Source organism: Acinetobacter sp. ANC_7588, assembly GCF_056783995.1.
Genome location: NZ_JBWYIU010000002.1, coordinates 1 through 57,671, shown reverse-complemented (window position 1 = coordinate 57,671; position 57,671 = coordinate 1). Strand labels below are relative to the sequence as shown.

Here is a 57,671-nt window from a genome sequence, read left to right as displayed (position 1 = left end):
TTCTCCTTATAAATAATCGGATTATGTGAGGATACGACTCGTGCATTACGCCAGAAACGATCTAACTGCTTCGATGAAGCGCTGGCTGAAGCACCCAAACTATTGAATAGTTTAGTTGTTAAATCAAGTACAAGATCTGAAATGACTACCTGCCCTTGAGCAGATTCTAGTTCCGCAATTTGATTAATCTCATGATCTTTTTCAGATGACGCATTAAAGTGACTTAAATATGCATCATCCAGTGCTGCAGCTGTTTTTAAAGTAATGGCTTGACTGGCAAATGCTTGGGAAGATGCCTTACCAATCACTTGTAGAATCTGAGCATCATCACGGACCAGATCAGCATTCCCGTGGCTAAAGATTCGAGTACGCTTACGCACTTCCTCACTAAAGGTTTCCACCGCAGAAAATGCAATGCCGGTCAGTGTTGCTAGATGTACAACTTGATAAAAAGCTGTTTGATATTTAAAACGCTGATCAAACGGGTAAATATGATCTCGTTCAATCGACACTTGGTTGATTTTTAGCGTCCCACTTCCCGTTGTTTTTTGACCAAATCCATCCCAATCATCATGTACTTTAATTCCATTAGCTTTAGTTGAGACCGCTGCAATCACATGCTGATCAGTGGTTTCATCATAGGCAAAAAGATCAATCCAATCGGCAAAAATAGTACCTGTAGAATAGAACTTTTCTCCTGAAACTTCATATTCGCCTTGTTGATTTTGTTTCACTCGGGTAATGACGTCGCCTATCTCAACATTACCGACCTCTGTCCAAGCGTTTCCTGCGATTTCACCATTTACAAATCGCTTAAACCAAAACGCTTGTGATTGATCTTTATGCGCCACTAAGCGGTCTTCGACAAATGCAAAATGTCCACGTAAAGCTTGCACAATATTTGAATCCGCTGTCGCCAACTCGATTAAGATTTGGAAAAGTTGCTGTTGGGTAAAACCTGCACCGCCATATTTTTTTGGCACACGTAATGCACCAAAACATGCATCGTTTAACCATTTAATTTGTTCATGAGGCAAATCACGATCGGTTTCTCGTTGAACGGCCCCTTCTGCAATCCGCTTAAAAATTGGTCGAAACTTTACTGCAACCTCTTCATAGTTGGCACCAAGTGAAAGTTCTTCATTCTGATTTAATATAGTCATAATAAATTTCTCCTTAGCTCCATGGATGACGTGGTGGTGGGACATCATTTAGAAAATAATTTCCTACAATGTTGTATTTCCAACGCACGGGATCATGCAAAGTGTGTGTTCTGGCATTGCGCCAATAACGATCTAAATTTAATTCTGATAAGGTCGAACGCGTGCCAGAAAGCTCAAATAATTTATTCGCTGCTAAAATCGCAATGTCAGTCGTTAAGACTTTTGCTTCAGCCACGAGCAATGTTGCTTCATTAATATGATCTTCGGTCGGTTCAGCAAGTGCTAAATCAATCGCTAATCCTGCCAAATCCAGAACGGCTTCAGCAGCACGCAGCTTAATTTTCAATTCACCAATATTGGCAATGGTATATGGATCTGAACTTGCTTTATCTAAACCTGAATCAATCCATGGACGTGCAAAGTTACGAACGTAATGAATCGTTTCTTGAATCGCACCACGTGCAATCCCAGCATCTACAGCAGCTTGAATAAATTGAGAAATTGCTCCAGCTGCTGTCGGTCTTGCAAAAGCTTGATAAATTGGAACGATATATTTTGCATCTACTTTAACGTTGTTTAATTCGACTGATCCACTGACCGTTGTACGCTGACCAAACCCACTCCAATCATTGGTAATTTTTACACCTTCTGTCCCTTGTGGCACGATTGCAGCAAATGGTTTTCCTTCAGCATCAATCGCAACAACTGGAATGCGGTGTGCCAGTAAAGCTCCAGTCGCAAAGAATTTTTGTCCATTCACAATCCCATTGCCAGAAGCATCAAATTCTATTTTTGTGGTGAGATCGGCAACCGTCTTAGACCCTTTTTCTGAGAAAGCATTCCCCAAACGCTCTCCACCCAGTACTGCTTTAAAAAAGAATTGTTTTTGTTCTTCGGTGGCATCTAAACGGATATGCTCTAGAAACACCCAATGATTTTGTGCGATTTGACCTAGTGATGGATCAGCGCTAGAAATGGTTTTAACAACTTCAGCGAGAGTCTTGTAGCTCGCTCCTGCACCGCCATATTGCTTTGGAATGTTAATTGCCCAAAGCCCTGATTGAGAGTACTTGTTAATTTCACTCAAAGGTAAACGGCGTTCATGATCACGAATGGAGGCTTCCTTTGCAAAATCTTCAGCGAGCTGTTGTGCGATTTGAATCGCTTCTTGATCTGTCTTAATCACATGCGCTGGCTGATGAATTTGGTAGAATTCTTTTGAAATTTCAGCTTCATGCAATTTTATATCTATTTGTGCGGTCATTTTATTCTCTTCAAAAAAATTGAATAAAATTAAATTAGCACTAATTATTTTAATTTTTTATACGATTATTTTATTTACTAATCTGATTTCAAACATAATCAAATCATTTATTTTTTTATTATGTATATTGCAGTTTTTCTCATTAAATAATAAGTATGATATTTCATATAATCAAAATATAAACATTTAATTATTTTATATTTTCATTATGACTAAACATATACGATTTAATGCTTTTGAAATGAATTGCATTGCACATCAGTCCCCAGGCTTATGGCGTCATCCGCTCGATCGCTCTACAGAATATAAAGATTTGGAATATTGGACTGATTTAGCAAAAATATTAGAAAAAGGTATTTTTGACGGTATTTTTCTTGCAGATGTTTTGGGTATTTATGATGTGTATCATCAATCGGCTCAACATGCTTTAAATGGTGCTGTTCAAGTTCCTGTGAATGATCCAATTCAGATTGTTCCAGCAATGGCAGCAGTCACCCAACATTTAGGCTTTGGTGTAACCACCTCTATTTCATTCGAACATCCTTATCCCTTCGCACGACGTATGAGCACATTGGATCATCTCACCAAAGGTCGCGCGAGTTGGAATATTGTGACTTCATATTTAGAAAGCGGATCTAAAAACTTAGGTTTAAAAACCCAAGTGAGTCACGACAATCGTTATGATATTGCAGACGAGTATCTGGAAGTTTTATATAAACTTTGGGAAGGTTCTTGGGAAAATGATGCGGTACGACGCGACAAAGCCGCTGGTATTTTTGCGGATCACACCAAAGTTCATCCAATCCAACATGAAGGTAAATATTTTAGCGTGCCAGGTATTCATATCTGTGAACCTTCTCCGCAACGCACACCTGTATTATACCAAGCTGGTGCATCAAAGCGTGGACAGAAATTTGCAAGTCAAAATGCAGAGTGCGTATTTATATCTGCACCAACGAAAGTTGCTGTAAAAAAGTTAGCACAAGGAATTCGTCAGAATCTTATTGAGGAAGGTAAAGATCCAAACGCAGTTTTAATTTATACAATGCTTGCGATTGTGGTCGATGAAACTGATGAAAAAGCACAGGCTAAATTTGCAGAGTATCAATCTTACGGAAGTTATGATGGTGGATTAACACTCGCTTCAGGGTGGTCTGGTGTAGATTTTTCACAATTCAAAGCTACAGACCAGGTTGAATATATTCATACCAATGCCATTCAGTCTATGTTGCAATCTTACGTAGAAGCAGATCCAGATAAAGTTTGGACCATTGAAGAAATTGCAAAATGGACCAGTGTAGGTGGAAACGGCCCCGTGATTGTCGGCTCACCAAGCACAGTAGCCGATCGTCTTCAAGAATGGGTGGATGAAACTGGCATTGATGGATTCAATTTGGCTTATATTTTGGCACATCAATCTTTTGAAGACGTGGTCGAATACGTCGTTCCTGAGTTACAACGTCGCGGTGTTTACCCTACAGAATATACCAAGGGGACACTGAGAGAAAAGTTGTTTGGTCATGGACCATTACTTCCAGATGATCATCGTGGTGCTCAATACCGTAAGTCATCAACGAATGGGCTGCACACTTCAACCCAAACCGCAACACTTGAATCTGTGTAGATCAATTTAAATTCTCTATATGTAAAAAAGCGCTTTTCGGGGCTTTTTTTAATGCTGATGTTCTAGTTCATGGTGATATGCATCATCTTCTATCTGCAAGGTCATTTCAGTAATATGGTGATCATGACTTAACATTTCAAAAGCTTGTTGATGTAAACGTTTAGGATCGACATTCGGTGCAACCAAATGAACTGTGAGCATGACTTTTTTGGATGTGATCGCCCAAACTTTGAGTTGGTGAATGTCCTTAACTCCTTCAAGCGATAATAAATCTGTACGGAGCTTTTCAATATCAATCTCATCAGGTACACCTTCAAGTAGGATATTTACACTTTGCTTGGCGAGAATCCAAGCACGTGGTAAGACCCAAAATCCGATCAGGACTGCGATAATCGTGTCAATAAGTACCCAGCCTGTAAAATAAATAATCACAGCACCGATGATCACACCTACAGAACCAAGTGCATCACTTAATACTTCTAGATATGCACCTTTGACATTGAGGCTATCTTTACTACTCGAAAAAAGAATCTTCATCGAAATTAAATTAATGATTAAGCCAATGACGGCGACTATCATCATTCCAACACTCTGAATTTCAGGAGGATTACTTAATCGATGAATCGCTTCTATCAAAATATAAATTGCAACGATAAATAACATCACCGCATTAAATAGAGCTGCCAAAATTTCAAATCGCTGGTAACCAAAAGTTCGCTTATTGTCTGCAGGCTTTTGACCAATCTTAATTGCAACCAACGCGATGGCTAGAGCAGCAGCATCAGTAAACATATGTGCAGCATCTGACAGCAAAGCTAAACTTTGAGTAATAAATGCAGCAACAACTTCAATAATTAAAAATGTCGTGGTTAAGGCTAAAGCAAAAGTTAGTTTCTTTGCGTTGTCTTTACTGACTTCCACATGACTGTGATCATGATTATGCGAACTACCCATTTTATACTCCCCATCAGAAGCCTCTCTTAAAATAAAGTGAGGCTTCTGATTCATATACATAATGTTATTGTTTAATTTATTGTTCTGCTTTTGCTTGATTCATCCACCTATACAATACAGGTAAAAGTAGTAGCGTCAGTATGGTGGATGAAATAATTCCACCGATAACCACTGTCGCAAGCGGTCGCTGTACTTCAGCACCCGTACCCGTAGCAAGCGCCATTGGAACAAATCCTAAAGACGCCACAAAAGCAGTCATCAGCACAGGACGTAATCGCAACATTGCACCTTGCCAAATGGCATCTTTTAAACTGTATTCACTTCTTAGCTCCTTAATAAAGGTCAACATAACCAGTCCATTCAGAACAGCGACACCTGATAAAGCGATAAAACCAATACCCGCAGACATTGAGATGGGAATATCACGTAACCATAAAAATAAGACTCCCCCCGTGAGAGCAAAGGGTACGCCCGTGAATACCAATAAACTTTCTCTTATATTTTTGAATACAGCCATCAGCAGGATAAAAATCGTAATCAAAGCCAATGGAATCACGATAGTCATTCTAGCTTTGGCAGATGCCAAATTCTCAAACTGTCCACCATACTCAATCCAATAGCCACTCGGTAATGCATATGTCGTGAGGCTAGATTGCAACTCTTGGACAAATGAACCCAGATCTCGCCCTTCAACATTTGCCGTCACAATAATCCTACGCTTGCCATTTTCACGACTCACCTGATTCATACCATCAATATTTGAAACTGTAGCCACATCTGCCAGTCTTACTGTCCCACCATTGGGGAGTTGTATGGGTAATTGTGCAATCCCCATGACTGTCCGATCTTGATCAGTAAGTCGAATAACAAAATCAAAACGGCGGTCGCCTTGTAGAATTTCACCGACTTGTTGACCACCGATACTTGAAGCGACTAAATTTTGTATCTCACGAACCGAAAGACCATATTGCGCTGCTAAAGAACGATTTACGTCTATATTTAATAAGGGTAAACCTGAAGTCTGTTCTACTTTGACTGCGGTACTGCCACTGATTTTTTGCACAATCTTGGCAATTTTGGCAGCTTCATCGTTTAACACCTGCATATCATCGCCAAAAATTTTTATACCTATGTCACTGCGGACTCCAGAAATGAGCTCATTAAAACGCAATTCAATGGGTTGAGAAAATTCACTATTGTTGCCAGGCAAAGTCTCCAAAAAAGTTTCAATACGTGACCTTAAATCATCTAAGCTTTCTTTGGGATTCGGCCACTCTTGACGATGTTTCAACATAATGAATCCATCTGAGATATTGGGTGGCATCACATCTGTCGCCACTTCAGCAGTACCCGTTCGTGCGAAAACATTTTTAATTTCTGGAAAATTTTGAAGCAAAAGTTTCTCAGTCATTTCCTGCATTCTTAATGATTCTTCTAAGCTGGTACTGGGTGAACGCATTTGTTGAATAGCAAAATCACCTTCGCTTAATTGCGGTGCGAATTCACTTCCTAGACGTGTCGCCAACAACCCTGTTAAAACCAAAATACTAACTGCGAGCGTTAACATGACCGTTCGATATAAATAAGTCATATCTAATACTTTTAGATATTTTTTCTTTAACCATAACATCCATCTACTTTCAGTTTCTTTGACTTCACCTGTTACAAATAAAGCCACTGCAGCAGGAACAAAAGTAATGGATAAAATGATCGCAGCAATAAGAGCTAATACTACGGTGAGTGCCATAGGGTGAAACATTTTTGCTTCAACACCACTTAAAGCAAATATGGGCAAGTACACCACTAAAATAATCGTTTGACCAAAAATTAAAGGACGGCGCGCTTGACGAGCGGCAAGGAATACTTCTTTAAATCTCTCTGAACGTGTTAAAGGTCGTCTTAACTGTTCTTGGGCATGAGCTAATCGGCGAATACAGTTTTCGACAATTACCACTGCCCCATCTACAATAATTCCGAAATCTACCGCACCTAAACTCATAAGGTTGGCACTAATCTTTTGCTGTGCCATACCTGATAATGTAAATAACATCGAAAGTGGAATCACGCATGCTGTAATTAAAGCTGCTCGAATATTTCCCAAGAAAATGAATAAAATCACAATCACCAAAATCGCCCCTTCGACTAAGTTCTTTTGAACTGTCTTAATGGCTTTCTCGACTAAGGTGGTACGATCGTAAACAGTTTCAATTTTTACGCCTTCGGGCAGTGTGGTTTGAATTTCTTGAATTTTTTGATCAACAGCTTGTGCAACACTACGGCTGTTTTCACCCATCATCATCATGGCGATGCCGAGTACGGTTTCTTCTCCGTTATAGGTCGCTCCGCCTGTTCTAAGATCATGTCCAATCGACACTGAAGCAATATCTGAAACACGGACAGGATTTCCATTTAAGGTAACCACCGTTGTATTTTCAATATCCTGTATCGTATTCAGTGTTCCAGGAACTCGTACTGTCAGTTGTTGACCTCCATCTTCAATAAATCCTGCTCCACGATTTTCATTGTTCTCAGTAAGAACTTGTTGAAGTTGCGTCAAACTGACTTGTAGTTGTTGCATACGATTCAAGTCTGGCGAAACAACATATGTTTTATTGAATCCTCCAATACTATTCACCTCAGCAACGCCTTTTACGCGTTGCAATTGTGGACGCACGATCCAATCTTGAATTTCGCGTAAATCCATTGCTGTGTATGAAGAACCATCAGGTTTTTTAGCCTTTGGCTCAGCTTTTAGTACCCATTGATAAATTTCACCCAGCCCCGTAGATACTGGAGACATGGTAGGTGCGATATCATCAGGTAATTCGGATTGAACCTCTTGCACACGCTGATTGATTTGTTGACGTGCCCAGTAAATATCTGTGCCATCTTTGAAGACAATAGTGACCTGAGATAAACCATACCTAGAGATCGAACGTGTTAATTCAAGATCTGGTATCCCCGCCATGGCATTTTCAATTGGATACGTAATGCGTTGCTCAACTTCGAGCGCAGTAAATCCATTAGCTTGGGTATTAATTTGAACCTGTGTATTGGTAATGTCTGGAACTGCATCAATTGGCAATTTTTGATAACTATAAACTCCAACAGCAATCCAAGCACAGGCAAACAGCATGATCCAAATCGCATGTTGAATTGAAAACTGAATAATTCGCTCAAATAGCCCTTCAGCCTCCGGCATGTCATGATTAGTGCCCATGGTCAGCTTCTCCTTTTTCTAACTCCGATTTCAGTAAGAAGCTGCCTTGATTGACATATTTTTGCCCCGCTTGAAGACCAGACTTAATTTCTGCCCATTGACCATCTGAAGACATTTGACCTACTTCAATGGGTTGTGCTTTAAAGTGGAGTTTTCCATTTTTTTGTTCTGTAACAATAAATATTGCTGATTTACCTTCGATTTGTTGCACTGCATTTTTTGCAACGCGTAATACATTGGATGCATCGGGACTTTGAAGTTCAACATTTACCATCAAATTTGGTCTTAACTCACTTGCCTTTCCTTGAACTTTAGCGCGAACAATCAAGCGACCAGTCTGCGCATCTGCTTGCGACGTTAACGATTGCACAACTGCTGTATACGTCTGACCTGATTGTAAAGATTTGAATTGAATATTTTGTTGTGCACGAATTTGATTACTCGCATCTGCAGGTAACACAAATTCCAGCCATAAATCTTTTAATTGTTCGATGATGAAAATCTGATCTGCAAGTTGCACATTTTCACCCACCACGATGTCTTTTTGGCTGATCACGCCCGAGATAGGCGAACGAATGGTAAAACGACCATTAGAACCTGCTGAAGCTCCCAAAGCTTGTAAACGTGCATTGGCACTTTGCACTGTGATTTGTGCTTGACGATATGCATTTTCAGCACGTTGCAAATCCTGTTTTGCAGAGATCCCCTGCGACCACATCCGTTGTTCACGTTGCAAATCTTGGCGTGCCAAATCTAAATTGGATTGTTCCATTCTTAAATTTGCTTGTTGGTCAATGAGCTCTGGGACACTTAATACTGCAAGTATTTGACCTTTACCTACTTCTTGTCCCAGTGCTACATTCACTTGTTCAACATGACCAGCAAAATTAGGGGAAATATGCGCTTGTTGATCTGTATTTACCATCAATTTTGCAGGCAAGTTTGTGTATCGCGGAATTGCACCTAATTGAGCTGATTCTATTTTTATACTATGTTCGACTAGCTGTTTAGATGTCAGTTCAATCTCACCTTCTTCTGCATGATCAGCTTCTGCGCCATTCGACGTTTCAGCTTGCTCTTCACTCTCAACAATTGCTGTTTTCTTATTATCTTTGAAAAAAATCCAAATCCCGATAACTACCGTCACCCCAATAATCAGGGCGATGAGGAATGCTTGGTTTATTTTTCCTTGTTGTATAGATCTCATTTTATTCTGCCCCTATATTGATGAAATTTTCTGACTGTGACACAGCCTCTTTGAGTAATTGGGTATAGGCATCCGAACGACTAATTTGTTCATAACTGGTACCAATACTTAATGCCTCAGCAGCAAGTGCGGTTTGCCATGCCTGTCTTAAGAGCTGAATTTGACTGAGCCGAATATTTTGTAATTGTGTCGTTGCTTGTTGCACCTCAGTGATTGAAAGTTTTCCATTTTTAAAACCGAGCAAAGAGCGCGTCTGTACTTTTTCAGACAAGCCTTTTTGTCTCAGTACAGCGTCATACTGTAGTTTTAAGCCACGCACCTGATGAAATGAGTTTGCAATCTCTAAAATTTGTTGTTTGAGTTCTCTTTGTTGTTGACGCTCAAGTAGAGATTGCTGACGTTGGGCAAGCGGAATTTGGTATTGCTGACGATTAAAAATATTGAACGGAATATCGACACCCACAGATAAACTAGTATCGTTTGTCTCATTGGGCGCTTTTGTTCGCGTCATCCCTACATTCAAATTTGGATTTGGTTTTGCTTTTACTTTAAGTTGCTCAATTCGTTGATTAGCCTGAACAACATTGAGTGCATAAAGCTTTTCTAAATAACCTGCAGAAATATAATTTTGAACATTCTGTTCAACTTGGTCAGGCCAATAAATCCGATTTGAATCAACCTTCACCTCTGCTTCAGTTTCTCCCCAGAGATTAGAAAGATTACGTTTTGCAATTTCCTTATTTAAAATGGCTTGCTGATAATTGCGTTCATTTTCTGCCGCTTCAATCTGCGCTCGTTCATACTCAACTAAGGCTATGCTTCCTGCCTGATATCGTTTTTTAGCGCTGTCTAAAGTTTCACGACTGACTTGCAGTTGAGACTTTTGAATTTGCGCTTCAGATTGCGAAATTAAAAACTGTGACCAAGCATACTTCACGATTAATTGGCTTTGTGCTTCCCACAACTTTTCTCGCAATTCATTTTGTTGCCCAACCAAACGCGCTATATTTTTTTGAATCCGTCTTTGACCAAAAATGTCGATCGGCTGACTAATACCTAGACTTAACTCTTGATCTTGATTCGAGCCAAAACCATCTCGAGAGAGATTGATGGACGGGTTTTGCCAAAGTCGACTTTGCTTAACAGCAAGTTCTGACATTTGTTGTCGTTGCTGCCAAATATGTTCTGATTGTTGATATTGAGACACTTGAACGAGTGCTTGTTCAAGCGAATTGACTGTCATTGCTTGAGCATTTGCACCCAAACTAAGCGAACCTAAAACCAGCCATAATCGAATGGAATGTTTTAATTTAAAAGACATGTGAATTTCCCACTATTTTAAAAATAAGTGGTGGGAAATTTTTAGGCTACCCCACCAATAGCGAGGCTAATTCAGGAGGTGGAGGGATTTTACCTAAATGAGGCGATTGATAGGCATTGGTCCAATGAAAGTGATTTTGGTAAATCTTTTCGATGTATTGTGATGAAGGCATATTCTCGTTTACAGCAAGAATAAACTGAGACATCGACGGTAGATGATCTTGATGATCCAAAACATCGATTTGCGCTTTTTCTTCAAGCGTTACCCTTTGATCATCGCCAAGCACGAAGCCTTTTTCAATTTGAGACTTCGGACTTTTATTTGAAAGATCGGCTTGGCAAAGTACAGGTTGATGATGACCAAAGTGAAAACTTTGTGTCGATGTTGAGTCGCTTTCATGAACACAAAAAGCCGCCGCCACATTCCAAAGGCTTTGGAACATGAACATACATGCTAAGAATGTCACAAATTTAGCCGATCTCATTTAAGCAGGCTCTCATCTTTTATATCTGCATTTAAAACGTGATAGTGATCACCATCAAGTGAAGAGTTGTAATTCTCCATCATATTTTGATGATCGAAACCTTGATATTGAAAGAATGTACATAAGAAAAATGAATGAAAACTTAAAAATTTAGCGCTTTTAAAGCACGCTTCGAAAATGGCATCGATTTTGCAATCTAATCATACGAATTTTATTTTTTGTATTACTGAGGTGGCAACAATGAGCTATGTTGCACGAGAATTGAGTCAAAAGCATAAATTTTTGCTTGGTTTTGGATCGTTTTTAATTCCAATTTTAATCTGGTGTGCAGTGAGTTATCTGCCTTTTATTTGGCATCCCCAAGTTCAAATCACAGATTCTGGTAGCACAACATTTTTACAAGTCGATAGCCGTGTCAGTAGAGAAGTTTATTATGCTGAAGCGCAATTGGCAGTCGATCAAGGACTCCCACCACCTCGGGGAATTTTGGTCAATCCCATTTATCTACCCGCACCAGATGAAGTCGCTACAGCCTTAGTGACCGCATTTACAACGCCACCCGCTCAAGCAAATGCACCATGGTTTCATGAAAGTTTATGGCACAGCATTAAACTGGTGTTTACCGCATTTTTTATTTCTTCTTTGATTGGTATTCCTTTGGGTATTCTTTGCGGTTTTTCTCATAAAATTTCTCAATTAACTGAACCTTTTGTAGAGTTCTTTCGCTATCTGCCTGCACCAGCCTTTGGCGCTCTTGCTGTTGCGATTTTGGGCATTAATGACGCACCTAAAATTGCCATTATTGTGATTGGTACCTTATTCCAACAAATTCTGATTATTGCCAATACCACCCGTTTGGTCGACCGCAGTCTTATTGAAGCTGGATTCACCTTAGGAACCAACAAAATCAAAAGTTTATTTTATGTAGTCATCCCTGCTGCACTCCCAGAAATTTATCGAAACCTTCGTGTACTTTTAGGTTGGGCTTGGACCTATTTAATCGTTGCAGAACTCATAGGAAGTACATCCGGTATCACGTGGTTCATCACTCAACAAGCTCGCTATCAAAACTTTGACAATGTTTTCGCCGCAATTTTGATTATCGGGATGATTGGTCTGATTTGCGACGTGATTTTAATGAAAGTAGGACAGCACTTATTTAAATGGAAAACGGGAGTTCGCTAATGTCTTCATCACTTCAACCCTCATATTTTGATGCCCGCGCTTACTTTGACAAAATTTACGCTCGTCCCGTCATTTTAGAAGCAAAAAATCTCACCCAAAAGTTTAGCCACGGAAAAACTGAGCGCACCATTTTAAATACTTTAGATTTAAAAATTCATAAACGTGAATTTATCTGTGTTATTGGTCCTTCAGGATGCGGTAAATCTACCTTTAGCCGTATTGTGGCAGGTCTTGATCCATATACCAGTGGTGAATTACTGGTAGACGGTGAAACCATCACAGGACCGAGTCCAGAGCGTGGCATGGTTTTCCAAGGCTACACACTGTTTCCATGGAAAACGGTAAAAGAAAATGTCATGTTTGGTCCACTCATGCGAGGTGCCAGCAATGCTACAGCTGAGGCGCAAGCCCGCGAATGGATCAACATTATCGGACTTGGAAAATTTGAGCAGCAATACCCTCATGAACTTTCAGGAGGGATGAAACAACGCGTTGCCATCGCTCGCGCGCTCGTGAATCAGCCAAAAATTCTCTTAATGGATGAACCCTTTGGGGCTTTAGATCCTCATACGCGTCAAAAAATGCAAAAGCATCTGATCGATCTTTGGGCCAATATCGATATCACGATTATTTTTGTGACACACGATATGGACGAGGCGATTTTACTGGCCGATCGGATTGTGGCATTGAAGGCCAATCCTGGCGAAATTAAGGAAATCATTGAGGTTGATCTACCAAGACCACGTCAGCATGAATTGATGCTCACTGAAAAATTTAAATATTTAAGACAACGTGTAGATGCTTTGGTACATGCTGAAGAAGATGAACTTGATCCAGCTCTCGCAGACTTACCTAAAATTCCAAGAATGACCAAGGTCAGTCATTCTAAATAAGGCGCTATATCCTGATCACACAAACGGTCAGGATAAAGCATGCAACATCAATCCTTTTGACCACACTATTTTAAATGCAGACTTGGATTAATCACGACTTCATTTCATCACGTTCAATTCGCCCATCTACCAGTTGAATGGTTCGATCACATGTAGCGGATAATCGTGGATCATGGGTCACTAACAATACCGCACAATTTTGTTGCTCATTTACTTCACGAAACAGCTCAAAGACTTCGCTCGCTGTTTGACTGTCCAAATTACCTGTAGGTTCATCAGCGAGGAGTAAAGCAGGCTGTGTGATTAAAGCTCTGGCGATTGCGACACGTTGTTGCTGCCCACCAGAAAGTTGACTGGCTTTTCTTTGTGCAAATTGACTCAATCCTACCGCTTTTAACAAATCATGTGCTCGATCCAAAGCTTGTTGATTGGGTTTGCCATGCGCCAACATTAGAGGCATCAAAACATTCTCAATAACGGTGAACGCTTGAATCAAATGATGAAACTGAAACACAAATCCAATGCTCTTCCCACGCAATTCCGTTCTTTGTTGATCTTCCATTTGACTGGTTGGTTGACCAAGTAAATAAATTTCACCACTGGTGGGTTGATCCAGCAAACCTAAAATATTTAATAACGTACTTTTACCTGAACCAGAAGGTCCAATTAACGCAGCAAAATCTTGACGATGTATGGCAAAATCAATCCCATGCAGCACTTCAATTTCATTGGGTTGTCCAATGTTATAAGACTTTTTCAAAGCCTCTAAACGCAGTACTTCATCATGATTAGACATGACGGATTGCCTCCACAGGATCTAAACGCGCTGCACGACGGGCAGGAATCGCCGCTGCAATTAAACCGCTCAATGTTGCAAGTAATAAAGCTGATCCAATCAAATAAGGTGAAATTGGAATGTAAAATAATCCTGGACCAAATTCATTAAATGACCAAACCAATGCATAACTGGTCAGGATTCCGACAATAGAACCAAGTAAGCCGAAAATCGCACCTTGAATGAGAAAGATTATCAAAATCTGTTCTCGGCTCGCACCTGTCGCACGCAAGATTCCGATCTCACGTGTACGCTGTACCACTGTAATGGAGAGTACGCTGGCGATCGCAAATGCAACAGATATTCCAACAAATATAATAATCATATTGGTTGAAAGACTTTGCGCTGAAATCGCATTCATCAATTGCGCATTACTTTCAATCCAACTTTCAGCTTTTAATCCAGTGAGACGATGAATTTGCGTTGCGACCTGATCTGCGGAGAAAATATCAGAAATACGAAGATCAATAATGGTAACCCCACCCGGCAAACCCAATAAAGACTGTGCCCGCTTTAGATCGATATACATATAGCGTGAGTCTAGTTCTTTGACCCCGAGTTCAAAAATACCCGTTACATTCATGACGGCGTTAATATCTTGACCGTTATCAACGCGAATTTTACTGCCTACGCGCACACCAAGGTCTTTGGCCAACTCACTTCCGATGAGTACATCATCTGCTTTTAAACGAAGCTGACCAGTTTTTAGATACTCTTGCAAAGGTACAATACGTTGATACCGTGGTAAATCAATCCCCATAATCGCAACTGACTGAATCGCTTCCCCCCGTTTTACCAGTGCAGGCCCTGAAACCATGGGAGAAACGGCATTGAGCGTCTTGATATTGTCTAGATTTTCAAGAACTTCTTGCCAGTTATTGATCGACTTGAGTCTTTGAGCCCTTTGATCTTCATGGATGATGTGTGCTACGCCCTCAGGCACTTTAACGACGCGATTGACCTCATCTGGTGCATGTAAACTAATATGTGCCTGAGTACCCAACGTACGCTCAATCAAATTGGACTGAAGCCCCTGAATTAATGCACTAATAAAGACAATAACGGCAACACCAATAGCAACACCACCAATAATCATCAGTGTTTGACTGCGACCCTCGCGTAAAAACCCAACAGCGATGAGCCAATTGGTCCATAAACGCTTCATCTTCAAAGTGCTTGTACCTGCTTAGTTCTGACACGCTGATCCGCTTTTACTTGATCAGGCTTTATAACGACCTGATCATTGTGATCCAACCCTGATAAGATTTCAGACATGGCAGTCCCACGCAACCCTAATTTTACAGATTGACGTTGGACCTTGCCCTCTCTTACCACCATAACTTCAGCTTGCGTGGTTGAAGGGTCAATAAGCGCGTCATTGGCTATTACTTTGGTTTTATTTCGACGTGCTGTTTCGACATTCACTGAGACTGTCATATCTTGCTTCAAAAAATTGGGTACAGAGTTCACCGCCAATTTGACTTCAACCGTACCACGTTGAGGATCAATATTAGGTGCAATAAAGTTAACTTCAGCTGGAAATGCTTGCTCTGGATAAGCATCTGCAATCACTTCCGCTTTTTGACCCAATTTCAGATAAGGTAAATTTTGCTCATCCACCGCCACTTTAATTTGCGTTGGACTATCAACTGCGACTGTAAAGAGCACCTTTCCAGGTTGAATCGCATCCCCTTTTTCGACTTCACGCGTCAAGATCGTACCCGATACTTGTGCCCGAATTTCACTTTTTGCCAATTGGGCACGTAGTGCATTTAATCTTTCACTTAAGGTTTTTTCTTCCACTTGACCTGGAGCAAGGCTTTGCGCCTTCAGTTTTGCCGCAGATAATTGATTTCTCGCTAAGCGTTCAGCTTCTAAGGCTTGTTCTTTTTCCTCTACAGAAAGCACTCCCGGTTCCGTTTGCTGACGACGTCTTGCTTCGCGACTGGCTTGTTGTAATTGGAATTCTGCCGTTTTCAATTCAACCTGCGCTTGTGGATAGCGAATTTTCCGCAATTCCTCTAGCGCAACTTCTGCTTCACGGACTTGTGCTTTTAAATCATCAGATTGAATAATTAACAGTACATCTCCTGCTGCTATTCGTTGACCTTCTTGCACGCGTCGCTCAATCACCACACCCGAAATTTCACTCCCAATTTCACTACGTGCTACATTTTCAGCACGACCTGAAGCGACCACTGTTTGAATCAGTGGTTTTTCTTCGATTAGGTAAGTTTCGACTACAGGACCTTGCCACCAACGGAAAATGAAATATATCCCACCGATCGAAATGAGCAGAATGAGAATCCACCATTTTCGTTGTTTTAAAATACGCAAAGCTTTATCTCCCAATAGGCCTACTTCGGTTTATATTGTCGAGTACAGTAAGCTCTTAAAATATCTGGTGAGCGCTTGTGAAGATGCTTGGTATTCCGCCCCGCAACACGTTTACGCCACATTTCAAAACTACTTTTTTTTAATTGTTGTCGCATCAATCGAATGACTGCACTTTCGTTTAATCCGTATTCCAGCAGAATGGCTTCGAAGGGTGTCCGATCTTCCCATGCCATTTCAATGATTCTAGAAATATCAGCTGTTGTATACAACGCACATGATCCTTTTTTATACGCATTAAACCTCGATGTTAATTGTTCATTCGTGAAAAATATGTGATTTTTTGTTGATTTATAGACACTTCATACACGCTAACGCATTCATTGTATAAAACGATTGATTTTATGATTTTAATCCGTTTCCTAGTTTTTCCATTTTTATCTATTCTTAATCCATACAAGGTAGGCAACTCTGTTGCTCTACCGACCAATCATTCAGTCCAACTTTGTGCCCAGTGCAAGCCCCTCTGCACTGGGCTTTTTTTTATTTAAATGATTCAACCAATTTTGGATAAATCAGCCCATCAATATCTAGTTTTACCGTATAAACTCCATTTTCAAGATTAAACTTATTGACATGATAAGTTGATCCATAAATAGAATCTAAAGTTGAAGAGCGTTTAAATACCTTTTGATTTGCCTCAAGATCCAACAAATGTGTGCCTTGAATAAATTGTTCATATTGCTCAGGTTCAACACCAACACGCTTAGACATAATCATCAAAGCATCGTTTCTCGTCTCAGGGTCTTGAATAAATTTGACGGTTCGATCCCATACTTGAAGCACTTTTTTCCACTCTGCTTGATGCCTAGATAAATGCGTCATATTTACCGTCAACGTATCATAGATCAATCCTGGTTTATCTTGAGAACTATAGATGATTTTGGACCCAGCTACGCTTTTTAAAGCTTGATTTGCTACAGGTTGCCATACAGCGATGGCATCCACATCTTGGCTGCTAAATACTTGGGGTAATTCGTTGGTTGCTGCATTAATCAGTTTGATTTCATTGGCTGATATATTTTGATCTGAAAGTGCGGTATTCAATAAATTATGATCGACCAGCCCTTTTTCGACTGCAATCGTTTTACCCTTAAGATCTGCCACACTATGAATGCCCTCTTTTGCAAGAATGACATCATTCCCTGATGAATAATCAGTTGCTAAAATCATAATGCCCCGCGTTCCACCTGAGGCAATGACCAAATTATCCCCATGAGAAACAGAAACCGCATCCAATTGGTTTGCTGCAAAAGCATTCATAGAGGCTGAATAATCAAACCATTTAAACTCTACGTTTAATCCAGCTTCTTTAAACCACCCTTTCTCAATAGCAACTTGCCATGCCACCCATCCTGGCCAATCACTGTAACCAATACGAATCGGTTGCATTGATTTTTCGGCTTGAGCATGTTGACTTGGTTCTGGAATTTTTGCGGTTTTATCACAACCCACGAATAACAGTGCAGTTCCAATGACTCCCCAGACCATCGTTTTCATTGCACCACCTCACCAATGCTCGTGCACTTAAATTTAGTATTGGTAAAATTTGAGGCTTGAATATAATCACGCCATCCACCAAAGTGACTGATATCAAGTGCATCTGCTAAAGCATGGTTTTCACATATAAAGCCTTTCACCCATGTTCCATCAATGAGTTGGACATTGCCAATACCAAGTGGTGCTGGGACTTCAGCAACAATGTCACCGAACAATGCTCTTGGTACATCCCACACTTCCACTTCAATAGAATGACCTGATGTATCTCGTTGTAGCCCCGGCTTAGGTGGCTGAGTATTTTTTAAAGCAAATAGTTTGTAATACGGCGCAGTACGCGTTTTTTTAACCAAGGTGGCTTGTCTGCTCGTTAACTGAAAATTCAGCGGCATGCCTGTAAGATGTGCTCCCACCACTGCTAATTTAACGGTGTGCTCAGATCCTATTGATTTATGAATTTGATAGCCTTGCTTTGACATTGCTAAATTTAATCCTGAAGTCGCTTGCCATTGCTGACCGAAGTGTGCCAAAGCTTGATCCATCCAAGCGCCAGCAACTAAAGTGATACCACTTGGCAAACCATCATCACGGATGACATTTGGGAGTGCCAATGCTGATAAATCAGCAAAATTAACAAAATTGGTATAAGCCCCCATATGCGAATTCTTTTGGATCGGATCTGCTTCAACATCTGCAATGAGATAAATCGTAGGAGCTGTTGGCACCATCAACGCATCATAATTTTTTAATTGAAGATTGATCTGCCTAGCCCATTCTGCACGCTGATACTCATCTTGCATCACATCTACAGCATTGAAGTGATCAGCTTGATCAATGATTTGCTTAATTACCGGATGACATTGCTCACGTCGAACTTTGTGTTCGACGGCATGCGTACGCTCAGCAACCCATGAGCGGTTATACAATGCAGCAGCCAATTGATTAAATACTGTGAAATCAATCTCTTCAACTTGAAATCCGAGCGATTTCATTCGAGCAATGGCTGTTTGAAATGCTTGCTCACTTTGAGTATCACCATAAAATTCTAAGTGATCTGGGATTGCAATCTTGCCCTTCGAAAATTGTGTCGGGACTGTTCTCGGATGCTGTCTTGAATAAGCATCGGTCGCATCATAACCTTGCATCAATTGCGCTACCGTCCAAGCATCATCCACTTGAGTTGCAAAGATTGAGATCACATCAATACTTCGACATGCAGGGATTAAACCCGTGGCTGAAAACCAGCCTTTGGTTGGTTTGAGTCCGACAATATTATTGAAACCCGCGGGAACTCTGCCAGAACCTGCTGTATCAGTACCGAGGGCGAATGGTACACACCCATTTGCTACTGCAACCGCTGAGCCAGAGCTTGATCCACCGCTAATATAATCCGGATTGAAACTGTTTTTTACAGCCCCAAAGGGTGAACGCACGCCAACCAATCCCGTGGCAAATTGATCTAGATTGGTCTTGCCCACCACGATTGCACCAGCAGATTTAAGCTTAGCCACTACGGTTGCATCTTGCATTGCTAAATAAGCAGCATCTGGACACGCCGCAGTGGTATAAAATCCAGCAACATCAATATTGTCTTTGACAGCAAATGGCACACCATATAACGGAAGATCAGCGATATCCTGATGGGCTAATGCATCAATCTGCGCCTGTATTTGCTCGGCACTGGCTATTGAAATCCAAGCGTGATCATCATTGGAGAATTCAGCAACATAACGCTTCAAATCATTCAGTTGAATAGTTTGATTTGCATAAGCCTGTTGCCAATCTTGTATAGTCCATAATGTCTGCACGACGGTGCTCCTTATACGTGTTCCGAATTTTGAGGAATAGGTGGCATGACTGCATCCATCAGCTCTAAATGCCCCTTAATTACCCCTTTTAATGCTTTAAATTGCTCACTTATGGCTTTTAGGTCACTGCTGACCCCTTGCATCAACATCACCTGCATGACTTTGTCATCATCTAATTGGATATGTAGTGAACTAATCACCTGAGTCAAAAACTGTTGCTGTAAATCAATAAGTTGTGTTCTTAATGGCTTTAAACTGACGTCATACAATAAGGTTAAAGTACCGACCATGACTTCATTTCGGCTAACAAGGTCATTGATCAAATGGTGGTTAATCATGTCAACAATGGCTTGAGATCGGCTTTCATAATGTTGATCTACAATTTTTTGATCCATAGCCTGCAATGTATTTTCAGGTAAAGTGATGCTGATCCGCGCCAGCTTCTGTTTAGGCACGTTTGAGCTCCTTAGGTTTTTGAGATTGTTGTAGGTGTAAACCCGCACGGACACTCATCAGTTCAATGAAGAATTGAAGGATGGGATGCTTCGATTGTTTGGATTGATTTGTCGTCATCTGCAGCACCTCTAGGTATTACAAAAAAAAGAATTGGTAATACTTGGTAAATGCAGAAAGCGTGCCAAAACTTTTCTTGAGATATATAAAAGAGAGCTAGAAAAAAAGTCGTCGGAAAGATTCAAAAATGTGCATGAATCAAAATTGTGCACTTGATTTGTTCAATGTTCAGAAATGCAAAAAGACCGCCTTTCTGGAGATAGACGGTCAACTCGAATGGTTATTATTTTGTCTTCTTGTTCTAATGAAATACTTTACTGGATATCAGTGACGAACTCCTCACGCGGAATACGGAATTTCTTCAATCCAATTAACCAATCTTTTTCTGGATTACGTCGACCTAGTGCCAATAGCACCACAGACTTTAAGCCTTTTTCTTTTAAACCTAATAATTCATCCAGACCATCTTTATCAAAACCTTCCATTGGTGTTGCATCTACACCTAACTCAGCTGCTGCCGCAATTGCCATACCAAAACCAATATGCGCTTGTTTTGCAGTATGGTGGTATTGCTGCTCTTCAGTAAACGTCGAGAACAGGTTCTTTAAGTTTTGCACCACATCCATGGTCGTATCTAAAGGTAAATGACGCTCACGATTCATTGCGTTATAGCGTTCATCGATACGCTCGTCTGGAATCGTATCCCAAGCCGTAAATACCAAAAGATGCGATGACTGGGTAATTTGTGGTTGATTCAATGCAACTGGTGAAATTTTCTCCTTAAGTTCTTGGTTGCTGATCGAGATAATATGGAACGGTTGTAAGCCCGCTGAGGTCGGTGCTAAACGCGCAGCTTCAAGAATTTGATCGACTAATTCTTGCGGTAGTTTTTCACCAGTCATTTGTTTGGTTGCATAACGCCACTGTAAAGCTTCTAATAATTTCATGTATTTACCTATAATGTTTAAATGTGAATATTTTTAATTCTTTAAGCGTATAAAATCGCCAATATTGATTTGAGTGATTGGCTTGGACGACCTAAAAGTTGTTCTAAATCTTGGCTTTGAACTTCATACTGTTGATGTTTAATATCTACAACTGTGCCATGTGTGAGATAGATCAGAAATTCGGGCAAACCGATTCTTTTTAAGAACTGCTGATAGGCTTCTTCAGTAAGATCGTGATATTCAACTGGTATTGTTTTGAGTTGACTCAGCTCATCAGCAATATTTTGATAGCTATAAGTTTGGCTGCCGACTAACTCATAGACCTTATTCTCATGATCATTTTGAATTAAGGCATTTGCTATTGCTTCTCCTAACTCTGCTCTTAACACATAAGGTACTTTCCCCGCACCTCCACAGAGCTGGATGCCTGTATCGATAACTCCTTCACCGATAATTTGTGGAATCGCTTCTGCATACATGGTGTTGCGTAGGAGTGTATATTTCAGTCCGCTTGCTTTGAGGTAATCTTCAGTTTGAAAATGACTGATCATCAAATCCTTCACTGCTGAATTTTCAATATTTTGAATGGATAAACCTGTGTAATACACATGTTGAACACCTGCTTCACGCGCAGTATCAATGACATTCTTATGTTGTTCAAAGCGATTCATTTCCATCGTTGAAATGAGAAGTAACTTGTCGATACCCTGAAAGGCTTTGATCAAACTTTCAGGTTGATTGAAATCTCCTTCACGCACTTCAATATGTTCGTTGACATAAGGTTTGGCTTTTTCTAAGTTTCTCGCCAATACAGCAAATTCATTGTTTTGTAGCTGTTGCTTTAATTGTTGCACTACACTTCGCCCTAAATGGCCAGTAGCACCAGTAACTAAAATCATTCAATAACCTTGGATTATTTTTGCGATGATGTAATTTATAGGCAAGTTAAAAAACGAGATCACTATACTGTTGTATAGTGAATTTAGGATTTCATTTGATTAAATTTTATGACGAGATGGGAGGATAGATGGCTGATTTTATGAAAGAGAATGCAGAAACATTAAGCGAGGATGACCAATGTAATTTGATGTTTATTGTGGCACTTAAAAATGCCATGAACGTCATTAATGGCAAATGGAAACTTGCGATTGTTGCAACCATGATTAAACAGCCACGCCGTTTTAATGAGATTGAACGTCTGCTGCAAGGCATTACACCAAGAATGATTTCTAAAGAGCTCAAAGAACTTGAATTGAACAATGTTGTTGAAAAAATTGAGTCTCTTGATGAAACCACGGGTAAAACGACCTCAATGTATGATCTGACGCCATCAGGTCGTGGCCTAGAAAAGTTGATGGTGCAAATGGCGGTTTGGGGACAAGAGCATAAAGAGAGTTTGAAATAATTATATTTTTTATAAATCGTATCACGGCTGTCTATATCTAAAACAAATACCACAATTTTTGCATCGATGACTAGATAGACCAAGCGATATAATGCCGATCTCAATTTCACTTTATAAAGATCAATTGGGCTAATGAGCTCATTTTTATAGAGTATTGGTAATTTTTATCAATTTGAAAAGAAATAAATTACTGCTAAATTAGTCACCAAATATAGGGACTTTTTATGACAGAAAAATTATATTACTGGGCTGAAAATCTTGAAAACTATATGTCAGATAATGATAGTGAAACAGGCTATGATCAAATTATAGAAATAAAGCGTCTTAATTTTTTTATTGGAAAAAATAATGCAGGTAAAAGTAGGTTTCTGAGAGAACTTTTTTTATCAAAATATAAGATAAATGAATATAATCTTCTAGGTGAAGAGGATACCTTCTATAATGAGATTTATCCTTTAATTAATGCTATCGAAGGCTCTCAAATAGGTGACATCTCTTATTTTGGAGGTAAGAACAAAAACGAATTATTAAATAAATTAAAACAGCTAGCTAACCTATCAAAACCACTTGATCCTAAGTCAATTTATAATTTAAAACAGGAAATTTCTAAATTTCGATTCGGAAAAAATGATATTGCTGTTAAAATCTCCGCTACTATAGAAAAATATTTGCATTCTTATTCAAAAGTATATGTCCCTATTCTTCGTGGCATGCGTCCTGTGACAGAGCAAGAAAACAAACAACCATACATCGAACGCGCCCAAAAAGATTATTTTCATAATAAAGATAAATTCGATTCTAAAAATATTATTACAGGCGAATGTTTGTATTTTGAACTGCAAACGCATTTGCTCGGAAGACCTAATCAACGAGAACTAATTAAAAAATATGAACAAAAATTAAGCCAGTATTTCTTTGATAACGAAACCGTCACTTTAATTCCATATATTGGTAAAGATGATAATGGGCATGACAATGATGTTGTACATATTAAAATTGGTGAGGATGAACAATTTCCAATTTATAAACTAGGTGATGGTCTGCAACAAGCCATCGTTTTGACTTATGAAGCCTATATTAAAAAAGATGAAACACATGCTTTTTTTATAGAAGAACCTGAACTCCATATGCATGCAGGTATGGTTCGTCAACTAATGAATTTTTACTTAAATGAAACGCCACATTATTACTTTTTTACCACACACTCGAATCATCTTTTAGATATGGCGGATGAATCAGATCAAGTCATAATTCAAAAGTTTGTCAAACAACCTAAAGAAGAAGATCCCACTAAATTTGATTTTAAAATTTACCGCTGTGACCGAGATCGTGATTTGCTTGCTTCATTAGGTGTACGTCCTTCTTCGGTTTATTTGGCAAACTGTACAATTTGGGTGGAAGGGATTACAGATCGGCTCTATATCACTAAATATATGCAGAAATATTTAGATGTATTAAAACAAGAAGAAGCTTTAAAGCTTGAAGAAAAACCTAATAATTTAGATTTATATAAATTTAGGACATCAGATATTCAAAGATTAATGCCGAATTATCATTACACATTTGTGGAATATGCTGGTAGTAACCTAACACATTGGGATTTTAGTGACGAATTTACTGATCATTTAGATGATTGCGGTATGAATGCTCTCTTAACTTCTAGTAGTGTGTTTCTTATAGCTGATGGTGATATTAAAACTAAAAATAAAGGCATGAGAGCTACAAGTTTAGAAGAAAAACTAGGAAAAAAGTTTTTTCTTTTAGAGTGTAAAGAAACTGAAAATACCCTGCCATCAAACATTATTTATCATGCTTGCCGTATTAAATTTTTAGGTTTAAATGATGCTTTTCAGGATGATGAAACAAAAAGAAATGCTCTTTCCAATCATCTATCCATAGATGGTATGCAAGCAGATACCAAAGAAGGTTTCGAGATTGCAAAGCTAGATTTTTCTAAAAATTATTTCCATGCTAAAAATGGAATTGGAAAAATTATCGATGATCAAATTAAAGATGGTGATCCTAAAACTGACGATGGCAAACCTAAAAAATGTTTTTCCGATCAATCAGGCACTATTAAAGAAAAACTTAAATTTTGTCGCTTAGTTCTAACAGTTATGGATCATGTTGAATGGGAATTAACTGATTCTGCTAAAGAATTATGTGAGAAAATATTCGAACACATTATTTCGGAAAATCCTTTACCAAATAAAAAGACCGCCTAAGCGGTCTTTTTTATTCCAATTTCATCAAGCCACTGGCGCTAACGTAAACAACACCTGCCCCGTTTTCACCGTTTGCCCTTTTTCAATGGTAATGGCTTCAACCTTCATACGTTCAGGGGCAATTATTGGAATCTCAATCTTCATTGCTTCAATCACCGCAAGCGTTGCACCTTCTTCCACGATATCACCTGATTGACATTCAATCTTCCAAATTGAACCCGGCATATGCGATTCCACCGCACAGCCCCCTTCAGGCACTTCTACGCCTTCACCATCATCCACAGCATCTAAACTTTCAGAGACATATTCGGCAAGTCCTGCTTCATGCCAGCGACGGCGTTCAGCATCAAAGTTCGCTTGTTGCACTGACTTAAATGCTGAAATGGATGCTTGGTTTTCAGTTAAGAAGTCGTTGTACTCTTTTAAGTTCAATACACCTTCTTCAATACGAAGTTTTAATCGACCGGCTTTAAAGTCCTCACGCATCTGCATGAGCTCGGACTCAGACACTTCATAAAACTTAATTTGGTCAAAGAAGCGCAGTAACCACGGTTTGCCTTGTTCAAAGTCGGCATTTTTACGGTAGCGTGACCACATTTGTGTAGTACGACCGACAAACTGATAGCCCCCCGGACCTTCCATACCATAGACACACATATAAGCACCGCCAATGCCCACGGCATTTTCAGGAGTCCATGTGCGTGCAGGGTTATATTTGGTCGTCACCAAACGCTGACGCGGATCAAGTGGTGTTGCGACAGGTGCACCCAAATACACATCGCCCAAGCCCATGACCAAATAATTTGCGTCATACACCACGTCTTTTACGGCTTGTTTGTCTTTTAAGCCATTAATCCGACGGATAAATTCAATGTTGTCCGGACACCAAGGTGCATCAGGTCGCACGGTTTGCATATAGCGTTCGGTCGCGAGTTGCGTTTGTGAATCTTCCCAAGCGAGTGGTAAATACACCGTACGTGATGGTACTTGCATCTCTGTGACATCTGGCAATTCAGCTTCTGCCACTTGCAACAATCGCAGTAAATCCAATTGATCGAGCTTGATCGAATCAAAGTGAATTTGTAACGAACGAATACCCGGTGTCAGGTCGATAATACCGGCAATGTTTTGCTTTTGTACCCATTGCATCAGCGCATGAATACGGAAACGTAAGTTCAGATCGAGCACCAACTCGCCATATTCCACTAACATGTAGTTGTTGCCGGCAGGACGATAGACCACATCCGGTGCACCATCTTTACCTTTTAAGGTATCCAGAACCGCATTTTTCAGTGTAGATAGCTCAGGATAGAACGATTCATTAAATGCGACGGCTTGTGTATTAGATGCTTCTAATTGTGCGTGATATTTTTCATTTAAAAGTTTAGCTTGGTGATAGCTGACAGGTACAAATTTCACTTTATCACCCGCTTTAAGCTGACCAAGTTTCCATAGCTCAGAGTTGATCACCACCGCAGGACATACAAAGCCGCCCAAACTTGGGCCATCTGGACCCAAAATAATCGGCATATCACCGGTGAAATCAATCGCACCAATCGCATAGGCATTGTCATGAATATTCGATGGATGCAGACCCGCTTCACCACCATCCTCACGTGCCCATTCAGGTTTTGAACCAATGAGACGAATACCGGTACGGCTTGAGTTAAAGTGAATCTCAAAGGTACTGGCAAAGAAAGTATCAATGTCATTTTTGGTAAAGAAATCAGGCGCACCATGCGGGCCATACATCACCGCAATTTCCCATTCATGGCTAAATGACGGCACTTGTTCAGGTGCAAGAGCTTTAATTTCATCGCTTGTGAATGCTGTAATTGGGAGCATATCGCCAATCAATAAGTTACGCCCTGCATGACCACCAAACTGCCCCAAAGTAAAGGTCGCTTGTGAACCTAAATATTCAGGCACATTCAGACCGCCTTTAATCCCGATATAGGTACGGCAACCTGTGGCGATTTTGCCACATTTGAGAATCTGACCTTTACGTACATTGACGGTTTGCCACATTGGCACAGACTGACCATCTAAAGTCGACGGCATATCACCGCCGGCAAGTACGATTTGGCTGTCACAATGGAATTTTAAGGTTGGCCCTTGTAGGGTACATTCAAGCCCTGCAGTGTTATAGGCATTACCAAGCAACTGGTTTGCAACATTCAGCGATAATGGATCTATCGCACCTGAGGGTGGCACACCGACATCCCAATAGCCCAAACGCCCTGTGACATCTTGCACGGCGGTTTGAATGCCGGCTTGTAGCACTTCAATCTTTTGAGTTTTCCACTCAAAGGTATTTAAGAAGCGTGTGGTTTGTGTGCCGGCTTTAAACACTTCACAGTCGATGATGTTTTGTAGATATTCAAGATTGGTTTCAATCCCCGCAACAGAGGTTTTCGCCAAAGTATCGGTCATGGCTTGAATCGCAGAAGCTCGATCATCTGCAGTGACAATGATTTTAGCAATCATCGGGTCATAGAATGACGATACATTCGAGCCTGTTTCGACCCATGTTTCATTTCGGGCATTAGCATCAAACTCAACATGTGTCAGTAAACCGGCACTTGGTTGGAAGTTTTTAATTGGGTCTTCAGCGTACAAACGCACTTGAATCGAATGACCTTTGGATTCGAGTTTTTCAGTTGGCGCAGTCCAATCACCGCTGGCCAATGTCACCATCCATTCCACCAAGTCCACACCAAAGACTTGCTCGGTCACGCCATGTTCCACTTGTAGACGAGTGTTTACCTCTAAGAAATAGAATGCTTGTGTGTCAGTATCCATCACAAATTCAACCGTACCGGCAGAACGGTAATTTACCGACTGCATGAGTTGAATGGCAACATTTTGGATGTAGGCACGTTGTTCATCATTGATATGCGGTGCCGGGGTTTCCTCAATCACTTTTTGGTTACGACGTTGTACCGAACAATCACGCTCACCGAGTGCAATCACTTGACCTTGACCATCACCAAAAATTTGCACTTCGATATGACGGGCATTTTGCACAAATTTCTCTAAGTACAAACCTGCATCTTTAAAGTTGGCTTGTGCTAAATAAGACACGGTTGCATAGGCATCTTTCAGCTCTGCTTCGTTCCAGACCAAGCGCATGCCGATCCCACCGCCACCTGCGGTACTTTTCAGCATCACAGGATAACCAATACGATCAGCCTCAAGCAGTGCTTCAGCTTCATCCGCCAATAACTGACTACCCGGAAGTAGCGGTACATTGGCTTGAATCGCAAGTTCACGTGCCGTGTGTTTAAGACCAAAGGCACGCATTTGCGCGGAGTTTGGACCAATAAAAGCAATGCCTTGTGACTCGCACAAATCGCAGAATTCAGCATTTTCAGACAAGAAGCCATAACCCGGATGGATCGCTTGTGCGCCGGTTTTCTTGGCCACTTCTAAAATTTTATCGACATTTAAATAGCTTTGGTTGGCTGGTGCTTCACCGATATACACTGCCTCATCGGCCAAAGTCACATGCAATGAATCACGATCAGCCTCTGAATAGACCGCAACTGATTGGATACCTAATTTTTTAAGGGTACGAATGACACGACACGCAATTGCACCACGGTTGGCGATCAAAACTTTATTCAATCCATATTTTTTAGTCATGGTTATGCGTCCTCGCCTTCACGGATGATCAATTGAATTTTAGTTGGGTTATAGGCATTACAAGGATTATTCAGTTGTGGGCAGTTGGAGATCAGCACGATTAAATCCATTTCCGCTTTAATTTCCACATATTTACCCGGTGCAGAAATACCATCATCAAACTTTAGATGCCCCTCAGAGGTCACGGGCACATTCATAAAAAAGTTAATATTTGGACCGATGTGACGCACGTTTAAGCCGTGTTTTTTGGCAATTGGATGCTGAGACAGCGCAATCATGAAATTGTTACGGCAACTGTGCATTGGATATTTGTCATGTGCATAACGAACGGTGTTACTTTCACATGAACAAGCACCGCCTAAGGTGTCATGGCGACCGCAGTTATCATCATGAATGATGGCAATTTTGTTGCCAAAGTTGGTGTATAAAGCTGTACCTTTTTCTAAATAGATTTGTTTATTAATCGCTAAGGTATCAGTTGCGCTATAACGCTCTTCAGGGTTTGAAGCCGAGATAAACAGCGTATCCACCGCTTGGTTGCCTTCTAAATCCACAATACGGAAATATTGCCCTTTTTTGACTTCGCACATCCATGCTTCACCAGCAGGACATACTTCGCTTAAAACTGATTTTTCTAATTTTACGAGTGCAGTCATGTTGTATTCTCCCAATTAAGCGCTGAGTGCGTAGTAACGAGTATTGTTTTGAAATGCACGCTGATTTTGCGGGCATGAATCACGACATACATCGCTGTCGCTTAAAGGAAGTGCTTTGTATAAAGACAATTGAACATCGGCAGGTGCATATTCGGTGCTGGTGTCTAAAGCATGCGGTGCAGAGGATAAAAACACCAAGCAATCCATTTCAAAGCGCAGTTCAATCACTTGATTCGTATTGTCAGATGCCACATAGCTGAGATTGCCATGGTCATCCGGTTGAACTTTAGAAAACAAATTTAAAGTACTGCTGAGGTCTGTTGCAGATAAACCAAACTTGGTCATTTCAAGCAATAACGAATCTTTGCCGTTACGGTACATGTCGTTGCGTACATCTTGAAAGGTTTTTGAACCAAATTGTTGTTCAATTTGTTGTGCGGTACTTGGTGCACAAAATGCATCATTCCAGCCATGGTCATCTTTGACGATAGAGATCATCGCGCGACCAAGGTCAGATGCAAGGATATGTCCTGTACTTAAAAATGCCGTATGTTGCCCTTTTAAGCTGTCTGGCATGTTGTAGCGTTCGAGCTTATCTTCGCTATTGATGCAGTACAGTGCCACATTGGCATTTTTACCTAAGGCTTTGAGTTGTAATACTGCGCCACGCTGAATACGTGCTGACCAGTGGTGTCCACCCGGTAAACGTTCCGTCCAAAGGACTTGATCTTCGTGATAAGTTATTGTGCTCATATGCATCCATCCCAATCTTCTACGGTTTACCTCCCGGGCTTTTATCCCTCCGTGTAGCTTGAGCTTGCAACTTAAGCCGTGAACTCTCGGTCGCAGACCTACATGAAACTTCATGTATCGGAACCCTAGATCACTTTATGATTGAATAGATAGATGCAAAGGCTGTGCCAAAGTAATACTTTTTTGTATTTTAGTATTACTATCGCTTGATATATAACATTTCTCTTAGAGCTGATTGTATTGAACAGAATTTAATTCAAGTAAACCTGTTGAATCAGTCGGAGTAAAGAATACTCGGTAAGCACCGAAATTAACCTGCGTGCAATTTTCTTGTGCAAAGAAAAAAGCTAACACATGATTCTATTTTGTTTGTTTTGAGCGGTTATTTTCTGATTGCTTAAGTAGGTTTAGACTCTGATTGATATCACGCACAGTGATTAACTTAAAAATCATAACTAAGCTTCCAAGTGCTACGAACAAAAGAAATACAAGTAAAATGATTAAAGTCATCCCTGTGTTTAATGCGCTATCTGAGGTATAACGAGCTAAAAACCAAGTAAAATTTGAAAATATAAAAAAAGCTAAGGAACCGGTGACGGTATATAGAGCACCATACGCTAACCCTTTAAAGACTAATTCCCGTTCTGAATAAATACATTGAATTTCTCCATTTTCAACTTTAAAAAATTTCCATGTAGTGCGAAGGGACTTCACTAAGTAAAAATAGTAATCTGCATATTTGCGTATAAGTATATCGGTTAAAAATGAAGGAATCTCGACACCGCCATTAAGTTGATCACTGGCAATTTTCTTCAAAAAAGGATCTATTGTTTTATTCGGGCTTACATAGATAAATTCTCGAATGTAAAAAGATGCAGCCTCATATAAATTTTTATTTTCATTAAAACTTTTTAGACTCACAAAATACGTTTTTCGACCGTAAAAGACAGCGACGATACCTATAAGCGTCGTACAAATAATCGAAAATAAGCTGAGATAGTCTGAGACTGAAAATGAAGGTATGAGTTGTATCATGGATATAATCTTAAATTTATAATGTATTGAGTTTTATAATTAAAAAACCACTTAGATAAATGACCAAAATAATGGACAATGGACTGAGATCAAATCGTTTACTTTCTACAAACAGATGATGAGTCCAATGTCTCGATGTCAGACATCAATCTTAGTTAAAAAAGTATAATCAAAAGCAAAAAATTCGTCTTCATACAAATAATAGCGACTATCTAATTTTCATCTTAACTTCGCTCATTATTGATATGAAGATTCATTCGAGGTTCAATCTTCACTTTATTCAGAATGATTAAACTTTCTTACATGTAATAAAGTTTTCTTGATTCTGAAAATTTAGCTAATTTTTTTATAAATAAATCGAAATAATCTTTTTTCTTATCTTCAGTTCGAAAACCTGCATATAAAGTACGCCTTAACCCCTCTGGTGCAACGCACTCTAGGCGACGTGAAGTGACCCACCCTTTGGTTTCATATTCGTTTACCACCCAATCTGGTAAAGCTGCGATTCCACGCCCACTTGCGACTAACTGAATCAGCATCTGGGTCAGATCTGTGGTTCGAATATTTTTTGGAAGAATATTTGCAGGAATGAACAACTTCGACATGATATCTAAACGATGTTTGTCTACTGGAAATGTAATCAGCGTTTCTTCAGCTAAATCTTGAACAGTAATGTTTTTTGCACGTACCAAAGGATGTGTTGTAGATAAAACAAGTCGTGATTCATATTTAAATACTGGGAAATATTCAACTCCCTTTAATGCAATTGGGTCTGCAGTAATCAACAAATCAAATTCGCCATTTTGTAGCAATTCATGAGGATTTGCTTCAAACCCTGATGCAAAATCTAAATCAACATCAGGATATTGGTTTCGATACTGATTTAATATCGGCATGAGCCAATCAAAACAACTATGGCATTCTGAAGAAAATGTAATTCTACCAGTTTGCCCATGGATAATACGCGTGATATCGCTTTGAGCAATCTGAACTTGCGGTAAAATTTCATCCGCTAACTGCAACAGTCTTAAGCCAACATTAGAAAAAGTAATTGGTCTCGTCTTGCGGTTGACGACTTCAACCCCCATCCACTGATCAAGCTCACGTAACTGATGAGATACGGCTGAAGGTGTAATGCAGAGATCACTCGCTGCAGCGACTAAAGAGCCATGCTCTCTCAAAGCCAATAGCATTTTCAAATGTTTTAGTTCGATCATATGGGAAAAAACTCAAATCATGATCCCTCTAGGGACATATTAAAATCTTCGCTTTAGCCCACATTAAGTGAGCTATCTAGGCTGATAAGACATTTGGGTGAAATTAAATCAATCCTTTTACAAGGAAGATACTTCCTATGATAACCAACAAGACAGCGAAACATTTCTTTAACATTGCTGGCGATAAGGCATGTGCAGTTTTGGCACCAAATTTTGCTGTTATAAAACTCATCACACTAATGCCAATGAAAGCATAAATATGAACATACCCGATGGTATTCGGCACATTGATCTCAGCAGTCATACCAAAAACCATAAACCCTATAGCACCAGCTAGAGCTATTGGTAATCCACAAGCAGCAGATGTACCGACAGACTTTTGCATCACCACCCCATAACGATTCAGATATGGAACGGTCAGACTACCACCACCTATCCCAAAGAGTGCAGATGCAATCCCAATGACACTACCTGCTGCAACTTGCTGACTTGATGAAGGAAGAGTCATTGTTGAATTAATTGCTTTGTTCGCGCCTGTAAACATAGTATACGCCACCCAAATCAAAAATAAGCCGACCATGATTTGAAGATGTAATCCCGATAACAAACCAGCAATTCCAGCACCTGCAAAACAGCCGATGGCCATGGGTGGAGCTAGATTTTTAAATACAGGCCATAGCACAGCACCATTTTTATGGTGTGCCATTAATGAGCTAATCGAAGTGACAACGATTGTTGCTAAAGATGTACCTAGTGCCAGATGCATAATGACATCAGGATCATAACCCATTTGGGTAAAGACAATAAAAAGTAGTGGCACAATAATCGTACCACCGCCTACACCAAACAGCCCAGCCGCAAAACCAGCAAATGCACCGATGATTAAAAAGGTTATAAGTTCCACAATAGACTAACTTTTAAAAAGATGAAGGGATTAAGGGGTTGAGTTAAGCGTGTTCCAACTGACCCACTTGATGATAAGCACGGTTAAAGTACACCAAACTTTCTTCTTGATTACTTTGCTTTACTGCAGTCACACGGCATAAAAAAATACTATGTGTACCGACTTGTTGAATATTCTCAATCTCGCAATCAAAACTGACTAAAGCATCTTCTAAAATCGGCGACCCAGTTTTTAAATCAATCCAATCACCTACTCTGAAGCGATCTTCTGAGCTGAGCTTGCTTGAAGCAAAAGCATTCGAAAGCTGTTCATGCTGAGTACTCAGTACGTTTACAGCTAAGACTTTATTTTCAACAAAATGTGCATGTGAACGAGAGGACTGATTCATACAGACTAATAGTGTTGGCGGAGTATCTGTGACACTACATACCGCAGATGCAGTAAAGCCATGCATCCCTGCTTCGCCTGTGGTTGTAATCACATTTACCGCAGTTGTAAGTAAAGACATTGCATTTCTAAAGTCTGTTGCTTCAATCATCTCTTTCATCTCAAATATACATATGACGTGTCGTACATTAGACAGAACAAATGATCTTGCGACGATTTGCCCTGATTAATACAAGACTACGTTTGATTAAGCTTCTAGCTCTTTACGGACAATGGCAGCTCCAGCACTTAAAGCCTCAAGCTTGCCACGTGCCACTTGACGAGAGAGCGGCGTCATACCACAGTTCGTTGATGGATAAAGCTTATCCGCGTCCACAAATTGCAAAGCTTTACGCAGGGTATTCGCGACTTCTTCTGCGGTTTCAACTTGATTAGTTGCCACATCAATTGCACCGACCATGACTTTCTTACCACGAATCAATTCAATCAAATCCATTGGCACACGTGAGTTTTGGCATTCAAGCGAAATAATATCGAGCTTAGATTGTTGTAGCTTCGGAAATGACTCTTCGTATTGACGCCATTCATTACCCAAAGTTTGTTTCCAATCGGTATTGGCTTTAATACCGTAACCGTAGCAAATATGAACCGCAGTTTCACATTTTAAACCTTCAAGTGCACGCTCTAGGGTTGGTACCCCCCAATCATTTACTTCATCGAAGAATACGTTAAACGCCGGTTCATCGAATTGGATAATATCCACGCCTGCTGCTTCAAGCTCTAAAGCTTCTTGGTTTAAAATTTTGGCAAATTCCCAAGCCAATTTTTCACGGCTCTTGTAGTGACCATCAAATAAAGTATCAATCATGGTCATTGGACCAGGCAACGCCCATTTAATTGGCTGATTGGTTTGGCTACGCAAGAATTTCGCATCTTCAACAAATACCGCTTGTTTACGAGAAACTTCGCCCACAACAGAAGGTACACTTGCATCATAACGATTACGAATACGCATGGTTTCACGCTTTTCGAAATCCACACCTTCAAGATGCTCAATAAATGTAGTGACGAAGTGCTGACGGGTTTGTTCACCATCACTCACGATATCAATACCAGCAGTGACTTGCTCATGTAATGATAATTTCAATGCATCACGTTTTGCCTCAAGAAGCTCTTCCCCTTCGAGTTTCCATGCAGACCATAGTTTTTCAGGCTCAGCTAACCAAGATGGTTTCGGTAAACTACCCGCAGTTGAAGTTGGGAGTAATAATTTCGGTGGTGTAAGTGCCATGTCTAATCTTCTTTCTCTAAATTCGTGAATCTGTATATCAATTGGATGTTTTAAGCAGCTGTTTCGACTTCGAAATTTTCAGCCCATTCATTTAAAATGTCTTGATAAGGCTTAATGAAATTTTCTTCTGTCCATTTACCTTGTTTGACTGCTAACTCAGCACGTTCTACACGGTCATAAACAATACGAGTTAGTGAGTAGTCGCCATAGCTTAAGCTTGGTTTATATTCCACGCCTGCTGGTGAGTTAGTATTGTAAATTTCAGGACGGTAGATTTTTTGAAAGCTTTCCATAGTTGCAATCGCACTGATCAATTCAAAATCAGTGTAATCACGAAGTAAATCTCCAGCGAAATAGAATGCGAGTGGTGCGTTACCACCTTCAGGTTTGAAATAACGTACACGTAAGCCCATTTTGGCAAAATATTCATCGGTACGTGAATATTCATCATTTTTGTATTCCACACCCAAAATAGGATGTACGTTGGTGGTACGGTAATAGGTTTTAGAGGTTGAAACACTCAAGCAAATTACTGGTTCTTTATTGAATTCTGCTTTAAATACTGCTGAATTCACCAGATGTTTATACAATTTGCCATGTAGATTACCAAAATCTTCAGGTTTTTCACCCACGCCACAACCCAACTGAGGCAATACCACACTGAAGTCATAATCACGCACATAAGATGAGAAGCTATTGCCAATCATACCTTCAATACGTTCACCTGTTTGGTGGTCAATCACCACACTTTTCAGTGTTTCAATAAATGGGAAAGTTTGTCCATTGCCTTCGATATCAATTTCTGCAGAAATGATGTCGATCTCAAGTGAATAGCGATCACCTTTAGGATTATCGACAGTCGCCAAGCTATTAAAACGGTTGTTGATCATCGCAAGTGTACGGCGCAGATTTTCCTGACGACTTTCACCACGAGCCAAATTAGCAAAGTTTGTAGTCAAACGTGTACTTTCTGCTGGCGTATAGTTTTCATCAAAACGGATACGTTTAATTGAACACTCAAATGCTGTACTCATGGAGATTGCCACCTAAAATTTTATAAAAAGCTAAATTTCTGAATGGCTGTATTTAAACGTGAATAATAAAGTGAGTAAAACGATATAAATTCAGCTTAAGATGAGAATCCCTCATGTTAAAGTATATTCGCTATTTCAAAGCGATTTAGAATAGATGAGCTAACTTATCCATGCAGTTAATGAGTAGATCACTGGTATACGGATGCGATTCCGTTCACTCAAATGGTGCTCAAGTGAATTTATCTCAACCTAACCTTAGAAAATATCAGCTTATTAGAGGTTTAATTATCTACTCAATCTTTAAAATATAGGGTTTAAATTTAAACCTATATAACCATGTCAAACAAACTTGAACGTCAAAAACTGTCTCTCCCAGCAGGTCACGACAAACTTCTACTTCATTCCTGCTGTGCACCATGCTCGGGTGAAGTGATGGAAACCCTGATTGAATCAGGCATCAACTTTTCGATCTTTTTTTATAACCCCAATATTCATCCTGTCAAAGAATATGAAATTCGTAAAGAAGAAAATATTCGCTTTGCCGAAAAACATAACATTCCTTTTATCGACTGTGATTACGATACAGACAATTGGTTTGCACGCACCAAAGGTATCGAAAATGAACCTGAAAAAGGCATTCGTTGTACTATGTGTTTTGACATGCGTTTTGAACGTACAGCTTTATATGCAGCTGAAAATGGCTTCAGTCTAATAAGTAGTTCGCTTGGTATTTCCCGTTGGAAAGATATGAAGCAAATCAACGACTATGGTCATCGTTCAGCTTCACATTATGAAGGGATAACTTATTGGGATTACAACTGGCGTAAGAATGGTGGTGCTGTGCGTATGCTCGAAATCAGCAAAAAAGAGGAGTTTTACCAACAGGAATATTGTGGTTGCGTCTATTCCTTACGTGATACTAATCGTTGGCGTATGAGCCAAGGGCGTGATCGCATCAAAATAGGTGTGAAATTCTATTCAAATGCTCTGGATGATCTAGACTGATTACTTCAGTATTTAGCTATAATCTATATAAATAATTAAGCTTATGGCTAAATTTCAAAATTGTTGATCAGATTTTATAGTTTTTAACATATGAATGGTATCGTAAGTTTTTAACCATTCACGTTTAATCACGTCGAAACCTTGTAAACGCCAAAATTGCTCCGCTGCAGGTAAAAAGGGATGTGTATGCAAATACAAGGTTTCTATGCCGTGTTGCTCGGCATGTGTAAATAATAACTGACACAGTTGCGTGGCAATGCCTTGTCGACGATATTCAGGCAGTACAAAAAGTTTGACCACCTCAACAGCACCTTCAGCAATATCCAAATCAAAACGTCCGTCATAGGCACGGTAAGCAATCGTTGCGATAATTTTGGCTTGATTTTTGACCACGATAAAACAGCCTAAAGGACTGTCCACATAGTACTGCTCAAACTGGGCAATATCTTTTGGAATACAAGCACCATACAGTTCTGGAAATAAAAGCTGCCGTGAATATAAAGCAAATTGAATGACAGATTGATCTGCGGATTGCAGTGTTTCATAGGTTAAATTCATTTTACAACCAAGAATGATCAGGGATAACAATGGTCTTGTCTTGAATCATGGCTTCATGAAACTCGACATCGTAGACGCTTTTTAAAAATTTCGGATCGGTGAGACGCGCTTTTGAATCAGGACGAATCACTTCATGTTCACGCATAAAGAACAAATGATCGGCAAATAAAAATGCCAAATTCGGATCATGCATAATGGCGATCACAGTAAAATTCTGCCGTGACAATTGTCGCAGTTTTTTCATCAAATAAGATTGATAATAAACATCCAAATGATTGGTCGGCTCATCTAATAAAATCACTTTCGGTGCTTGCACCAAAATACGGGCAATCATCACCAATTGACGCTCTCCGCCTGACAGCTCGGTATAAGGGCGTTCTTTTAAATGTTCTATATCGAGATCAACTAAAGCCTGATCGACCATGTCCCAATCTTGTTTAGATGGACGAAATCGACTAAATGCAGCCCGACCTGTAATCACCACATCTTTAACTAAAAATGGGAAAACCGTTTTATGGAACTGCGGTAAAAATCCAAGTAGCGCGGCTCTTTCTTTGCCTTTTATCTGTTCTAACGCCCGCCCCGCATAAAGTACTCGCCCATCTATGGTCTGTTCTAAACCTGCCATCAGTTTAAATAATGTGGATTTGCCACAACCATTGCGACCTAAAATCACCGAGAACTGATGCGCTGGAAATTCAAGCTGAATATTTTTTAACACGTGTTTATGCCCATAGGCATAGTTCAACTGTTCAATTCGAATCATGCCCAAGCCGTCCTTTGTGTTTTGATCAGTAATAAGAAAAATGGCGCACCGAGGAGCATGGTGAAAATGCCAATTGGAATTTCAAAGCTGAGTAAAACTCGTGAAAAATTATCAATGAGTAGCAAAAAACTGCCGCCTAAAACCATGTTGGCAGGAATACTGTAACGATGGTCAGGGCCAACCAACATACGCACAATATGCGGCATAAATAGTCCGTATAGACTAATGATGCCTGCGGCAGCCACTGAAGTTGAGGTGCATAGCGTGACCAATACAATCAGTATGAGCTGCTCCCACTTCGGATTTACCCCCACGGCTTGTGCTTCATCAGCTCCCAATGCCATCAGATTCAAGCGCCAACGCATGGCGTATAAGCCCATTAAAGCCACCGTAATCGGCACAACCGCATATTGGACTTTCTGCCACGATGCCTGATGTAAATTCCCCATGGTCCACTGCACGATCGCTTGTAATTTAAAAGGATCACTTAAATATTGAATAATGGTCAGTCCTGCTAAAAACAGACCTGAAACAATCATGCCGGATAAAATCACCATCACCAATGAAGTTTGGCTTTCATGCTTTTGTTGGGCAAACACATAGGTTAATGCCACTGCACATACGCCAAAAATAAATGCTGATAAATTGGGCGATAACCAACTCAAAGATAATGCTAAAGCCGCACCAAAGGCGGCACCTGATGAAATCCCCAGCACATAGGAATCCACTAAGGGATTGCGGAACAAAGCTTGCAAGCCATTGCCGGCTGTTGCCAAAGCAGCCCCGACCATAAAGGTCAATAAGATGCGTGGTAGGCGAATATTGAAGACAATATTGTGCATCAAGCTAAATTGTTGCGCATCAAAATACGCTGTACCCAACATCCACTGGATAAACCACAGTGCATAATCCCCTGCGCTTAATGTTTGACTCGGTCCTAGCAACAGCGACATAAAAATCAGCAGAATCGGCAATGGATAAAACCAGGTGTATTTCAATTTTGCCTTATTCATGACATCAACTCCTTGGCAATTTTCTGACCATAGAGTTTCTCTAAAATTTTGAGTTGCAAGGCTTCAACTGCTAAGTCTGAGGTGTCAGGGTAAATGTGATGATGCAGATAAATCGCAGTCACAAGAAGTTTGATGGTATGTGGGTTATAGATAAATGCAGGGCTGAGATTAAACACTTTCTGTTGTTGTACTGCTTTTAGACCTTGCAATTCTTTACGCTGATAAATCAGGTTTGGGTCGGTATTCCACAGTACAATATTGTCAGGATTCCACTCAATCAACGTTTCTGGATTGACATTCGGTTGATTGGTCTCCGTTTTAACCACGTTGTAAGCCCCTGCCAATTCAATAAAATCATTGGTAATCGATTTACGGCCTGAGGTTGAATAAATTCGTCCACCTGACCATGCGTAATATATTGATTGCTTATATTTTTGCTTTGAGGTTTTGAGTGCCACTTCAGCCAGAAGCACATCTGAAAAATCCAGAATTTCTTTAGCCCGTTGCTCAGCACCTGTAAGCTGTGCAATTTCATACAGCTCTTCTTTCACCTGATCGTAAGTGCCTGATTCCATCACATAGACTGCAATACCAAATTGTCGAAGCAATTGAATGGTTTGTGTTTGCCCACTACCTAAAATCACCAAATCTGGCTTTAATAGCATTAAGCTTTCAATGTTGGTGGCATTTGTACCTTGTGAAGGTGTGGCGAGTTGCTTATTGGCAATACGTGAGTCCATTTTAGAATAAGCATTAAATAACAAGGGCTGTAAATACACCTCAGCAGGAATCCCCACGACCTTTGCACCCTGCCCCAACATATGTAGCCCGTCTAAACCTGACTCAAATAAGGATACAATGCGCTGTGCCGGCTGAGCTAGGCAGACTTCGGTCTCTGAACTATCAACCACACAATGCGATGTTGGGCTTTGTATTTTTGCTGGTATCGGTTGCTCTGTTGCCGTACAAGCCAACAGTACACAGCTCAGTAAAAGGACAATAAATCTTTGCATTAGTATTGCCACTGTACCGATAACGCTGCTTTGATCGGCTCACCGGGTTGAATCCATACATGGCTATAACTGGATAGATAATATTCCTCGTTTAACAAATTATGAATATTCAATTGATAGCGTAAATTTGGATTTGCTTGGTAATAAGCCCCAAGGTTAAATACGGTATAGGCAGGTAAGCTGAAACCATTAGCCGTATTGGTTGGGCTGTCCCCACTGCGTTGCCCGACATAATGGAGATTGAAATTTAGACCTGCCGCTTGTTGCGCATTTTGCCAAAGGTCATAGCTTGCCATGACATGTGCGCTATGTTTGGGTACGTTGCTCAGTGCTGAGCCTGCAGGCAACACATCATCTTTGCTGACTTTGGCATCCATATAGGCGTAGCCTGCTGACACCAGCATCTGGTCATTGATACGATGGTTGAAGTCAATTTCAAGTCCCTTGCTTTTCACTTCACCGACTGCAGCTTCAAAGTTTGGGTCAATCGCATCCGTCATCAGAACATTTTTTTTGCCCATATCAAACAAGACGATGCTAAGCATGCTGTGATCTTGCCAATGGTATTTCGCGCCGATTTCATAGCTTTTCGCTGTTTCAGGTGCAAACGTCTCCCCTGTGCGACCCATGCCATTATTCATGGAAAATGCTTCACCATAATTGCTATATACAGACAGTGCTGGTGTAGGACGGTAATTAAGGCCTATGCGTGGGCTAAACTTTTGTGCTGTACTCTGATCCTTGAACTGCGTGCGATGGTTGATGAAGCGCTGTTCGACACGATCGAATCGACCTCCGAATAACACATTCCATTGGTCATTAAAAAAGACCTGATCTTGTACATTCACAGCCATGTACTGCTGACGTTCATCGGAATCGGTATGTAAAGGTAGTTCAGAGCTAAATTGCCCATAAGTGGGATTGTAAATGTTGATCCAATTTGGCTGAGCAGCCGAGTGATTAAGACGCAATTGACGTTGCATAAAGTCCAAACGCCCTGTTTCTGCACCGAGTACCAATTCATGCTGAACATGACCGAGTTCCAGTTGACCAAGTAATTCACTTTGGAGCAGCATATCCTCGGTCTGATAATCACGATGACGACGCTGACGCTCTAATGTTTCAAGGTCAGCCTGTAATTTGCGTGGTTCTGTTGAATAGCCGACCATTTGCGCATCTTTATAACTGATCGCAGCATTCATCTGCCATGCGTCATTGAGCTGATGCTTTAATCGTACTTGATAGAGATTGTCTTTGACGCGCATATCACCATCAGAAGGCTCACCCGTAAAGGTCTTTGGATCCATCAATAACTGGTTGTTGACAGCCGTGATACCACGGTCAAATGTGCCTAGATGCTGGGTAAATTCAGTATCTAAATCCACTTGGGTATTTTCAGATAATTTCCATGAGAATTGTGGCGCGACAAATAAACGTTGGCTACTGACATGATCACGGAAAGACTGGTTATCTTCCATTGCAGCGGCTATTCGATACGCCAACGCATCGCTGATTGGCGCGGTCTGTTCAAGACTTAAACGATATTCATCTTGTGTTGTCCCACGAAGATTAAGCGTTGTTTCAGACGTCCATTTTGGTTTTTTTGTGGTGACATTCAATGCCCCACCGACCTCACCACGTCCATACAGTGCGGCACTGGGACCTTTTAAAAAATCCAGTGATTCAATATTGACCATATCTTTAGGTGCAGAAATGCCACGATTGACACTCAGCCCATTACGAATGGCATCCACCCCCATATTGGGATTGCCTTGGAATCCTCGGAATGAATAGTTATCCCAAAAGCCCCCACCATAATTATTTTGATGCAATACCCCACTCACGATGCTGAGGGCTTGATCCATGCGCTGAATATCTTGCTGCTGGATAACGTCTTGCGACAAATGGCTTTTATTAAACGGGATATCCAATAGATCATGCTGAAATTTGGTAAGCGCTTGAGCATGCTGTGTAGATTCTGAGGCTAAAGCTGTGCTGAGATAAATCGTATCTAGGGTTTTGACCTGATCTGTTGCAAACACCCCTTGATTGATGCCAGTTAAACCTATTAATAAAGTTACACGAGATCTCAAAAAAACTATCCTCATTTATACGCACAATATTGATGCGTTTACAAATATTGAATTCAAATTGGTGCACTATTCATTAAATCTATGCACTAAAACTAAGCAAATGTTGTTCTGGCATCGCTGGATTAGTTTTGTGTACATTCTTGTATACAAGATATGAATTAGAGGCAAAAAAAATGCCAATTTTTTAAAATTGGCATTTTTTTAATAATTTATCCTAAACAGTCGAAAATATTTTAAGAGTAATTTTCTTCACGTCCTCAATACTATGTAAGACATGATGTTCTGCTAAATGGATCGCCCCATCAGCATCACGAGCTAAAATACATCTAAGTATTGCAGCATGATCTTGATAAGCATGCTGGATATCGAATTCACGCATGGCGCCTAGACTGAGCACAATTCGGATTTTTTCACTGATTTCATGATGAATCTTGGCGATTTGACGATTTCCTGCAGCTCTAACCAAGGCACAATGAAAATCTTCACTTTGCAGCACCAATGCTTTGGTGTTCTGGTTATAGTCCTGTTCGTCTACAAGCCATAATCGCTTTAAATTCTGTAATTCTTCAGATTGCTCATGATCCATTACGCATAAACGTTTAACAGCCTCTTTTTCCAAGATCATACGTAAATCAAAGAGCTCCTGATAAAAGGTAAAATCTAAAGGCTTAATTTCCCAACCACTGCGGAAATGCACATTCACATAGCCTTCCTGTTCAAGACGATACAGTGCTTGCCGTGTTGGGGTACGGCTGACCTCATACTTTTCAGAAAGGTCCGTTTCAGTAAAACGTTGTCCAGGTTTGAGCTTAAAGCTAAAAATATCATCCTTTATTTGTTGATAAATCACATTAGCTAAATTGCCAGTGCCTGACTTAATGGGCGTTATGCTCATCCTTAATTCTCGTTTTACATCTATGTAATAAATAAATTATAGAGTCATCATGAGAATTTAAGAATCAGTAAATATTGATATATAGGAAAATAGATTAAATTTTGGCTTTTAGATTTATAGGATAATTTAATTTAAGCCCCTATATAACGCTAATTAATAATTGCATTTCAATACTATAAATCAACCCATACAAGAAATTGAAAAGACTTAAACTTTTCCCAAAAACCAATTTTTCCAAGAACTGGTTCCACGAACTTCAACGGGTACGGTTGCAATCAGGGTATCTTTTAAAACGTCAGTTTGTCCTACGGCTTTGGCTAATCGGGCTTTTACAGAGTGAATGCATTCCCGATCTCCAAACTCACATCGATCTAATGTGGTGCCACCGCAAGGACCATTTGCAAGTCCTTTAGGACATGTTTCAGAGCAAATATATAAAGTATCAGCCAATCTACATTGACCACAATTTTCGCAGCCCACAACCATATGTTTTGACTTAAATTCGGTTTTTAACAAAGTTTTTGATGCCAACTCATTATCCCAAAAGGGCGCTTTAAAAATAAACCTACCTACACCTTTAGAGATTTTGGACTCAAAAAGGGCTTTATGCATGACATGCAAATGATGATATTTAATCAGCTGACCTAATGTCGGTTGACGCGCATCATAAGTTAATTCTGGAACAAACTCATCTCCAGTCTTAATCTGCCAAAGAGATTTCCAGCGTGCTTCAAGTTCCTCTAAATCATCATGTTGATATTGCTCAATATAATTTTGCAGAACCTTCTGTTCTTCTGAATTTTCGCATGCTGAAAGATGAACACCATTAATACCTAAAAGCCAAAAAGCCAAAAAGCCAAAAAGCCAAAAAGCCAAAAAGCCAAAAAGCCAAAAAGCCAAAAAGCCAAAAAGCCAAAAAGCCAAAAAGCACTGTAAACTAGATCCTGAGCTAAAAGTTTACAATCAAGAAATCAATAAAAGAAGAATTGGGATTGAGCATGTATTTGGGACTTTGAAGACCTTCAAAATCCTTGCCGAGCGATATCGTAATCGAGGCAAAAGATTAGGCTTAAGATTCAATTTAATTGCTGGGATCTATACCATGGAACTGAATAAAAAATGACTTATGATAGAACTCTATTATTAAAACCAAGCCCTAAACCAAAACCAAATTGAAATAACTCCCCTGTATCAATCCAAACAAAATTATCACCATTCAAAGATGAAAAATCAATTTCATTAATAGGCTTTTCTCCAAAATCTTTTTTTAGATTATTAATCACTTCAATGTTACTGACCAATGTATAAAAAATAGATTTCAAAGTGATATTAGTTCCTTTCCCTGGATAACATTTATCCTGAATCCAAAAACTAAATATTCCTAAATTTAATCCATCATTTAATGCAAAAATTACATCCCATTGAACAAAAAAATCATCATTAAACTTTAAAATCATTTTAGTGCCTCTGACTTCCATCCATTTTTACGCAAAATGGCTTTGGTTTTATTATCTAACTTTAAAGAATTTCTGGCACCATCTGAACTGCCAGCCCAATGGTAAGTATTTGATCCAGTTCCTTCATATGTGAACTGATGAATATTTCCTTTGGAAAGTCAGTCAAACGCCCTTTATTAAAAAACAGCAATCTAAACGAAATTAGTATAGTTTTTAAGTTAAATCTATTTCCATTTCTTTATGTAGCCCTTTGTCGCACTCTAAAATAAATGGATAAATTTTTTCGGGTTCAGCGTAAATATATTCTAAATAGCTTGCTGGTAACCAATAATATATTTCATAATCACTTTGCCTATTATGATTCGGAACTAGAAAAGATACATAATATTTTTTCATTCCTTCTTCAATCCCAACACTAAATTTTAATTCTTTTGATACATATATATCTCTAAAATTAAATTTCATTTTAATTTCCTATTTTTTGACCTTTAACATGTCTTTCCTGACCTTTGTTGCATCAATAACAGCCTCAAAACTACCATTAGTAATTTACCCTCAGGAATCCACTGACTATTTGCACCAGCCTCATTACCAGATGGTAGTCTTAAACCTGCAGATCTTGGATTAGAAATATCAATCCTTACTAAACTGCCATTTTTAAGTTGACTTTGTGGTATGCCTATTGAAGCGATTGCAAGATGTCTTTCATTCTCTGTAATTTCCTGACCTGTTAGGAAATCATTCTTCAAACCAACTGCAGCCCAAATTTGTTTCAAAGTAAGCTCATTAGCCAAAGCAAGAGTTCGCTTACCTAAAGTTTTTTCAGGTGTGGGCCCAATACAATTTGTAGTAGCACCACTGACGGAACCTACATCCTGACCTGAACGGACGGCTTCTATATCTTTTATTGCTTGACTTGTGTAACCAATGCTTTCATTTAATAAGCCTGTTACCTGTCCTGATATTTTTAATCGTTATAATTATTTCACCATTTCTTTCATTTCTGGTGAAGCATCACTTGCCAAAATATTTTTTAGATGTTGTTCTACACAAGCAGAATTACCCGTTTGCACACAATCATTGAAGGCTTTATCAAGCATTTTATCGGTCTTTCTTAATATTGAAATTCCTTGCTCAATACATGCTCTATCATTCGAACTACATTTTTGAAGGTGTTTATTTACAGCTTTAAGAGTAGCTCTGGTTTGATAATTATTCTCCACCGCATTTTGAGCACTTTGACCACTCTGTACAGTCGAAGCCACATCACCAGTACTTGCACCCACGCCAGATGTAACCAAACCAGTAATCGCACTTACCGTTCCTTTCTCATCTACAGTTAAGTCTTTGGCTTCTTTTCCATACAAATATTTTGAAAGTAACGGTGCTGATGCTTCTGCTCCACCCGCAGTAACTCCTGCAAGGAGTGCATCATTATCACCTGCTGCTGCAACCGCCGCGCCCAACACAGTGTGCGCTAAAATATGCGCTGCACTTCCTTCACTATTATTGGATTTGAAATATTGCCCAATCTCATAGCTAAGCTTAGGACTCACTGTTGCGGCTGCTATACCTAAGCCACTGCTCGTTGGGGCTGACAAGCCTGCTGAAATGCTATCGACTAATATGCCTAATGTTTGAAGTTGTTGCTGTTTCTTGTCGAACTCAGCTTGACTCAGTGTTCCTGCTTCCTTGGCTTTTTTAGCTTCATCTAAATTTTTATTAATTTCAGTACGTACTTCTTGGCGGTTCGCATCAAACTTCTTCGTCACATCCATTTGTAAATTAATTTCGCTTTTAACTTGATCTCGATCAAAGTTATTTTGCAATGCGCCACTGTTTTCACGTGCTGTATCTGTTGTGACATGTGTGAGGATTTCTGACTTCATCTGCCCAGCAGAGTTTCCTGTCAGCTCTTCTTGACGAACTGTTTCTCTTATCGTGATATTAGACGTATTAATTCCACTTTGCGTCACACTACTGTCTTTATCACTGTCCAAACCAAAACCGATCGACTTGCTTACACCTTGGATAGTGGAAGCATGTTGATCAATTTTTTCAGGCGCTGATATTACAGTACCGGGTCTACCCTGATCAAATTTAGTCGTATTTAATCCAGCACTCAGTGAAATCCCTTTAGCATCATATTGTCCCGAATAAAGGCGTACCTCATTTGGACTGGTTTGCCAAGTACACTGCGACATTTTTTAATATAGCCCTTTCTTCGCCGAGTATTGCAGTTATTTTTTTAAATTTGTTAAATATGCACTTGGATCATTAGATTCTGTGATCTTGGGCTGCTGTGGATCATAACGTTTAATCTATGCTTAAAGACTATGTGTAGTTATACCTAAACGTGCAGCGATATCAGTAACACTATGACCTTTCTCTGTGACCTGTTTTACTGCTTCAATTTTAAATTTTTCAGGGTATGGTTTATCGCTCATAAGCACCTCGTTAATTTGATATTTTATCTAACTAAAAGGTCTCTATAAAATAGGAAGCTAATCACTCAATCAAAAAATATCATACTTTGCATCTTCAACTGAATGGGTTTTCACGAAATACCCTTTTAAATCCGTTACACAATATCATCGTCGCGCTTGAGTATATTCTGTCCAAATTAAATTCGGTGTACCATCATATATACAAAAACACAAATCAGGCCAATACAAATCATTAGTAACCATTACTCCAAATCCTTGAAAATTAGGAAAATCACCATAATAAGGAGAATGTATATACCAATCTTCTTTTCCGATCTTACTTAAGTTGATTAGATCTTTTGGAATAATTAATTGATGTCTTAAACTACCATCCGAATTGTATACAGCAGCGTTGTTAGGTCTTAAGAAGTACCAAGGATATTCTATTTTTTTACTTAACTTAGAAGGCGGGTTATTAAAAATAATCAAAAAGCATTTACAATCTAATAAAACATGAACACTCTCCGCAATAGGTAAAATATACTCACTACCATCGCTATAAATAATTTTTTTTTCTAAAGCAATAATTTTCTCATTCGTCAATAATAAATTATTAAAAATATTGAGCGAAATATCAGAATCATATTCAGGATAATTCATAAATTCATAAATTTCTCCATTTTCAAAAACATTTGTCTCTATTACTTTCTGTATTGTTTTCATTATTTAATCTCTCTTGTCGAGCTAATTTTAAATAGCTCAGGGTTCGTGTAAGGAGATTTATCTACGAAATTAATCTGATGAGCATTACCTGGTAAAGTTTTACCAGTCTTATAATCATACATAGAGCCTGCTCTTCCTTCTCGAACACCCACACTTGGCTGTACTTCAAATTCAACCACATAAAATTTATTTGGCTTACCAGATTTATTAATACTAGGCTTAAACTCTTCAGTTATTGCAAGTTTATTTCGCATATCTGCAACAGAATTAACCTGTTCTTTTGTCGCCCAACCACCTAATTTCTGTGCCGGATTTTCTCCTTTTTTGATAGCTTCTACCATGTTAGAGTATTGAACTTCATCAATCACCATTCGCATTTTCTCGGATTGAATTACTCTTCGATCAGTTACAGTTGTGCCTGCTTTCCATGCTGGATAACCTGTAGGATGATAACTACCACCAACCTGTTGATCATTCAATGTTTTTGGATTATTTCCAATAAGATTTTCATTTGCTCGTACTAATCCATCTCTATCTGTTACTTGTCCAGCATTAATATTTTCCGCCCTATACGTTGTACCGGATTGAAAGTCACGTACTGATGAGTCTCCAAAACTAGGATTCTCCACATTAGCGTTATTCTCAATTTTTTGTCGCTGAATTAAATCATCTGCTACTTTTGCCTCCTTATTGGCTAGACTCACTCCTTTAGCCGTTCCACCACCTACAGCCATTAAAGCTAGATCTGTTGCACTTTCAGGGAAAAATATTTCTGTCGCAACATAACCAAAACCAGCAATATAGTAACTTGCTCCTGTTCTTGGTTTTTCCCCTACCATATAATCTAAAACAGCTGATTTTGCTGGAATCAATATTTTTCAGCTGCGCTTTGCTTTAAACCATTATATTTTGTACTGCAAGCACCATACGTCATGTTTTGGCAACTTCTTTGTGAATATTTCAAGAAATCTAATTGCTTCGTTGCTTGTATTGAAAATCCACTAGTTTCATTGAGAAGCCCTTTTGCTTCAATTGAAACTTTTAGTCTTCTTAGCTGTTGTTCAATCTCTTTCATTTCCGGTGAAACATCACTTGCCAAAATATTTTTTAAATGTTGTTCTACACAAGCAGCATCAGCTGTTTGCACACACTTATTGAAAGCTTTATCAAGCATTTGGTCGGTCTTTCTTAATATTGAAATTCCTTGCTCAATACAAGCTCTATCATTCGCACTACATTTTTGCAGATGTTTATTCACAGCTTTAAGAGTAGCTCTGGTCTGGTAATTATTATCCACTGCATTCTGAGCACTTTGCCCACTTTGCACTGTACTCGCTACATCTCCAGCAGTAGCACCAACACCTGAAGCAACTAAGCCTGTAATGGTACTAATCGTTGACTTTTCATCTGCTGTTAAATCTTTGGATTCTTTACCATATAAGTATTTAGCTAGTAGAGGTGCTGATACTTCTGCTCCACCTGCAGAAACTCCTACAAGGAGTTCATCATTGCCACCTGCTGCTGCAACCGCCGCACCCAATACAGTATGCGCTAAAATATGCGTTGCACTTCCTTCACCATCATTTGATTTGAAATATTGACCAATCTCATAGCTGAGTTTAGGACTTGCTGTTGCGGCTGCTATACCTAAGCTACTGTTAGTCGGAGCTGATAATCCTGCTGAAATACTATCGACTAATATTCCTAAGGTCTGAAGTTGTTGCTGTTTCTTGTCAAACTCAGCTTGACTCAGTGTTCCTGCTTCATTAGCTTTTTTAGCTTCATCTAACTTTTTATTAATTTCGGTACGTACTTCTTGACGATTCGCATCAAACTTCTTCGTCACATCAACTTGTAAATTAATTTCAATTTGAACTTTATCTTTATCAAAGTTATTTTGTAGTGCACCGCTGTTTTCACGTGCGGTATCGGTCGTAAGTTATCTTATGAAAATTAGGACTAGAGCATGAATTTTATGTGGTAAGTCAATAGATGCCTCTAGTCCTTGTATTCAAATTCTTATACTTGATTCTGGTTAAATAAAAAACCCATCTGTAAAGATGAGGCTCATATAACGCAGTTTTAATTCTTTTCTTATTAATTTGAATATATCTTAATATTCTCTATAGATCATATTTTATAAATATTTTCTCAATTTCATCTCTTCTAGATGGTTGTTCTTTTAGAACACTCTCTAATCCTTGTCGAATATAGTATTTAACCGTTTTTTCATCATACCACCCTTCAGTTGGCTCTATTCCTATCATTTCTTCATCGACCCAAGCATGATATAGTTCTGTACCATCTTCCTGAACTTCTGAATAGAGCTGCCATCCTGGATCGCCTCCAACAGGCTCCATTGGGTCTTTACCTATCGTTCCACGTAAATAATATTCTAAATCTTTACCGCCATGTATCATTTCATAAATACAATACAACAATGGTGCCTGAAGATCATCATGTTCAAAACTAAAATAATCACTTTTATAGGTAAAACTCATTCAAAAATCCTCTCAATTGATACAATTTATTTTGAATTAGGATTAATAGGAAATGATGTTGGTACTTGAGGTACTCCACTTCGCGTAACGACAGGCACTCTAAAAGTAATTCCATTTATCACGACATTTTGTTGAGTTTTACCACTAGCTCCATAATTCACTATTGCTTTTGCAGCAGCTTGATTTGCCATACTTGCCATTTGCGCATTACTGTAGACTTTAGGATCATAAACAGTTTTTGCTTCAATCCTTCCATTTGGCAATTGATATCTTACTTCCGTAATTCCTTTGGATATTTCTGTTGACTGCCCAACTACTTTACCACCATTGGCATTTAAAATTTCATAAAAATTATCTGCATTATGTCCACCAGAGATCACTTTTGATTTCTTATTAATTGTCGCATCAATTAAATGTTTCCCTAAAGGTGTATCAATTTGGTTTGTACCAACTTCAGTATAGCCATCTCTAGGTCGAACAGGAATTCGACCAGCAAAATCTGCCTCAGGTTCTTTTAATAATTTCGTAATGTCACTACCATATTTTTTCCCAATATTCTCAAATGCTTCATCCGTTAATTTAATCGGTCCACTTAACGTTTTAGAAAAACCTAAACCTAGCATTGCAACTTTAGCTTCTTGTATTTCCTTTGGCGTAAAATGCTCCTTAGTTATAGGGTCATATTCTGCACCCATTGCAGCTGCTAGCTGTCTTATTGTTAAATCATTAATAACCAGTAGAGTTTTTTCACCCAAAGTTTTCTCGGGTATTGGACAAACATATCCTGTCGGACAAGAAAATTTCTCTTTAGTATTTTCTTTAACTACCTGCCCATAATTCTCATCAATAATTGAAAATCCATTATTTTCCACCGCATTCTGAGCCAATTGACCACTTTGCACACTCGAAGCCACATCACCAGTACTTGCACCGACACCCGATGCAAGCAAACCAGTAATCGCACTTACCGTTCCTTTTTCATCCACTGTTAAATCTTTTGATTCTTTACCATATAGGTATTTAGCTAGTACAGGTGCTGATGCTTCTGCTCCACCCGCAGAAACTCCTGCAAGGAGTGCATCATTGCCACCTGCTGCTGCAACTGCCGCACCCAATACTATATGCGCTAGAATATGTAACGAGTTTCTTTCTACTCTATTACTATTAAATTGACGCTTGAGATATGATATTAATTATCATAAACAACTTCATATTTATTTTTAAGCTCTTGCATTAATTTTCTTGCTAAAATTTCTCCTAAAGCTTTAAATTTCAATTCATCTTCTAGACTATTAAAACCTGATCTAATTGGATCATCCATATTTAAAGTTGTATCAAATATTTTTGACCAATCGTCTAATGCCTTTATCAACTCTTCGGAAATAGGTAAATCCTCAGGATTTAAATTACCTATTAGCCCTAATTCATCATATTCCCAAAGTGGATAACATTCATAATCAGCCATTAGCTTTATCAATTTTTTCATCACTTAATCCTCGTAGGGTTTGCACCAACTATGAATCCATTGTTTCCTATTGTAATTGCAATTCCTCGTTTTTTCCCTTTTATTTCAGTTTCATATATTGGACGCCCCTTTCCTTTTCCTTGATACCCAACTATTTTTCCCTTTTTAATTGCATCCATTAATACGTTAGGAATATCATCTACTTGTACACCAATATCTTCAAAATTCTTCTGATGCTCTTTTAGGACATGCAATAAACCAGCTTTTTCATTTCCTTTTTCAAGAAAAACAACCTTTCCATCTGGAGCACGTATAGTACTGATTAAATCTTTTTCACTAAATTTAATATTATTTGCTTTCAAATACTCAAGATCTTTTCTATTAATTTTCGATATAAATAATGCCTTAGTAACATCATTTATTTTTGAGACTACACCCGATTTACTTATACTTAATACTACTGGTTCAACTACCTTGCCTGCTCCATAACCTGCCGCCATAGTAAGAAGGCTTTCCCCACCTTTTTGGGCAATCTCTTGAGTTGTAGCGTAACGTTCTCCTTGTCTAGGAGCACATGAATATCCTGCGACCTTGACACACAAAATAAACTCACCATTCTCATTTATTTTATAAGTCGTATTATCTTTAATCGCTTGCAGAGTTCGTTTAGGAATTTCTCCTTTGTGATCATTTTGAATTTCATCAATTTCATGAGGAAGAAGAACATTTTCTAATCCATTATTCTCCACCGCATTCTGAGCCACTTGACCACTTTGCACACTTGAAGCCACATCACCAGTGCTTGCACCTACACCAGATGCAACCAAACCAGTGATTGCACTAATCGTTCCTTTCTCATCAGCTGTTAAATCTTTGGCTTCTTTGCCATACAAATATTTTGAAAGTAACGGTGCTGAAACTTCTGCTCCACCTGCTGCCAAACCTGCCGTTAAAGCATCACTGCCACCTGCTGCTGCAACTGCCGCACCCAATACAGTATGCGCTAGAATATGTGTTGCACTTCCTTCACTATCATTTGATTTGAAATATTGCCCGATCTCATAGCTAAGCTTAGGACTCACTGTTGCGGCTGCTATACCTAAGCTACTGTTAGTCGGAGCCGATAATCCTGCTGAAATACTATCGACTAATATGCCTAAGGTTTGAAGTTGTTGCTGTTTCTTGTCAAACTCAGCTTGACTCAGTGTTCCTGCTTCATTAGCTTTTTTTGCCTCATCTAACTTTTTATTAATTTAGCTCTAACTGCCAATAGATTTACGTTCAATTGAGTTATACTAAGCACAAATCATAAAGATCATTCCGTAATTTGGAAAATTTGTCATTTTCATAAGGTGGATATTCTCCATTTTTTTCTAAAACGATGTCATTAAATGAGCCCATTCCAGCATAATTCCTTAAAATATCGTGCTTAACTTGAGAAAAATTTGAATCAATTTCCGTCAAAAAACGTTTAAATGCTGTTGACCAATATGTTAAGTCAAATTCTTTAAGCAAATTAATTATTTCACTTATGATTAATTTTATAGATTGAACTTCATTCATTTTAGAGGCTTCTCACTGATTACTTTTACTCCAGGAATTTTCCAAGGTTCAACGGCTTTGTTGCAGAAAGCTATTCTTAAGGGCTTCTTCAGCCATATAATTTTCAAATGAAGAAGCCTACACAAAATCTACCGCACAACCAATTGGCCCGCATATAACCGAGCACCCATTAATCGCGGAAATATTGCCATTTGGTTTGATCCTACTACGCAATGGTATGCTCCATCAAAAGGCAAACAAGGACGAAATCAAATCTACTCCGACGCAGCCATCCAATGCTGCTTAATAATTAAATCCTTATTCTGTCTGTCTTTACGTATGGTCACTGGCTTTATGCAAAGTCTGATTAAACTTTGCGGATTAAATTGGACAGCACAGATTACAGTACGCTTTGTAGAAGACTAAAGTATATTGATATTGCAATCAGCTACCAAAAAAATAGCTATGGGCTGCATCTACTCATGGACTCTACAGGCTTGAAGTTTCTAGGTGAGGGTGAATGGAAACACAAGAAACATGGACCTGAATATCGTCGCCAATGGCGTAAGCTACATATTGCTATAGATGCTGAAACCCTTCAAATACGAGCTATTCAGCTCACAACCAATAATATCAGTGATTCACAGGTACTTGGTGATTTACTTGATCAGATTCCACAAGATGAGCAGATTGACTCTGTTTATACCGATAAAGCTTATGACACCAAGCAATGCCGTCAGGCCATTGCAGATCGGCAAGTGCATGCGGTGATTCTACCTAGAAAAAATGCGAAACCATGGAAAGATACAAAGAGCTGCTCGCTAGAGCGAAATGAATTACTTCAAACAGTTAAACGTTTAGGTAGGACACTATGGAAAAAATGGTCAGGCTATCATCGCCGAAGTTTGGTTGAGACTAAAATGCACTGCATCAAATTATTAGGAGATAAACTCAGTGCAAGTAGCTTTGATAGCCAAGTCAATGAAGTTCATGCACGTGTAGCGGTCCTCAACAGATTTACGGAATTAGGTCGACCACTTACCCAAGTTACGCCTTAAATTTGGCTCAATTAGGGGCGCTTTGCCTTTCAAATCTTTATGCAACAAAGCCATTTAGGATACAAACAAGGATACACAGAGCGTGTTCCCATATGAAGTTATATGACGTTAAACAAAGCAATAAAAAACCCTTAACTCTTTTAGAATTAAGGGTTTGGATCTTATATAAAGCTATATAAGTATAAAATTTGGTGGGCCCAGACAGACTTGAACTGTCGACCAACGGATTATGAGTTCGTTGTTAACAGTGTTGATTACAATTGATAAATGTTTATTTATTTATAAAAAACAATAATTTACAGAAAATTTAATATTTAATATTATTGAGTAAACTTTACTAAATTTACTTACATATTGCTTACACTATAGTCATAGGATGTTTGCCATGAAGATTAAATTTACATCATCTAAAGTTAAAAGTTTTCCTATACCTCCCCGAGGAAAGAATCAAATTTTTTATTGGGATACTGATACAGTCGGTTTATCAGTACGTGTCACGATTAATAATAATCGAGCATATATTTTCCAGAGCAAAGTTTTCAATAGATCAATTAGAATGACAATTGGAGATATAAAAAGCTGGAGTTTAGATGATGCTAGAAAAGAAGCTAGAAGATTACAGAATTTGTGCGATCAAGGAAAAGATCCTCGGAGAATCAAGAATGAAGAAGCAAAACTTAATCATGAAAGTATGATTAATAGAAAATTGAATAAAATAACATTAAATGAGGCCTACCAAGAATACCTTGAGTCACGTAAAAGTATATGGTCAGAACGAACATATGAAGATGCAGTTAAAATTTCCCAATCTGGAGGTAAATTAAAAAAAATTGGCGAAGGTCACACTCAACCTGGAGCTTTATTCCCTTTATTAAATATTCCTTTGGCTTCTCTTAAGTCCAATGATTTGGTGGATTGGCTTGCTAAAGAAAATCTTAAACACAAAACCATAGCTTCTCTAGCATTCAGAATATTACGAGCATTTATAAATTGGTGTAGTGAACACGATATATATAATAAATTGATATCCCCTGAAATATACAAATCAAAAAGTGTCCGTGAGTTAGTCCATAGAGTTACCCCAAAGACTAACTCACTAGAAAAGGCACAATTAAAAACATGGTTTAAAGCCGTAGATGAGATAAATAATATTGTCCATCGATCATTTTTAAAAATTTGTCTTTTAGTAGGAGCAAGATCTGAAGCTTTGAGATCTCTTAAATATTCTGATGTAGATTTTAAGTGGAAAAGTATAAAAATATGGAATAAAGGGAGCCAGAGTTTTATACAAATACCACTAACACCTTATGTTGAATATCTGATTAACAATATACCTTCTTTGAATCAAAAAAATTATATTTTCTCAAGCTCTAAATCCAAAACTGGATATATTGTAGACGTAAGAAAACAATACCATAGAGCTTTAAAAAAACACTCCTTACCACTTTTAACTATTCATGATCTCAGGAGATCATTTAGCAATCTTTCAGAGTGGGTTTCTGTACCTATTGGCGTTACGGAGAATATAATGGGGCATTCACCCAAAACTTTAATAGAAAAGCATTACAAAAATCGTCCTTTGGATCTACTTCGTTTACACCATAAGCGCATTGAAAAATGGATACTTGATACAGCCGAAGTAGACATTAGTTTTTTAAAATATTAATTTTAAAAAAAGCTAAAAAGAGTCTAATTACTTTAAGTTGTCACAATGGTTAATATCTTATTTTATAAACAAGATAGCCCTAAAATATTAGGGTTCTTTCATAAATCATTTTTTACTCAGTTCTAAATTATAAATCCCTGCGATTAAACTGAATCTTAATCCCAATCTTTTGCCACGGTTGCGATATCGCTCAGCAAGGATTTTGAAGGTCTTCAAAGTCCCAAATACATGCTCAATCCCAATTCTTCTTTTATTGATTTCTTGATTGTAAACTTTTAGCTCAGGTTCTAGTTTACAGTGCTTTTTTGCTTTTAATGGCAATAGACTATTTGGATACACCGTATAAATCCCTTGATAGCCTTTATCTGCAAGGATAAAAGACCCTTTAGGAATTTGATTCAGGTTGCGTTTGAAGAGCTCGAAATCATGTACTGCACCACGACTCGTGCATAAACTCAGAATTTGCTGAGTCTTATAGTGGATGATGGCTTGTACTTTAAAAGTATGTGCCTTCTTCTTACCACCATAGCTTTTCTTCTGTTTTTTTAGGTCTTTGTATTGGAACTTCGGTGGCATCTACGATCACCACATTCCAGTCGATACCTTCGCCTTCATGCAAACTATTGGGTAAATTAAATAGATTGGACTTGATCAGGCAATCCTCTACGTGGCGGACGATTCTTGAAGCAGTAGGCTCTGACACACCATAACTCGTTGCGACATGAAACAATGTTCGATATTCACGCCAATAACTTAAGCACAGAAGGATTTGATCTTCTACACTTAACTTAGATGGTCTACCTTTAGCAGGTACAAGCATTTTTAGCTGTTCAGCCATTAAATCAAAGGTTGACCATGAGATGCCTGTATATCGCTTAAACTGTGTTTCAGAAAGCTTCTTTGAGTCGATGTATTTCATTCACAAATTATGCATGAATATTTAAAATTATTCGGTACAAATAATCAGCAAGGGATAGATCTTTTTTTGATTTATGAAAGAGATCTATTCCTTGTTAAGTTATTTCCAGCATCTCTTTTACTTGGTAAGGAGAGATGTATGTTTGCTTATTGATTGACATCAAATATCCAGAACCAGAAATTTTGATTTTGATCGTGAACAGCACACCAAAATCTGTTCATTACTCTCTTTTTCTTCATCCGTTAAATACACATCACGATGGTCAGGCTCACCTTCTAATACATCACACAAACATGTACCACACACCCCTTGTTCACATGATTTCTCAATCTTTATGCCTTCTCTCGCTAATGCATCGATCAAACTCTCATCCGCTGCAACCGTAATAATTTTATTACTGCGCTGTGCAACGACTTCAAAGCTATCGCCTGTGACATCTGTTTCAACGTTAAAATATTCTTTATGAATCTGCTGATCCGCAAATTGATTCACTTTAGCTAAATCAATGACCCAATCCATAAAGCCATTCGGGCCACATGTATAGATATGAGATTGAGCATCTAATTGCTTAATATGCTGGTTAAGATATTCGCGATGACTTGAACCTTCTGCTTTAAAATGGAAGGTTGTAAATGGTGCAAGTGGTCCCTGTTCTACTTCTTCGACGAAAGCACAGCGATCGCGACTACTGCCACAATAATGCAATTCAA

Annotated in this window: 52 protein-coding genes, 6 pseudogenes and 1 riboswitch (1 of these 59 running past the window's edge); of the genes and pseudogenes, 9 read left to right on the top strand and 49 right to left on the bottom strand. The window is 39.0% G+C overall.

Features of this window, described 5'->3' with window-relative positions:
- Together AC1M9J_RS02450 and AC1M9J_RS02445 are read right to left on the bottom strand one after the other, a co-directional pair.
- Positions 1-1,163: the 5' portion of an acyl-CoA dehydrogenase family protein gene (locus AC1M9J_RS02450; protein WP_481951814.1), read on the bottom strand. Its footprint begins 100 nt before the window's first position; the window shows 1,163 of its 1,263 coding nt (coding positions 1-1,163); its start codon is at positions 1,161-1,163; its stop codon lies off the left edge, out of view.
- A gap of 13 nt (positions 1,164-1,176) precedes the next feature.
- Entirely contained in the window at positions 1,177-2,427 is a 1,251-nt protein-coding gene (locus AC1M9J_RS02445) for an SfnB family sulfur acquisition oxidoreductase (protein WP_481951813.1), read from the bottom strand.
- A 208-nt stretch (positions 2,428-2,635) separates the two neighbouring features.
- On the opposite strand from AC1M9J_RS02445, the gene AC1M9J_RS02440 reads away from it, so the two are divergent.
- Complete coding sequence (locus AC1M9J_RS02440; protein WP_481951812.1) at positions 2,636-4,051, top strand: LLM class flavin-dependent oxidoreductase; 1,416 nt, start codon at positions 2,636-2,638, stop codon at positions 4,049-4,051.
- Between the two features lie 48 nt (positions 4,052-4,099).
- On the opposite strand, the gene AC1M9J_RS02435 is transcribed toward AC1M9J_RS02440, so the two are convergent.
- The 5 genes from AC1M9J_RS02435 to AC1M9J_RS02415 all read right to left on the bottom strand — a co-directional run bounded on the left by AC1M9J_RS02435 (position 4,100) and on the right by AC1M9J_RS02415 (position 11,237).
- Positions 4,100-5,005, bottom strand: a complete 906-nt coding sequence (locus AC1M9J_RS02435) for a cation diffusion facilitator family transporter (RefSeq protein WP_092766410.1) — start codon at positions 5,003-5,005, stop codon at positions 4,100-4,102.
- A gap of 76 nt (positions 5,006-5,081) precedes the next feature.
- A complete protein-coding gene (locus AC1M9J_RS02430; RefSeq protein ID WP_481951811.1) occupies positions 5,082-8,225 on the bottom strand; it encodes an efflux RND transporter permease subunit in 3,144 nt (1,047 codons plus the stop codon).
- Positions 8,215-9,432, bottom strand: a complete 1,218-nt coding sequence (locus AC1M9J_RS02425) for an efflux RND transporter periplasmic adaptor subunit (RefSeq protein ID WP_481595388.1) — start codon at positions 9,430-9,432, stop codon at positions 8,215-8,217. Before AC1M9J_RS02425 ends, AC1M9J_RS02430 begins: the two co-directional genes overlap by 11 nt.
- Position 9,433: 1 nt before the next feature.
- Positions 9,434-10,753, bottom strand: coding sequence for a TolC family protein (locus AC1M9J_RS02420; protein WP_481951810.1), 1,320 nt, complete (start codon positions 10,751-10,753; stop codon positions 9,434-9,436).
- Between the two features lie 46 nt (positions 10,754-10,799).
- A complete protein-coding gene (locus AC1M9J_RS02415) occupies positions 10,800-11,237 on the bottom strand; it encodes a cation efflux protein, CzcI-like (RefSeq protein ID WP_481951809.1) in 438 nt (145 codons plus the stop codon).
- Between the two features lie 240 nt (positions 11,238-11,477).
- Between AC1M9J_RS02415 and AC1M9J_RS02410 the strand changes: the two genes are divergently transcribed.
- Both AC1M9J_RS02410 and AC1M9J_RS02405 read left to right on the top strand, forming a co-directional pair.
- Positions 11,478-12,422, top strand: coding sequence for an ABC transporter permease (locus tag AC1M9J_RS02410; protein WP_481951808.1), 945 nt, complete (start codon positions 11,478-11,480; stop codon positions 12,420-12,422).
- On the top strand, positions 12,422-13,315 hold the full coding sequence (locus AC1M9J_RS02405) for an ABC transporter ATP-binding protein (RefSeq protein WP_481951807.1): 894 nt from the start codon (positions 12,422-12,424) through the stop codon (positions 13,313-13,315). The genes AC1M9J_RS02410 and AC1M9J_RS02405 overlap by 1 nt, the downstream gene beginning before the upstream one ends.
- A gap of 91 nt (positions 13,316-13,406) precedes the next feature.
- On the opposite strand, the gene AC1M9J_RS02400 is transcribed toward AC1M9J_RS02405, so the two are convergent.
- From AC1M9J_RS02400 to AC1M9J_RS02355, 10 genes are all read right to left on the bottom strand, one after another.
- The gene (locus AC1M9J_RS02400; RefSeq protein ID WP_481595391.1) at positions 13,407-14,111 is read right to left on the bottom strand and encodes an ABC transporter ATP-binding protein; all 705 of its coding nucleotides are present in this window, start codon (positions 14,109-14,111) and stop codon (positions 13,407-13,409) included.
- A complete protein-coding gene (locus AC1M9J_RS02395) occupies positions 14,104-15,315 on the bottom strand; it encodes an ABC transporter permease (RefSeq protein WP_481595392.1) in 1,212 nt (403 codons plus the stop codon). The genes AC1M9J_RS02400 and AC1M9J_RS02395 overlap by 8 nt, the downstream gene beginning before the upstream one ends.
- A gap of 2 nt (positions 15,316-15,317) precedes the next feature.
- The gene (locus AC1M9J_RS02390) at positions 15,318-16,487 is read right to left on the bottom strand and encodes an efflux RND transporter periplasmic adaptor subunit (RefSeq protein WP_481951806.1); all 1,170 of its coding nucleotides are present in this window, start codon (positions 16,485-16,487) and stop codon (positions 15,318-15,320) included.
- Positions 16,488-16,507: 20 nt separating this feature from the next.
- Positions 16,508-16,756 (bottom strand): TIGR03643 family protein, encoded by a 249-nt coding sequence (locus AC1M9J_RS02385; RefSeq protein WP_035263835.1) that lies wholly within the window; start codon positions 16,754-16,756, stop codon positions 16,508-16,510.
- 271 nt (positions 16,757-17,027) lie between these two features.
- Positions 17,028-18,044: an ABC transporter substrate-binding protein gene (locus AC1M9J_RS02380; protein WP_481587094.1), complete on the bottom strand. Its 1,017-nt coding sequence runs from the start codon at positions 18,042-18,044 to the stop codon at positions 17,028-17,030.
- Positions 18,041-19,849 (bottom strand): allophanate hydrolase, encoded by a 1,809-nt coding sequence (atzF, locus tag AC1M9J_RS02375; RefSeq protein WP_481951805.1) that lies wholly within the window; start codon positions 19,847-19,849, stop codon positions 18,041-18,043. Before atzF ends, AC1M9J_RS02380 begins: the two co-directional genes overlap by 4 nt.
- Positions 19,850-19,860: 11 nt before the next feature.
- Complete coding sequence (locus AC1M9J_RS02370) at positions 19,861-20,304, bottom strand: CopG family ribbon-helix-helix protein (protein ID WP_035263841.1); 444 nt, start codon at positions 20,302-20,304, stop codon at positions 19,861-19,863.
- Entirely contained in the window at positions 20,297-20,422 is a 126-nt protein-coding gene (locus AC1M9J_RS02365; protein ID WP_257219874.1) for a hypothetical protein, read from the bottom strand. Before AC1M9J_RS02365 ends, AC1M9J_RS02370 begins: the two co-directional genes overlap by 8 nt.
- 254 nt (positions 20,423-20,676) lie before the next feature.
- The gene (locus tag AC1M9J_RS02360; RefSeq protein WP_035263843.1) at positions 20,677-21,309 is read right to left on the bottom strand and encodes an NAD(P)H-dependent oxidoreductase; all 633 of its coding nucleotides are present in this window, start codon (positions 21,307-21,309) and stop codon (positions 20,677-20,679) included.
- A 41-nt stretch (positions 21,310-21,350) separates the two neighbouring features.
- Complete coding sequence (locus AC1M9J_RS02355) at positions 21,351-22,208, bottom strand: SDR family oxidoreductase (protein ID WP_481951804.1); 858 nt, start codon at positions 22,206-22,208, stop codon at positions 21,351-21,353.
- A 128-nt stretch (positions 22,209-22,336) separates the two neighbouring features.
- Between AC1M9J_RS02355 and AC1M9J_RS02350 the strand changes: the two genes are divergently transcribed.
- Both AC1M9J_RS02350 and AC1M9J_RS02345 read left to right on the top strand, forming a co-directional pair.
- Positions 22,337-22,714 (top strand): winged helix-turn-helix transcriptional regulator, encoded by a 378-nt coding sequence (locus AC1M9J_RS02350; RefSeq protein ID WP_481592738.1) that lies wholly within the window; start codon positions 22,337-22,339, stop codon positions 22,712-22,714.
- A gap of 224 nt (positions 22,715-22,938) precedes the next feature.
- Positions 22,939-24,939: an AAA family ATPase gene (locus AC1M9J_RS02345; protein ID WP_481951803.1), complete on the top strand. Its 2,001-nt coding sequence runs from the start codon at positions 22,939-22,941 to the stop codon at positions 24,937-24,939.
- Between the two features lie 24 nt (positions 24,940-24,963).
- Here the strand turns inward: AC1M9J_RS02345 and uca are convergent, their stop codons facing one another.
- The 9 genes from uca to AC1M9J_RS02300 all read right to left on the bottom strand — a co-directional run bounded on the left by uca (position 24,964) and on the right by AC1M9J_RS02300 (position 35,861).
- Positions 24,964-28,584, bottom strand: coding sequence for an urea carboxylase (gene uca / locus AC1M9J_RS02340; RefSeq protein WP_481951802.1), 3,621 nt, complete (start codon positions 28,582-28,584; stop codon positions 24,964-24,966).
- 2 nt (positions 28,585-28,586) lie between these two features.
- A complete protein-coding gene (locus tag AC1M9J_RS02335; protein ID WP_481595403.1) occupies positions 28,587-29,240 on the bottom strand; it encodes an urea amidolyase associated protein UAAP2 in 654 nt (217 codons plus the stop codon).
- Positions 29,241-29,255: 15 nt separating this feature from the next.
- Positions 29,256-29,993, bottom strand: a complete 738-nt coding sequence (locus AC1M9J_RS02330; protein WP_481589888.1) for an urea amidolyase associated protein UAAP1 — start codon at positions 29,991-29,993, stop codon at positions 29,256-29,258.
- Positions 29,994-30,021: 28 nt separating this feature from the next.
- A riboswitch (guanidine-I (ykkC/yxkD leader) is annotated at positions 30,022-30,133 on the bottom strand.
- Positions 30,134-30,353: 220 nt separating this feature from the next.
- Positions 30,354-31,028 (bottom strand): hypothetical protein, encoded by a 675-nt coding sequence (locus AC1M9J_RS02325; protein WP_481951801.1) that lies wholly within the window; start codon positions 31,026-31,028, stop codon positions 30,354-30,356.
- Between the two features lie 299 nt (positions 31,029-31,327).
- Positions 31,328-32,245, bottom strand: a complete 918-nt coding sequence (locus tag AC1M9J_RS02320; protein WP_481951800.1) for a LysR family transcriptional regulator — start codon at positions 32,243-32,245, stop codon at positions 31,328-31,330.
- Positions 32,246-32,348: 103 nt separating this feature from the next.
- Positions 32,349-33,149 carry a sulfite exporter TauE/SafE family protein gene (locus AC1M9J_RS02315; RefSeq protein WP_481951799.1) on the bottom strand — a complete coding sequence of 267 codons (801 nt, stop codon included), beginning with the start codon at positions 33,147-33,149 and terminating at the stop codon, positions 32,349-32,351.
- 43 nt (positions 33,150-33,192) lie between these two features.
- On the bottom strand, positions 33,193-33,687 hold the full coding sequence (locus AC1M9J_RS02310) for a flavin reductase (protein ID WP_481595665.1): 495 nt from the start codon (positions 33,685-33,687) through the stop codon (positions 33,193-33,195).
- 96 nt (positions 33,688-33,783) lie between these two features.
- Entirely contained in the window at positions 33,784-34,827 is a 1,044-nt protein-coding gene (locus AC1M9J_RS02305; RefSeq protein ID WP_092766429.1) for a methionine synthase, read from the bottom strand.
- A gap of 50 nt (positions 34,828-34,877) precedes the next feature.
- Positions 34,878-35,861 (bottom strand): putative oxygenase MesX, encoded by a 984-nt coding sequence (locus AC1M9J_RS02300; RefSeq protein ID WP_481589884.1) that lies wholly within the window; start codon positions 35,859-35,861, stop codon positions 34,878-34,880.
- Between the two features lie 336 nt (positions 35,862-36,197).
- Here AC1M9J_RS02300 and AC1M9J_RS02295 point away from each other — a divergent pair, with 336 nt between their 5' ends.
- Positions 36,198-36,866 (top strand): epoxyqueuosine reductase QueH, encoded by a 669-nt coding sequence (locus AC1M9J_RS02295; protein WP_481951798.1) that lies wholly within the window; start codon positions 36,198-36,200, stop codon positions 36,864-36,866.
- Positions 36,867-36,920: 54 nt separating this feature from the next.
- Here AC1M9J_RS02295 and AC1M9J_RS02290 read toward each other — a convergent pair whose 3' ends face one another.
- The 7 genes and pseudogenes from AC1M9J_RS02290 to AC1M9J_RS02260 form a co-directional block, all read right to left on the bottom strand.
- Positions 36,921-37,424: a GNAT family N-acetyltransferase gene (locus tag AC1M9J_RS02290; RefSeq protein WP_481951797.1), complete on the bottom strand. Its 504-nt coding sequence runs from the start codon at positions 37,422-37,424 to the stop codon at positions 36,921-36,923.
- Position 37,425: 1 nt separating this feature from the next.
- Positions 37,426-38,190 carry an ABC transporter ATP-binding protein gene (locus AC1M9J_RS02285; protein WP_481951796.1) on the bottom strand — a complete coding sequence of 255 codons (765 nt, stop codon included), beginning with the start codon at positions 38,188-38,190 and terminating at the stop codon, positions 37,426-37,428.
- Positions 38,187-39,203 (bottom strand): FecCD family ABC transporter permease, encoded by a 1,017-nt coding sequence (locus AC1M9J_RS02280; RefSeq protein ID WP_481951795.1) that lies wholly within the window; start codon positions 39,201-39,203, stop codon positions 38,187-38,189. Before AC1M9J_RS02280 ends, AC1M9J_RS02285 begins: the two co-directional genes overlap by 4 nt.
- The gene (locus AC1M9J_RS02275; protein WP_481951794.1) at positions 39,200-40,216 is read right to left on the bottom strand and encodes an ABC transporter substrate-binding protein; all 1,017 of its coding nucleotides are present in this window, start codon (positions 40,214-40,216) and stop codon (positions 39,200-39,202) included. Before AC1M9J_RS02275 ends, AC1M9J_RS02280 begins: the two co-directional genes overlap by 4 nt.
- On the bottom strand, positions 40,216-42,309 hold the full coding sequence (locus AC1M9J_RS02270) for a TonB-dependent receptor (RefSeq protein WP_481951793.1): 2,094 nt from the start codon (positions 42,307-42,309) through the stop codon (positions 40,216-40,218). The genes AC1M9J_RS02275 and AC1M9J_RS02270 overlap by 1 nt, the downstream gene beginning before the upstream one ends.
- 214 nt (positions 42,310-42,523) lie before the next feature.
- On the bottom strand, positions 42,524-43,204 hold the full coding sequence (locus tag AC1M9J_RS02265) for a GntR family transcriptional regulator (protein ID WP_481589877.1): 681 nt from the start codon (positions 43,202-43,204) through the stop codon (positions 42,524-42,526).
- A 207-nt stretch (positions 43,205-43,411) separates the two neighbouring features.
- A pseudogene (locus AC1M9J_RS02260) lies at positions 43,412-44,041 on the bottom strand (methylenetetrahydrofolate reductase C-terminal domain-containing protein); the annotation flags it as partial.
- Here AC1M9J_RS02260 and AC1M9J_RS02255 point away from each other — a divergent pair.
- A complete protein-coding gene (locus AC1M9J_RS02255; RefSeq protein ID WP_481951919.1) occupies positions 44,034-44,327 on the top strand; it encodes a transposase in 294 nt (97 codons plus the stop codon). The pseudogene AC1M9J_RS02260 and the gene AC1M9J_RS02255 sit on opposite strands and share 8 nt — an antisense overlap.
- A gap of 1 nt (position 44,328) precedes the next feature.
- Here AC1M9J_RS02255 and AC1M9J_RS02250 read toward each other — a convergent pair whose 3' ends face one another.
- The 13 genes and pseudogenes from AC1M9J_RS02250 to AC1M9J_RS02190 all read right to left on the bottom strand — a co-directional run bounded on the left by AC1M9J_RS02250 (position 44,329) and on the right by AC1M9J_RS02190 (position 53,339).
- Positions 44,329-44,661, bottom strand: coding sequence for an Imm42 family immunity protein (locus tag AC1M9J_RS02250; protein ID WP_481951792.1), 333 nt, complete (start codon positions 44,659-44,661; stop codon positions 44,329-44,331).
- A 213-nt stretch (positions 44,662-44,874) separates the two neighbouring features.
- The gene (locus tag AC1M9J_RS02245; RefSeq protein WP_481951791.1) at positions 44,875-45,126 is read right to left on the bottom strand and encodes a hypothetical protein; all 252 of its coding nucleotides are present in this window, start codon (positions 45,124-45,126) and stop codon (positions 44,875-44,877) included.
- 23 nt (positions 45,127-45,149) lie between these two features.
- The gene (locus AC1M9J_RS02240) at positions 45,150-45,437 is read right to left on the bottom strand and encodes a hypothetical protein (protein ID WP_481951790.1); all 288 of its coding nucleotides are present in this window, start codon (positions 45,435-45,437) and stop codon (positions 45,150-45,152) included.
- A 435-nt stretch (positions 45,438-45,872) separates the two neighbouring features.
- Positions 45,873-46,811, bottom strand: a pseudogene (locus AC1M9J_RS02235) (VENN motif pre-toxin domain-containing protein); the annotation flags it as partial.
- Between the two features lie 180 nt (positions 46,812-46,991).
- Positions 46,992-47,108, bottom strand: a pseudogene (locus tag AC1M9J_RS02230) (transposase); the annotation flags it as partial.
- Between the two features lie 144 nt (positions 47,109-47,252).
- On the bottom strand, positions 47,253-47,810 hold the full coding sequence (locus AC1M9J_RS02225) for a hypothetical protein (RefSeq protein WP_481951789.1): 558 nt from the start codon (positions 47,808-47,810) through the stop codon (positions 47,253-47,255).
- Complete coding sequence (locus AC1M9J_RS02220; RefSeq protein ID WP_481951788.1) at positions 47,810-48,682, bottom strand: hypothetical protein; 873 nt, start codon at positions 48,680-48,682, stop codon at positions 47,810-47,812. The genes AC1M9J_RS02225 and AC1M9J_RS02220 overlap by 1 nt, the downstream gene beginning before the upstream one ends.
- A gap of 413 nt (positions 48,683-49,095) precedes the next feature.
- A pseudogene (locus AC1M9J_RS02215) lies at positions 49,096-49,749 on the bottom strand (VENN motif pre-toxin domain-containing protein); the annotation flags it as partial.
- A 184-nt stretch (positions 49,750-49,933) separates the two neighbouring features.
- A complete protein-coding gene (locus tag AC1M9J_RS02210; RefSeq protein WP_481951787.1) occupies positions 49,934-50,311 on the bottom strand; it encodes a hypothetical protein in 378 nt (125 codons plus the stop codon).
- A gap of 26 nt (positions 50,312-50,337) precedes the next feature.
- The gene (locus AC1M9J_RS02205; protein ID WP_481951786.1) at positions 50,338-51,426 is read right to left on the bottom strand and encodes a VENN motif pre-toxin domain-containing protein; all 1,089 of its coding nucleotides are present in this window, start codon (positions 51,424-51,426) and stop codon (positions 50,338-50,340) included.
- A 74-nt stretch (positions 51,427-51,500) separates the two neighbouring features.
- Positions 51,501-51,797 carry a hypothetical protein gene (locus AC1M9J_RS02200; RefSeq protein WP_481595425.1) on the bottom strand — a complete coding sequence of 99 codons (297 nt, stop codon included), beginning with the start codon at positions 51,795-51,797 and terminating at the stop codon, positions 51,501-51,503.
- A gap of 710 nt (positions 51,798-52,507) precedes the next feature.
- Positions 52,508-53,029: pseudogene (locus AC1M9J_RS02195) on the bottom strand (VENN motif pre-toxin domain-containing protein); the annotation flags it as partial.
- Between the two features lie 37 nt (positions 53,030-53,066).
- Positions 53,067-53,339 (bottom strand): DUF6966 domain-containing protein, encoded by a 273-nt coding sequence (locus AC1M9J_RS02190; RefSeq protein WP_481595428.1) that lies wholly within the window; start codon positions 53,337-53,339, stop codon positions 53,067-53,069.
- A gap of 107 nt (positions 53,340-53,446) precedes the next feature.
- Here AC1M9J_RS02190 and AC1M9J_RS02185 point away from each other — a divergent pair.
- Positions 53,447-54,376 (top strand): annotated as a pseudogene (locus tag AC1M9J_RS02185) (IS5 family transposase).
- 385 nt (positions 54,377-54,761) lie between these two features.
- The gene (locus tag AC1M9J_RS02180; protein ID WP_481591122.1) at positions 54,762-56,042 is read left to right on the top strand and encodes a tyrosine-type recombinase/integrase; all 1,281 of its coding nucleotides are present in this window, start codon (positions 54,762-54,764) and stop codon (positions 56,040-56,042) included.
- A 105-nt stretch (positions 56,043-56,147) separates the two neighbouring features.
- Here the strand turns inward: AC1M9J_RS02180 and AC1M9J_RS02175 are convergent, their stop codons facing one another.
- The 3 genes from AC1M9J_RS02175 to AC1M9J_RS02165 form a co-directional block, all read right to left on the bottom strand.
- Positions 56,148-56,618, bottom strand: coding sequence for a transposase (locus AC1M9J_RS02175; RefSeq protein WP_481951785.1), 471 nt, complete (start codon positions 56,616-56,618; stop codon positions 56,148-56,150).
- Positions 56,560-56,961, bottom strand: coding sequence for a transposase family protein (locus tag AC1M9J_RS02170; RefSeq protein WP_481951784.1), 402 nt, complete (start codon positions 56,959-56,961; stop codon positions 56,560-56,562). Before AC1M9J_RS02170 ends, AC1M9J_RS02175 begins: the two co-directional genes overlap by 59 nt.
- 159 nt (positions 56,962-57,120) lie before the next feature.
- Positions 57,121-57,671: flavin reductase family protein (locus AC1M9J_RS02165; RefSeq protein ID WP_481951783.1), on the bottom strand; the 551-nt coding region annotated here is incomplete at its 5' end.

Excerpts from the sequence above, each read along its gene's own strand:
- AC1M9J_RS02445 (WP_481951813.1), bottom strand. The coding sequence starts at position 2,427 with ATGACCGCACAAATAGATATAAAATTGCATGAAGCTGAAATTTCAAAA.
- uca (WP_481951802.1), bottom strand. The coding sequence starts at position 28,584 with ATGACTAAAAAATATGGATTGAATAAAGTTTTGATCGCCAACCGTGGT.
- AC1M9J_RS02425 (WP_481595388.1), bottom strand. The coding sequence starts at position 9,432 with ATGAGATCTATACAACAAGGAAAAATAAACCAAGCATTCCTCATCGCC.
- AC1M9J_RS02300 (WP_481589884.1), bottom strand. The coding sequence starts at position 35,861 with ATGAGTACAGCATTTGAGTGTTCAATTAAACGTATCCGTTTTGATGAA.
- AC1M9J_RS02335 (WP_481595403.1), bottom strand. The coding sequence starts at position 29,240 with ATGACTGCACTCGTAAAATTAGAAAAATCAGTTTTAAGCGAAGTATGT.
- AC1M9J_RS02200 (WP_481595425.1), bottom strand. The coding sequence starts at position 51,797 with ATGAAAAAATTGATAAAGCTAATGGCTGATTATGAATGTTATCCACTT.
- AC1M9J_RS02440 (WP_481951812.1), top strand. The coding sequence starts at position 2,636 with ATGACTAAACATATACGATTTAATGCTTTTGAAATGAATTGCATTGCA.
- AC1M9J_RS02435 (WP_092766410.1), bottom strand. The coding sequence starts at position 5,005 with ATGGGTAGTTCGCATAATCATGATCACAGTCATGTGGAAGTCAGTAAA.
- AC1M9J_RS02175 (WP_481951785.1), bottom strand. The coding sequence starts at position 56,618 with ATGCCACCGAAGTTCCAATACAAAGACCTAAAAAAACAGAAGAAAAGC.
- AC1M9J_RS02305 (WP_092766429.1), bottom strand. The coding sequence starts at position 34,827 with ATGGCACTTACACCACCGAAATTATTACTCCCAACTTCAACTGCGGGT.
- AC1M9J_RS02430 (WP_481951811.1), bottom strand. The coding sequence starts at position 8,225 with ATGGGCACTAATCATGACATGCCGGAGGCTGAAGGGCTATTTGAGCGA.
- AC1M9J_RS02210 (WP_481951787.1), bottom strand. The coding sequence starts at position 50,311 with ATGAGTTTTACCTATAAAAGTGATTATTTTAGTTTTGAACATGATGAT.
- AC1M9J_RS02275 (WP_481951794.1), bottom strand. The coding sequence starts at position 40,216 with ATGCAAAGATTTATTGTCCTTTTACTGAGCTGTGTACTGTTGGCTTGT.
- AC1M9J_RS02190 (WP_481595428.1), bottom strand. The coding sequence starts at position 53,339 with ATGAATGAAGTTCAATCTATAAAATTAATCATAAGTGAAATAATTAAT.
- AC1M9J_RS02295 (WP_481951798.1), top strand. The coding sequence starts at position 36,198 with ATGTCAAACAAACTTGAACGTCAAAAACTGTCTCTCCCAGCAGGTCAC.
- AC1M9J_RS02365 (WP_257219874.1), bottom strand. The coding sequence starts at position 20,422 with ATGACGACAAATCAATCCAAACAATCGAAGCATCCCATCCTTCAATTC.
- AC1M9J_RS02310 (WP_481595665.1), bottom strand. The coding sequence starts at position 33,687 with ATGATTGAAGCAACAGACTTTAGAAATGCAATGTCTTTACTTACAACT.
- AC1M9J_RS02280 (WP_481951795.1), bottom strand. The coding sequence starts at position 39,203 with ATGAATAAGGCAAAATTGAAATACACCTGGTTTTATCCATTGCCGATT.
- AC1M9J_RS02400 (WP_481595391.1), bottom strand. The coding sequence starts at position 14,111 with ATGTCTAATCATGATGAAGTACTGCGTTTAGAGGCTTTGAAAAAGTCT.
- AC1M9J_RS02380 (WP_481587094.1), bottom strand. The coding sequence starts at position 18,044 with ATGAAAACGATGGTCTGGGGAGTCATTGGAACTGCACTGTTATTCGTG.
- AC1M9J_RS02405 (WP_481951807.1), top strand. The coding sequence starts at position 12,422 with ATGTCTTCATCACTTCAACCCTCATATTTTGATGCCCGCGCTTACTTT.
- AC1M9J_RS02410 (WP_481951808.1), top strand. The coding sequence starts at position 11,478 with ATGAGCTATGTTGCACGAGAATTGAGTCAAAAGCATAAATTTTTGCTT.
- AC1M9J_RS02355 (WP_481951804.1), bottom strand. The coding sequence starts at position 22,208 with ATGATTTTAGTTACTGGTGCTACTGGCCATTTAGGGCGAAGTGTAGTG.
- AC1M9J_RS02360 (WP_035263843.1), bottom strand. The coding sequence starts at position 21,309 with ATGAAATTATTAGAAGCTTTACAGTGGCGTTATGCAACCAAACAAATG.
- AC1M9J_RS02320 (WP_481951800.1), bottom strand. The coding sequence starts at position 32,245 with ATGATCGAACTAAAACATTTGAAAATGCTATTGGCTTTGAGAGAGCAT.
- AC1M9J_RS02325 (WP_481951801.1), bottom strand. The coding sequence starts at position 31,028 with ATGATACAACTCATACCTTCATTTTCAGTCTCAGACTATCTCAGCTTA.
- AC1M9J_RS02265 (WP_481589877.1), bottom strand. The coding sequence starts at position 43,204 with ATGAGCATAACGCCCATTAAGTCAGGCACTGGCAATTTAGCTAATGTG.
- AC1M9J_RS02395 (WP_481595392.1), bottom strand. The coding sequence starts at position 15,315 with ATGAAGCGTTTATGGACCAATTGGCTCATCGCTGTTGGGTTTTTACGC.
- AC1M9J_RS02225 (WP_481951789.1), bottom strand. The coding sequence starts at position 47,810 with ATGAAAACAATACAGAAAGTAATAGAGACAAATGTTTTTGAAAATGGA.
- AC1M9J_RS02420 (WP_481951810.1), bottom strand. The coding sequence starts at position 10,753 with ATGTCTTTTAAATTAAAACATTCCATTCGATTATGGCTGGTTTTAGGT.
- AC1M9J_RS02285 (WP_481951796.1), bottom strand. The coding sequence starts at position 38,190 with ATGATTCGAATTGAACAGTTGAACTATGCCTATGGGCATAAACACGTG.
- AC1M9J_RS02350 (WP_481592738.1), top strand. The coding sequence starts at position 22,337 with ATGGCTGATTTTATGAAAGAGAATGCAGAAACATTAAGCGAGGATGAC.
- AC1M9J_RS02415 (WP_481951809.1), bottom strand. The coding sequence starts at position 11,237 with ATGAGATCGGCTAAATTTGTGACATTCTTAGCATGTATGTTCATGTTC.
- AC1M9J_RS02180 (WP_481591122.1), top strand. The coding sequence starts at position 54,762 with ATGAAGATTAAATTTACATCATCTAAAGTTAAAAGTTTTCCTATACCT.
- AC1M9J_RS02290 (WP_481951797.1), bottom strand. The coding sequence starts at position 37,424 with ATGAATTTAACCTATGAAACACTGCAATCCGCAGATCAATCTGTCATT.
- AC1M9J_RS02245 (WP_481951791.1), bottom strand. The coding sequence starts at position 45,126 with ATGAAATTTAATTTTAGAGATATATATGTATCAAAAGAATTAAAATTT.
- AC1M9J_RS02170 (WP_481951784.1), bottom strand. The coding sequence starts at position 56,961 with ATGAAATACATCGACTCAAAGAAGCTTTCTGAAACACAGTTTAAGCGA.
- AC1M9J_RS02330 (WP_481589888.1), bottom strand. The coding sequence starts at position 29,993 with ATGAGCACAATAACTTATCACGAAGATCAAGTCCTTTGGACGGAACGT.
- AC1M9J_RS02250 (WP_481951792.1), bottom strand. The coding sequence starts at position 44,661 with ATGATTTTAAAGTTTAATGATGATTTTTTTGTTCAATGGGATGTAATT.
- AC1M9J_RS02345 (WP_481951803.1), top strand. The coding sequence starts at position 22,939 with ATGACAGAAAAATTATATTACTGGGCTGAAAATCTTGAAAACTATATG.